The sequence below is a fragment of the Curtobacterium sp. ER1/6 genome, assembly GCF_001742745.1.
Classification (GTDB): domain Bacteria; phylum Actinomycetota; class Actinomycetes; order Actinomycetales; family Microbacteriaceae; genus Curtobacterium; species Curtobacterium citri.
Genome location: NZ_MJAK01000007.1, coordinates 111138 through 161855, shown reverse-complemented (window position 1 = coordinate 161855; position 50718 = coordinate 111138). Strand labels below are relative to the sequence as shown.

Here is a 50718-nt window from a genome sequence, read left to right as displayed (position 1 = left end):
CGGCGACGACGAGCAGATCGCGGGCCGCGCCCGYCMGATCCTTCCCACAACAGGTGCGATGGGGAGCGGKTCNGGGCGGGGCCGCCCGGAACCGCTCCCCATCGCACCTGTTGTGGGAAGGATCGGGCGGGCAGGGCCGCGTGGCGAGCCTGTCGGCGCGCAGGCACCTGGTCGGAACGGGCGTACCTGGTCGGAACAGGCGTACCTGCATTGATGGAACGACCAGCTACGCCCGGAACCGCTTCCCATCGCACCCGTTCTGGGAAAGATCGGGCGGGCGGGGCCGCCCGGAACCGCTCCCCATCGCACCCGCGATGGGAAGGAACGGGCGGCGCACGCACGACGCCCCCGCTGCCGGGAGGGCAGCGGGGGCGTCGTGGGACGCTCGGCGTCAGGCGCGCGCGGCTCCCGCACGGCGCCGACGCACCACGAGGACACCGGCACCGGCCGTCACGAGCAGGAGCGCCGCGGCGATGCCTCCCGTCAGGTCGGCACCCGTGTACGCGAGCTCGCCGGTCGCGGGGTCGACCGTGACCTCGGTCCACCCGAGCACGGTGCCGTCGAGCGCGGCCACCACCAGGCGGTGGGCACCGGCCGACACGTCGGCGGGGACGAGGACCGTGACCGTGCCGTCCGCCGCGACCGTCGGGGTGCCGAGCAGTCGGGCGTCCGAGAACAGCCACACGGCCACCGGCTGCCCGGCGTACCGCGTGCCGACGGTGATCGTCACCGAGGACCCCGCGCGCACGGAGTCCGGTGCCGAGACCGAGCCGCGGTTCGCGTCGGTCAGGGCCTCGGTCGGAGCGACCGGGGCGGTCGGGCTGCCGGGCACGGACGGGGTCGGGGTCGGTGCGGACCCGCCGGTCCCGGGCGTCGGGGTGGGCGTGCCGCCGTCACCCGGGGCCGGCGTGCCGCCGTCGCCAGGAGCGGGCGTACCGCCGTCACCGTCACCCGGCTCGGTCGTCGCGTCGCACGGGTGGGTCCCGGTGCGGAGCGAGGCGCCGTTCGTGTCGTTGTCGTCGGCGTAGAAGGTCGCCCGCGCGCCGTCGACGCAGCGGCCCGAGATCGCGAAGCCCTCGTTCGCGAGCGTCCGGTCGGCGTTCGCCGGCGCCTCGTACAGCGACGCGAGGGCGAAGGCGCCCTCCTGCACGTCGAAGAGCGCGGTGCGACCGGAGCACGCCTCGTCGCAGACCACCCAGAGGGCGTCGAGCGTCGGGTCGAACTGCACCTCGGCCACCAGCGAGAACGGGGTGCTGATCGTCGCGACACGCTGGAACGAGCCGTCGTCCATCAGGGCGTAGGCGTACACGCTCGCGGTGCCCTCGACGCCGACGAAGAAGAGTCCGTCACCGTGCCCGGGGTAGGACGCGGGGGCGTAGGCCGCGCCGGTGTGCTGGTCGACGAAGCCGCGCTCGGTCAGCCAGGCGTCCGACACCCAGGTGACCCCCTCGAGTCCGGCGTTGGCACCGAGCCCGGGGAAGTCCGCGGCGAGGTTCCACTCGTCGGTCGCCCGCAGCGTGGACTCCGCCCCGGCGGCGGTGGCGAAGCGCAGGACCGCGGGGCGGCTCACCTTCGACACGTCGTTGTCGCGCTCGGTCGACACGTAGACGGCACCGGGGTCGTCCGCGGTCACGGTGACGCCCTCGGCGTCGGGGGTCCCGGAGCCGTCCGCGTAGCGCAGGTCGGTGCCGGCGGCGTTGGTCGGCGCCCAGCCGCCCTTGCCGTCCGGCGCGAGGTGGTAGAGCAGGCCGTCGCCGTTCTGCACCGCCCAGAGCTGCCCGTCGCGCGAGGTCGACGAGGTCGTCCAGTCGAGCCCGCTGAGGTCACCCGTGAAGGTGCCCTCGGCGTCGAGCACCGTCTCGTCCGGTCCGCCCGGCCACGCCTCGGCGGTCACGACGCCGGTGAAGCGGTTCGCCGCACCCTTGGTCGGCTCAGCCGTCTCGGCGAACTCGCCCGCGCCGTCGGGGTTGCGCCCGTACGTCGTCGCCGCGTGCGCGGTCCAGGAGTACGCGTCGACCCGGACCCCGCGGGGGTCGAAGAGCCGCACGCTGTCGGCCTTGCCGAGCCCGAAGCCGAACTGCGCCTCGTCGAGCACGGTGAAGCCGCCCGCCGCGACCGTGGTGCCGGCCGGGATCGTCCAGGCGTGGTCGTCCTCGCTGTCCCGCAGCACGTACCCGCCGAGGTCGACCGTGGTCGTCCCGACGTTCGTCAGCTCGACCCAGTCCCCCGGGGTGCCGTCCTGCGACTCGACCTCGTTGATCCGCACGGGCGAGGAGCAGTCGTTCGGGGCGCCCTTCGTCGACGCGGTGGTGTCGACGAGCGTGCCGGAGCCGTCCGGGCAGCTGCCGTACGTGACGACCGCGTGCGAGGTCCACGCGTACCGGAGGGTCAGCGTGCCGCTCGTGTCGTAGAGCCGCACGGCGTCGGCACCGCCGAGCCCGAAGCCGAAGCCCGGCCGGGTCGTGGTCTCCTCGTCGACGACGAGGTACCCGCCCGCGGCGACGGTCGAGCCGGCCGGCAGCGTGTACGCCGTGTGCGTCGAGTCGGAGTCGAGGAAGCGCCAGCCGCTCAGGTCGATCGGCGCCGACGAGGTGTTGACGAGCTCGACCCAGTCGTTGTCGTCGCCGTTCGACTCGACCTCGTTGATCGCGAGGCCGGTCGCGGGGCCGCTGGTGACGCGGGCGCCGACGGTGGGGTCGTCGTCGCCGACGGCGGCGAGGGCGGGGCTGGCGGTCAGGACGCCGGCGGCGAGGGCGAGGCCCGTCGCGATGCCGGCGCCGACCCGCAGGGCGGGTGTGCGCATGCAGAGTCCTTCTCGGGTTCGGGGGGAGACCTGCACGACTGTTCAGGACCTGGGCATCCGCGCGGTGACCGCCCGGTGAACGACGGGTGTCGCAGCAGCGGTCGCCGACCGGTCGACAGGAAGCGCGCGGCGACAGGAGGCGCGTGTCGAGAGGAGCCGCGTGGCGGACGGGAGGCGCGTGTCGAGAGGAGCCGCGTGGCAGACGGGAGGCGCGTGTCGAGAGGAGCCGCGTGGCGGACGGGAGGCGCGTGGCGGCGCCGCACCGCGCCTCCCGTCCGGCGGTGGTTCCCGTCTCCTCCCAGCAGCCGTCGGGAGGATGGTGGGGACCACGCGAGGCGCGCGTCCGGTCGGAGAGGACATCGTGTCGAACGAGAACAGCCAGGCCGCAGTGCAGTCGATGATCGACCGGGCCGGGCGGATCACCGCTGACGAGGCCGAGGCGCTCGACGTGACCTGGAAGGCGGACGAGGGCATCGTCGTGCCGGAACCGAGCGCGTCGCTCGCGATCCAGGGCGGGGCGGACGGCCGGATGGTGACGAACGCCGACCTCCTCGCCGCGTGGCAGCACGCGCTCGAGGCGGCGGGCGCAGCCGGCCGTGTCGACGAGATCGAGGCGGCGCAGGAGGCCGGGCGTGCGGTGAAGCACTCGGACGCGCACCTGCGTGACCGAGCCGGCGCCGAGGAGGCCGTCCGGTCGGCGGTGCTCGCGACCGGGGTGCGCGACCTGCTGTCGGACGACGAGTACGCCACGCTGACCGCCGCCTGGCGGAAGGTGCTCGGCGAGGTCTGAGGGACGGCTGCCCCGGGTCAGGGACGGGCGACGCCGCCGAAGTCGGGCGAGCCGTCGGGTGCCGCCGGCAGCGGGGTGCCGTCGACGTAGCGCGGCCACGCGAGTGCCCGGGCCCCGTCCGGCCGCCGCTCGTAGAGCAGGCCGTCGCTGCCGCGGACCGTCGCGGCCTCGTCGTGTGTCCGTCGTCCGCCGTCCGCCGGCACGGTGGGATTCACGGAGACGGCCGGAGCCGCGGCGACCGCGGTGCCCGCGGGGACGGCGGGAGCGGCCGGGACGGGCGTGCCCGTCCAGCCGCCGGCGACCGGCGTGGCTGCCGCCAGCTGGCTCCGCCACGCCGCAGAGGGGGCGTCGACGGACGCACCGACACCCGGGCCGCCGTGGTGCCGCGGCCGGAACAGCGCGTTGCTCAGCGGCACGACGACGGTGCCGAGCAGGTCGAGGATGACGACCACCCACACGAGCCGCCAGTACCCGCTGGCGAGGTCGGCGTCCGGGGCCAGCAGCGGCACCGAGAGCAGCAGGGCGAGCAGCGCGATCACCCCGACGGTCACCTTCGCCACGAGCTGCAGCAGCGGGGTCGGGTAGCGGCGGTGGATGACGAGCAGCAGGTGCACGTGCAGCAGGGCGAACCGCGCGACGAACACGATCCCGAGCCACTGCCAGAAGTGCTCGCCGACGAGCCAGATCCCGTCGCCGCCGTCCGGGTCGGTCGGCACGACCCAGACCTTGAACAGGCCGGTCACGAGCAGGTACATCGACACGACGATGCTCGCGAACGCGAACGTGCCGGACCGCCTCGAGGACACGTCTGCGTCGTACCAGGACAGCAGCGCGAACACGACGACCACGACGACGGTCAGCAGGAGCTGCACCGCGACCCGGCCGAAGTCCCCGAGGAGCACCGCGACGATGCCCACCAGTCCGGCCGCGACCACGGCGCCGATGATCGTCCGGAAGACCATCGGCCGGACCCGGGCCCAGCGTGGGTCGATCGTCCCCGTCGGGTCGTCCGTGATCGTCATGCGGCCCTCCGTCGCGTGCGTGTCCCCGAACCCTAGCGAGGCCGGCCGTGGCGGCGCAGCACCGCGAACGGGGGCCCGACGGTCCGGGCCGTCGGCGTCAGCGCCGTCAGCGCCGGAGGCCGTCGGCGTCAGCGCCGGATGAGCAGCGCGCTCGCGCGGGGGGACAGCGCGGCGTCGAGCACCAGGCAGGCCGCTCCGACCGCCGTCACGTCCGCGCCGCGACCGCTGTCGACCACCGCGATCGGGTGCTTCGGCACGAGCAGCGGTGACGCGACCACCGCCGCACGGGCCGCGGGCAGCGCGACCGGTGCGATGCGTGACCAGAGGGGACCGCCGAAGACAACCCGGTCGATGTCGAGCAGGTTGACGATGACGACCACGGCCCGTCCCATCACGGCGCCGGCCTCGGCCGCGAGTCCCACCGCGACCTCGTCGCCGGCCTCGATCGCGGCGCCGAGGGCGTCCCACGCCCGCTGCACCGCGGCGATGCCGTCCGGCTCGCCGGGGCCGAGGCCGGGATCGTCGTCACCGAGCCGCAGCCCGCGGGCCCGCGCCACCTGCACGAGCCGGTCGGGCGCGACGGTCCCGCCGACCTCGCCCCGGCTGCCGGCACCGTCCGGTGTGCCCGCCAGCGCGCCCTGGTCGACCATGATGTGCCCGGCGTCGCCCGCGTTCGACCCCACGCCGCGCACGGGTTCGTGGTCGACGACGAGCCCCACGCCGAACCCCGTGCCGAAGTACACGAACGCGAAGTTCCGCGCCGACGACTCCCCCGCCAGGAACATCTCCCCGACGACCGCGGCCGTGACGTCCTTCTCGAGGAGCACCGGGAAGCCGGTGGCCTCGGCGAGCGCGTCGCGGAGCGGGACGTCCCGCCAGCGCGGCAGGAACGGCGGGTCGAGCACGACCCCCGCGTCCACGTCGATCGGTCCCGGGCTCGCGATGCCGACCCCGAGGACGCTCTCCGCCGCGACCCCGGCGTCCGCCACGAGACCGGCGATGGCGGTGGCGATCGTGCGGACGACCTCGGTGGGGTCGTCCGCCGACGGCGTCGACGTCGTGGTCTCGGCGACCACCCGGCCCGCCAGGTCGAGGAGCACGTACGTCACGACGGCAGGGTCGACGTGCACCCCGACGGCGTAGCGGCTGGTGGCCTCGAGCCGCAGGATCGTCCGGGGCTTGCCCCGTCCAGCCACGACCGTGCCGGACTCGGCGATCATGCCCGCCTCGATGAGGAACCGCGTGACGTTGGACACCGTCTGCGCGCTCAGGCCCGTGCGGGCGGCGAGCTCGACGCGGCTCAGCCCGTCCGGCGAGCGACGGACCGCGTCGAGGACGACGGTGCGGTTGAAGCCGCCGATCGAGGGCAGGTTCGCCCCACGCCGATGCTCCACCATGTCGCGACCCTACCGCCGCGGACGGGCGTGCAACGTTGCTGCAACGGACCCTGCTGCGTCCTGGCACCCGGACGGGGTGCACCGCTAGCCTGAGCGGCATGACGGACCTCCGCCTCGAAGCCCTCTCCGCGTCGACCGCCGCCGCGGCGAACTCCCTGACGCTCAAGCCCGGGCAGGAGCAGTTCGTGCAACCGACGACGTACGGCGTCGCGGAGTCCGACGTGAAGCCGAGCTCGGCGTGGACCCGGGTCGTGCTCGACGGCGACCGCGTGGTCGGCATGATCATCGGCACCTTCGACGAGGACAACCGCGAAGAAGAGCTGCGCAGCGCCATCTGGCGCGTCAACGTGGCCGCCGACGCGCAGGGCAGGGGCGTCGGCCGGTTCGCCGTGCACGGCCTGGCGGACGAGGCCCGGAGCCGTGGCTTCGAGCGCCTGACCGTGGTCTACGAGCCCGGCGGCAACGGCGGCCCCGAGGCGTTCTTCCGCGCCCTCGGCTTCGAGACCGTGCGCGACACCCAGTACGGCGACCACTTCGCCGTGCTCGCCCTCTAGCCACGCGGGTGACGGAGCCGGACTTCGGCGCAGCCGTCGCCGAGGTGGTCCGGCTCATCCCGCCGGGTCGCGTCATGACCTACGGCGACGTCGCCGCGGCGCTCGGGTCCCGTGCCTCGCGCGCGGTCGGCAAGGTGATGGCGCACGAGGGCGCCGACCTGCCGTGGTGGCGCGTGGTGCGGTCCGGCGGGCTGCCGCCGCTCCGGCACGAGGCACGCGCGCTCGAGCACTACCGCGTCGAGGGGACGCCGCTCGTGGACGGTCCGTCGGCCTGGAGGATCGACATGCGTCGTGCGCGCTGGTCACCCGCCACGGACGCCGACGACCCGTTCTGACCTGCTCGCGCAGGTCACGTCACGCGTCACGCGTCGAAGCGCGTGCCCTTCGGGTTCGACGGCAGCAGGAACAGCACGAGCAGCACGAGTGAGCCGATACCGACGAGCACGTGCAGGAACTGCCAGAAGCCGGAGCGGTTCGCGTCGTGGAGCCGACGGGCGCCGAGCGCGAGCGAGCCGACCAGCGTCGCCAGACCCCAGAGCACGAAGAGGTACGAGCCGACCGGGTTCTCGAACGCAGCGCTGCCGGGCGTGAACAGCTGCGGGACGAGCTGCAGCACGAGCCCGACCACGAACGAGGTGACCCACCACCACCAGAACTCCGCACGTGACGCCCGCCCGGTGAACACGGTGTACTTCCGCCAGAAGCGACGGAACGCCGCCGAGAAGGGCGCGCCGTACCAGGGATCGCGCAGGGCGACGCCGCCGGGCTGCACGCTGTCGTTGCTCATGGAGCAACCCAACCACGTGCAGCCCGGTCCGTCAGACGAGCGAGTCGCGCCAGGCCGCGTGCAGCTGCGCGAAGCGCCCGGTCCCCGCGATGAGGTCGTCGGGTGTGCCGTCCTCGACGATCCGGCCGTACTCCATCACGAGCACCCGGTGGGCGATCGCGACGGTCGACAGGCGGTGCGCGATGATCACGGCCGTGCGGTCCGCGAGCAGTGTCTCGAGCCCCTCCTGCACGAGCCGCTCCGACGGGATGTCGAGCGACGCCGTGGCCTCGTCGAGGATGAGCACCTTCGGGTCGGCGATGAACGCTCGGGCGAACGACAGCAGCTGCCGCTGCCCGGCCGACACCCGACCGCCGCGCTTGTTCACGTCGGTGTCGTACCCGTCGGGCAGGGCCTCGATGAACGTGTGCGCGCCGACGGCTTCCGCCGCCCGCACGATCTCGTCACGCGTCGCCCCCGGCTTGCCGAGCGCGATGTTGTCCGCGACCGAGCCGGAGAACAGGTACGCCTCCTGCGTCACCATGACGATCGCGCGCCGCATGTCCCTCGGGTCGATCTCCCGCAGGTCCACCCCGTCGAGCCGCACCGAGCCCCGCGACGGGTCGTAGAACCGCGCCATGAGCTTCGCGAGCGTCGACTTGCCGGCACCCGTCGACCCGACGAGCGCGATCGTCTGCCCCGCCGGGATGTGCAGGTCGAACTCGGGGAGCACGACCTTGCCGGCGTTGTAGGCGAACTCGACGTCGTCGAAGTCCATCGCACCCGTCGCCTCGGGCAGGCGCACCGGCTTCGCGGGGTCCGGCACCGACGGGCGTTCCTCGAGGACGCCGGAGATCTTCTCCATCGCCGCCGAGGCCGACTGGTACCCGTTGTAGAACATCGCGAGCTCCTGCGCCGGGTCGAAGAACCGCTTGGCGTACAGCGCGACCGCGAGCAGCGCGCCGACCTCGAGCGAGCCCCCGACGATCCGGAAGCCACCGACGATGACGACGGCCGCGAGCGTGGCGTTGCCGATGAGCACGAGCACCGGGTCGAACGTCCCGAACAGGTTGAACACCTTCGTGTTCGCGACGCGGTAGTCCTCGACGTAGCGGCCGTACTCGTCGCGGTTGCGGGACTCCTTGCGGAACGCCTGCACCGCCCGGATGCCGGTCATGGTCTCGACGAAGTGCACGATGACGCGCGCCGAGGTCACGCGGGTGGCACGGAACAGCGTCTGCGAGTTCGTCTGGAACCAGCGGATGAGGAACCAGAGCGGCACGAGCGACACCGCGAGCACGAGCCCGGACGTCGGGTCGAGCAGCACGAGCGCGATGCCCGTGAACACCATGTAGAGCACGCCCTGGATGAGCTGGTTCAGGCCGGAGTCGAGCAGCTCGCGGATCGAGTCGAGGTCGCTCGTCTGCCGCGAGATGATCCGCCCCGAGGTGTACGTCTCGTGGAACTCGAGCGAGAGCCGCTGCGTGTGCAGGAACACCCGCTTCCGCAGGTCGAACAGGATCGCCTGGCTGATCCGCGCCGCCAGCACGGTGTACCAGGCGGTCAGGACGGCGCCGAGCACCGCGACGACGATGTACGTCGCCACGACACCGAACGCCGGCACCCAGTCGTTCTCGTCCATCACCCGGGGCAGGGCGTTGTCGATGCCCCATGCGATGAGCGCCGGACCGGCGACGGTGCCCGCGGTGGACACCACCACGACGACCCCGAGCAGCACGAGCCGTGCCTTCAGGGGCGCGGCGAGCGACCCGAGCAGGGCGAGGGAGCGACGCCGCAGGCGCTTGCTCTCCGCCTTGGTGAAGTCCTCGCGCTCCTCGCCGCGCACGCCCTGCGTGGTGATCGACGCGGTGACCGGAGCGGCAGCGGCCGCGCCCTCGTCGAGGACGGGGTCCGCGCCTCCCGGCCCGGTTGCCGTGTCGACGGGAGGTACCTGCTCCTGCTGGCTCATGCCATCGCCTCCTCTCGGGCGGGTGCGTCGTCCTCGTCGAGCGACGAGATGACGTAGCGGTAGTGCTCGTTGGTGGCCATCAGTTCCGAGTGGGTGCCGACGGCGGTGATGCGGCCGCCCTCCATGAGCGCCACCCGGTCGGCGAGCGTCACGGTGGAGGGGCGGTGGGCGACGATGAGCGACGTCGTGTCCGCGAGGACCCGGCGGAGCCCCGCCTCGACGCGGGCCTCGGTGTCGACGTCGAGCGCCGACAGCGGGTCGTCGAGCACGAGCACCGACGGCCGGGCGGCGATGGCACGGGCCAGGGCGAGCCGCTGGCGCTGGCCGCCGGAGAGCGACAGGCCCTCCTCGCCGACGCGGGTGTCGACGCCCTCGGGCAGGTCGTCGACGAACGACGCCTGCGCGATGTCGAGGGCCTCGCGCATGATCCGCTCGGCCTCGTCCCCGGACAGGTCCGGACGTCCGAGCAGCACGTTGTCCCGCACGCTCGTCGAGAAGAGCGTGGCGTCCTCGAACGCGACACCGACGTGCCGGCGGAGCTCGGCGCGGGACAGGTCCCGCACGTCGACGCCGTCGATCGTGATCGAGCCGCCGGTGACGTCGTAGAGCCGCGGCACGAGCGACAGCAGGGTCGTCTTGCCGCTGCCGGTCAGGCCGACGAGCGCCATGGTCTCGCCGGCTGCAGCTGCAGCTCGACCCCGTCGACCAGGTCGGGGTACGCGTCCGTGGCGTCCTGGTACCGGAAGTGCACGGCATTGAAGGACAGCGCCCCGTGCGGCTCGGCGATGGTCCTCGGCTCCGCCGGGTCCTCGATCGTGTTCTCGGAGTCCATGACCTCGAAGAACCGGTCGACGGCGGTCCGGGTGTCGAACGTCATCGACAGGAAGAACCCGATCGACTCGATCGGGAACCGCAGCACGGTCGCCGTGGCGAAGAACGCGAACAGCTGTCCGACGGTGAGCTCGCCCTGCGACGCCAGCCAGATGCCGGCGAGCAGGCAGAGCGCGAACGCGACGTCCGGCACGAGCAGCAGCCACAGCCAGATGCTCGCGATGGCCTTCGCCTTCTCGATCTCGGTGCCGCGCAGTGCCTCGGCCTGCTCGCTGAACTCCTCGAGCTTGCTCCGCCCGCGACCGAACGCCTTGAGCACGCGGATGCCGTGCACCGACTGCTCGACGCTGGTCGCGAGGTCGCCGACCTGGTCCTGGCTGCGCCGCGCGACCACGGAGTACTTCCGCTCGAACAGCAGGCCGTTGATCCACAGCGGGATCGACGCCACCAGGAAGATCAGGCCGAGCAGCCACCCGAAGGTGAACAGCACGACGAAGCCGACCGCGATCGTGACGATGTTCACCACGAGCAGCACGACGCCGAACGCCAGCCACCGCCGGATGAGCGACAGGTCGGACACCGAGCGGGACAGCAGCTGCCCGGACTCCCAGCGGTCGTGGAACGACACCGGCAGGTCCTGCAGCTTCGCGTACAGCGCGTTGCGCATGCTCGTCTCGATGCGCGTCGACGGGCGCATCACCAGCCGGCGGCGCGACGCGATGAAGAACGCCTCGAGCGCGCCGAGCGCGAGCACGCCGAGACCGGCGGGCCAGATGAGCGCGGCGTCGCGCGACGACAGCGGACCGTCGACGAGCCACTGGAGCACGTACGGGATCGCCAGGGCGACGAGCGAGGCGCCCATCGCCGCGGCCATGCCGCCGAGCAGCCGCCAGCGGTACGGCTTGACGTACGGGTAGATGCGCGCGATGGCGCGCAGGGTCGAGGGGCGGTCGGTGGACGGGAGCGCCTGGTCGGGCGTTGTGGACATGCGGTTGCGTCCTCGTGCGTCGTGCCGCGTCCGCTCGGCCGGGTCACCGGTCCCGTCGACGGGTCACGTCGGCGGGTGGCGGTCCGGCCGGGAGGCGCGGTGTGGCATTGCGTGGGTCGTCGGCCGGGCGCGTGGTCGCGCGCCGTCGCCGTCACTCGCGTGACGTCGACCGGGCCGGTGGGCACCGGGGACACGGGTCCCCGGGTTCTCAGCGGACGGTCCGCGCTCGCCGACGGTGTCGTCGGGCGCGGGGCCGTGGGAGGGGCCTGGCTAGGCGGCGGCCGCGGCTCGGTACCGCAGCGGCAGGGCCGCTTCGGTACGGGGTCGCGGAGCGGGAGCGGTCCCCACGAGGGACACGAGACCCGTCCGGGCAGCCGTCGCCACTGTTCCGGTCGTCGCGTCCATCGTCACTCCAGTCGTCGTCTTCGTCACCGTTGTGTCCGCCGGCACGGCCGATCCGGTTGCGATCGTCGGTACTCGGTGCGGAGCCTTACAGACTATTCACGGTCGCTGGTGCCGCGCAATGGCTCCGGCGTTGTTGGACGCCGTCGATCTGAGCACGGCTCAGTGGGCCCAGTGGGCTCAGTGGAAGAAGTGCCGCTCGCCCGTCAGGTACATCGTCACGCCCGCTGCCTGCGCCGCCGCGATCACCTCGTCGTCCCGCACGCTGCCGCCCGACTGGGCGACGGCACGGACACCGGCGTCGAGCAGGACCTGCAGCCCGTCGGCGAACGGGAAGAAGGCGTCACTCGCTGCGACGGACCCCGCGGCACGCTCCCCGGCGCGGCTGACCGCGAGGTGACACGAGTCGACCCGGTTGACCTGGCCCATGCCGACGCCGACGCTCGCGCCCTGGTCGGCGAGCAGGATGGCGTTCGACTTCACGGCGCGGCTCGCCTTCCACGCGAACGCCAGGTCGGCCAGGGTCGCGGCGTCGGCGGGCTCGCCGGACACCAGCGTCCAGGTGGACTGGTCGAACGCGGTGAAGCGGTCGGCTTCCTGCACGAGGAAGCCGCCGGAGACCTGCTTGACCTCGCGGGTCGCGAGCGCGAAGTCCGCCGGCAGCGTGAGCAGGCGGATGTTCTTCTTCTGCGACAGGATCTCGAGCGCCTCGGGGTCGAACGCCGGTGCCACGACCACCTCGGTGAAGATGTCGCGGACCGTCTCGGCCATCTGCTTCGTGACCGGGCGGTTGGCGGCGATGACCCCGCCGAAGGCCGACAGCGGGTCGCAGGCGTGGGCGGCGGCGTGTGCCGAGGCGATCGGGTCGACGGCGTCCGCCGGGGCGATCGCGATGCCGCACGGATTGGCGTGCTTGATGATCGCGACGGCCGGGGTGTCGAAGTCGTACGCGGCACGGACGGCCGCGTCGGCGTCGACGTAGTTGTTGTACGACATCTCCTTGCCGTGCAGCTGCGTCGCCTGCGCGATGCCCGCTCCCCCGGCGGTCGTGTACAGCGCGGCGGCCTGGTGCGCGTTCTCGCCGTAGCGGAGCGTCGCGGTCAGGTCGGCCTCCAGGTGGAGGGAGTCGTCGAACGACCCCGGCGTCTCGACGTCGCCCGCACCGGTGCCGTGCCCGGCGGCCCCGGCGGACCCGACCACGTCGGACGCGAAGTACGCGGCGACCGCGGCGTCGTACGAGGCGGTGTGCGCGAAGGCCTGGGCGGCGAGCCGCTGCCGGAGCCCGAGCGTGGTCCCACCGGCGCGGACGGCCTCGACGACCTCGGCGTAGGACGACGGCGACACGACGATCGCGACGTTCGGGTGGTTCTTCGCGGACGCACGGACCATCGCGGGGCCGCCGATGTCGACGTTCTCGACCACGGTCGCGGGCTCGGCGCCCGAGGCGACCGTCTCGACGAACGGGTACAGGTTCACGACCACGAGCTCGAACGGCGCGATCCCGAGGTCGGCGAGCTGCTGCTCGTGCGACTCGAGGCGCAGGTCGGCGAGCAGGCCGGCGTGCACGGCCGGGTGCAGCGTCTTCACGCGGCCGTCGAGCGACTCGGGGAAGCCCGTCACGCTCGACACGTCGGTGACGGCGTACCCGGCGTCGCGGATCGTCTGCGCCGTGCTGCCCGTCGACACGAGCTCGACGCCGGCGTCGGCCAGTGCGCCGGCGAGCTCGAGCAGGCCGGACTTGTCGCTCACCGAGACGAGTGCGCGCCGCACGGGCACGACGTCGCGGTGGCGGTAGAGGCTGGGGTCGGCGGCGTGCACGCTCATGCGCTCGGGGTGCCCTTCAGGTCGGTGGTGCCGTTGGCGATGTCGAGGATGGTCTGGACGAGCAGGCGGCGCTCGACCGGCTTGATGCGGTCGTGCAGCGTCGACTCGGTGTCGCCCGGCAGCACCGCGACGCGCTCCTGCGCCAGGATCGGTCCGGTGTCGACGCCGTCGTCCACCTGGATGATGCTCGCGCCCGTCTGCTCGACGCCGGCGGCGAGGGCGTCCCGGACGCCGTGCGCACCGGGGAACTCGGGCAGGTACGCCGGGTGGGTGTTGATGATCGCCGGGGCGAACTCGGACACCACGGCGTGCGGCAGCAGGCGCATGAGGCCGGACAGCACGAGCAGGTCGGGCGACCACGGGCGGATCTGCGCGGCGAGCTCGGCGCCCCACTCCTCGCGCGTGGCGAACCGGGAGAACGGCACCGTGAAGGTGGGGATCGAGAACTCCTCGCCCAGGCCGAGGCCCTCGGCGTCACGGTCCGCCCCGATCGCGACCACGCGGGCGGGGTACTCGGCGTCGGTCGTCGCCTCGAGCAGGGCTCGGAGGTTCGAGCCGGTACCGGAGATCAGGACGACCAGTTCGAGCACGGGGTCCACCCTACCGGCGGTGCGGTCACCGATCCGCGTCGTGCTTCGGACGACGCCACCAGGGCAGCTCGTCCTCGGCGATCTGGTCGGTCTGGTCCCAGCGGGTGCCGCCCGTCGCGGGCGCTGCCGGTGCGGTCGTCGCCGGGGTGGGCTCGTCGGCGTCGTCGCGGCCGGCGACGAACTCCTCGGTGCTCCACGGGAAGGCGGGCTGCTGCTCGGTACCGGGCGCGTGCGGGAGCGTCTCGTCCGCCGGTCGCGGTCCGTCGTCCCCCGTGCTGCCCGCGCCGGTCCCGCCGACGCGGTCGCGCAGGTCGCCGGCACGGTCGCGCAGGTCGCCGGCGCGCGCGCGGACGTCGTCGGCGGCGCCGCGGAGCCGGTCCCGCAGTCCGCTGATGCCGCTGCGGGCGGGGGCGGCCGGTGCGGGAGCGACCCGCTCGGCGGCGACCGCGTCGGTCCGCGCCCAGTCCGGCAGCGGCACGTCGTCCGATTCCGCGACGGGTGTACGACGGGCGACGACGGGCTCGTGCTCGTGCTCCTGCGACGAGGCGGGCTCGCGCGCACCGTCGTGCGCTGGGTCGGCGTCGGTGTCGGTGATCGGCTCGGTCGGGTGGTCGTCCGACGCGGCCCCGGCAGCACCCGACGACGACGGCACGGCGGCACGGGTCGACGAGTCGTGGGCCTCCTCGACGGTGAACCGGTGGATCCCGGACGACGCCCTTCCGGCACCGGCCTCGTCGAGTGCGGTGACGAGCGAACCCGCGCGGGCGTCGTCGGCAGCGTCCTCGTCGGCCTCGATCCAGCGCTCGCGGCTCCGGGAGCGCTCGGGCAACCGCACGAGGTCGCTCCCCACGGCGAGCGCCACCGCGGCCGGTACGCCGACCTCGAGGGCCGCGAACACGCCGACGAGCAGGCCGTCCGGCCCGGCCTGGGTGAGTCGGCCCGGGCCGAGAGACCCCGACGTGAGCGCCGTGGCCACCCCGGTCAGCACGCCCGCCACGACACCGGTGAATGCTCCGGCGAGCGCCCGGCGGAGCGGGCTGTCTGCCGAGCCGAGCGCGCGCACGAGCGCGGGCCGCATGAGCCCGGCCACGACGAACCCGGCGACCACGGGCACGAGCACCCCGAGCAGGCCGAAGGTGTGGCCGGAGGCGGGCAGGGCGCCGAAGACCGGGATCCCGGGGATCGGGCCGAGGACCGTGCCGATCGGCGAGACGTTCGACCCGGTGCCGATCGCGAACCCGGGGCCGACGAGCCACGCCACGGCCCAACCGACCAGGTCGGGCAGGAACGCGAGCTGACCGACGGTGAGCGCGATGCCGCCGATGACCCCGGCGTGCGAGCGCTCGTACAGGGCGATGACCTCGGCGAACGAGGTGACGAGCAGGAGGGCGACGACCACGCCGGCGGCCGCGACCACGACGGCGGTCACCGCGGTGCCCGCTCGGAGGGCGAAGCCGACGGTGGTGCGCCACAGCACGGGCACCCGGTCGACCTGGTCGAGCAACCGGCCGGTCAGCGGGTCCGCCGGCAGCCCGCGACGGATCCGGCACACCTCGGCGGTCACGAGTGCGGGGACCGCGAACCAGAGCGCCGGGAACACGATCGCCTGCCAGACGACCGGGTCGGTCGCGGCGGAGGTGGACGAGAGCGCGACGGCGAGTCCGAGCAGGGCCACGCCCGCGGTCCCGACGAGCAGACCCGTCGTGCGGTGCTCCGTCTCCGCGAACCGTCGACCGGCCCGCCCTCCGAGCCAGGCCGTGACGACCGCGAAGCCGAGGGCTGCGAGCGTCACGTGGATGGGGTCGCCCGCTCCCTCGATGCCGGACGCGCCGGCCGTGGCGGTCCCGAGGTGGAACGTGACGTCCACGCCGTGCCCGACGAGCCAGACGCTGCCCGCGGCCTTCCAGAAGACGTCCCAGTCGACCTGCAGCCCGTACTCGAAGCCCCAGAGCAGGGTCAGCGGCACGAGCGCGATGCCGATGCCGACACCGACCGTCACGATCGCCTCGACGGCGGCCAGCAGTGCGGTTCCCAGGCGGTTCATCGCAGTCAGGGTACGTGCCGTCCCGCGGTCACCGAGCGAGCCGCGCGGCGGCGGTGGAGACTCACGACGATCCACAGACGGACGGGAGGCACGGTGCGGACCCGCACCGTGCCTCCCGTCCGTCTCCTGGTGACGCCAGCGCGACGCGCTAGCGCGCGGCGACCACCTCGCGCAGCAGCGCGGCCGTCTCCGACGGCGTCTTGCCGACCTTGACGCCCGCTGCCTCGAGGGCCTGCTTCTTGGCCTCGGCGGTGCCGGCCGACCCGGACACGATGGCGCCCGCGTGGCCCATCGTCTTGCCCTCCGGCGCGGTGAAGCCGGCGACGTAGCCGACGACCGGCTTCGTGACGTGTGCCTTGATGTAGTCGGCCGCGCGCTCCTCGGCGTCGCCGCCGATCTCGCCGATCATGACGATGGCCTCGGTCTCGGGGTCCGCCTCGAACGCAGCGAGCGCGTCGATGTGCGTCGTCCCGATGACCGGGTCGCCGCCGATGCCGATGGCGGTCGAGAAGCCCAGGTCACGCAGCTCGTACATCATCTGGTAGGTCAGGGTGCCGGACTTCGAGACGAGACCGATCGGGCCCTTGCCGGTGATCGTCGCCGGGGTGATGCCGACGAGCGACTCCCCGGGCGTGATGATGCCGGGGCAGTTCGGGCCGATGATGCGGGTCCCCCCGCCGAGGGCCTTGGCGTGCGCCCAGAACGCGGCGGAGTCCTGCACCGGGATGCCCTCGGTGATGACGACGACGAGCGGGATCTCGGCGTCGATCGCCTCCATCACGGCGTCCTTGGCGAACGCCGGCGGGACGAAGACGATCGAGACGTCGGCACCGGTGGTGTCGATGGCCTCGCGCACCGAGCCGAACACCGGGAGCTCGACGTCGCCGTGCGTGACGGTCGTGCCGGCCTTGCGGGCGTTGACGCCGCCGACGACGTTCGTGCCCGCCTTCAGCATGAGCGCCGTGTGCTTGGTGCCCTCGCCGCCGGTGATGCCCTGGACGATGACCTTGGAGTCCTTGTTGAGGAAGATCGACATTGCTCTGGTGCTCCTTACGCCGCGGCCGCGGCGAGCTGGGCGGCCTGCTCGGCCGCGTCGTCCATGGTCGCGGCGACGGTGACGAGCGGGTGCGCCGCCTCCGCCAGGATCCGACGACCCTCGTCCACGTTGTTGCCGTCGAGGCGCACGACGAGCGGCTTGGTGGCCGCGTCGCCGAGGATGCCGAGGGCGGCGACGATGCCGTTCGCGACGGCGTCGCAGGCGGTGATCCCGCCGAAGACGTTCACGAAGACGCTCTTCACCTGCGGGTCGCCGAGGATGACGTCGAGGCCGTTGGCCATGACCTCCGCCGAGGCGCCGCCGCCGATGTCGAGGAAGTTGGCGGGCTTCACGCCGCCGTGGCGCTCACCGGCGTACGCGACGACGTCGAGCGTCGACATGACGAGCCCCGCGCCGTTGCCGATGACGCCGACCTGGCCGTCGAGCTTCACGTAGTTCAGGCCGTGCTGCTTCGCCTTGGCCTCGAGCGGGTCCTCGCTCGCGGTGTCCTCGAGCTGCGCGTGGCCCTCGTGGCGGAAGTCGGCGTTCTCGTCGAGCGAGACCTTGCCGTCGAGGGCGAGGATCTGGCCGTCGCCGGTGCGGACCAGCGGGTTGACCTCGACGAGCGTGGCGTCCTCGCCCGCGAACACGTCGTAGAGCTTCACGAAGACGTCCGCGACCTGGTCCTGCAGCTCCGCCGGGAAGTTCGCCTGGCGCGCGATGTCGAGCGCGGCCTCCTTGTTGATGCCCGTGAGCGGGTTCACCTCGACGCGTGCGAGCGCCTCGGGCTTCTCGACCGCGAGCTGCTCGATCTCCATGCCGCCCTCGACGCTCACGAGCGACAGGTACGAGCGGTTGGCCCGGTCGAGCAGCACCGAGAAGTAGAACTCCTCGGCGATGTCGGCACCCTGGGCGACCATCACGCGCTGCACCGTGTGGCCCTTGATGTCGAGGCCGAGGATCGCCTTCGCGTGCTCGTACGCCTCGTCCGGGGTCTTCGCGACCTTGACGCCGCCGGCCTTCCCGCGGCCGCCGACCTTGACCTGCGCCTTGACGACGACCACGCCGCCGATCCGCTCGGCCGCGGCCCTCGCCTCTTCCGGGGTGTCGGCGGTGATGCCCTGCAGCACAGGGACGCCGTAGGACTCGAAGAGGTCCCTGGCCTGGTACTCGAAAAGATCCACGCTGTTCTTCTTCCCGCACGGTTCGTGCGATCGGCATCGGTCATCGGGTCGCACTCACCATCGAGGGTCGCTCGATGTCGAGACAACGGCCGCGCCCACCATACTGCCGCAGCGTGGACGCGGGGTGCGTGGCGTCGAGGCACCGCCCGGGGCCCGGTCTCCGCGGTTGGCCGGGGGACGCAGCGGCCGGGTGATCGGACAGGGAGCACGGGGCACGGTCGACGGGTGCACAAGGAACTCCGTACCCGCGCCGCCGACGTCTTCGGCTGGGACCTCCACCCCGAGCAGGAGCGGGTCGTCGACGCCGTCCTCGACGGCCGCGATGCGCTGGCGCTGATGCCCACCGGGTCCGGGAAGTCCGCCATCTACCAGGTCGCCGCGCTCGCGCTCGACGGCCCGGTCGTCGTCGTCTCCCCGCTCGTCGCGCTGCAGGAGGACCAGGTCGTCGGCATCGAGGACCACCCCGACGCCCCGCGTGCGGTGACCATCAACGCCACCCGGGGCAGCCGGCAGCTCGAGGACGCGTGGGACGCCGTGGCGTCCGGCGAGGCCCGCTACGTGTTCCTGGCCCCCGAGCAGCTGGCGAAGGACGAGGTCGTCGAGCGGCTGCGCGACGCCGGCGTCGCGCTCGTCACCGTCGACGAGGCGCACTGCGTGTCGAGCTGGGGGCACGACTTCCGCCCGGACTACCTCGTGCTCGGCGAGGTCGTCGAGCGGCTCGGACGCCCGCCGGTGCTCGCGATGACCGCGACCGGCTCGACGCCGGTCCGCACCGAGATCGTCGAGCGGCTCGGCATGCGCGACCCGCTGGTCGTCGCGACCGGCTTCGACCGGCCGAACCTGCGCTTCGAGGTCGTTCGGCACAGCGACGACGAGTCGAAGCGCGAGGCCGTCGTGGAGCAGGTCGTCGGGCTCGAGGGCGTCGGCATCGTCTACGTCGCCACCCGCGCCGAGACCCTGGTCTACGCCGACGAGCTCGTCGAGAGCGGTCGCCGGGCCAAGGCGTACCACGCCGGTCTGCGGGTGCGGGACCGCGAGCAGGTCCACCACGAGTTCCTCGACGGCGAGCTCGACGTCGTCGTCGCCACGAGCGCCTTCGGGATGGGCATCGACAAGCCCGACGTCCGCTTCGTCGTGCACGCCGACGTCCCGGAGTCGGTCGACGCCTACTACCAGGAGGTGGGCCGCGCCGGCCGCGACGGCGACGTCGGCCTCGCCACGATGCACTACCGCGCCGAGGACCTCGGCCTCCGGCGCTTCTTCGCGTCCGGGTCGCCGCGCCCGGCCACCCTCCGCGCCGTGTTCGACGCCGTCCCCGCGGAGGGCTCCGTCGCCCGCTCCGAGCTCGCCGAGCGCTCCGGTCTGGCCGCACGCACCGCGGGCCGCGCGGCCAACGCCCTCGTCGACGCGGGTGCGCTCGACGACGGCGAGGACGGTCTCACCCGGCGACCGGACGGTCCCCGCGACGCCGAGGACGCTGCGGGCCTCGCGAAGGCGCAGGCGAAGGAGCGCGAGGAGATCGAGGAGTCGCGCATCGCGATGATGCGTCGCTTCGCCGAGACCTCGGGCTGCCGTCGGCAGTTCCTGCTCGGGTACTTCGGCGACGAGCTCGCCGAGCCGTGCGGCAACTGCGACACCTGCACGGCCGGGACCGCTCAGGACGCGGACGCCCACGGTGCCGACGGTGCGAACGACGACGCCTGGCCGCCGGAGTCACCGGTCGAGCACGCCCAGTGGGGACGCGGCACGGTCATGAGCACGGAGGACGACCGGCTGACGGTGTTCTTCGAGTCGGCCGGCTACAAGACGCTCGGCCTGGCCGACGTCGAGGAGCGGCACCTGCTCGAACGCGTCTGACGCGCGACTCCGGCCGCTCGGCGGCTCCGGCCGCTCGACCACCCGCGCGGCTCCGGCCGCTCGGTCGGGGGAAGGCGCGGTCGCTCGACCACCCGTCGGCGACCGCGCTCCACTCCCCCGAGCACGGCGAGTGTGACCCGCGATCGTGACCCGCAGGTGACGCCGAGGTGAACACGACGCGAAGCCGCCCCGGGAGTGCGCGACCCGGACGACCCGTCAGGCGGACGGCGTACACAGGAAGACCCGACGGCCCGGCGGCCGGACACGACGCCGGAGCCCGACACCCACGGAAGGACTGCACCATGAGCGACCCCGGCATCAGCCCCGTCGACGACTTCGACGCCCAGGAGCGCCGCAACGACGACGTGGACCGCGAACACGTCGGCCCGTACGAGGTCGACGAGTCCGAGGAGTCCCTCGAGACCGTCACGAACGACGCCGTCGCCGGCGAGACCGTGGAGCCCCAGCCGGGTGACGGCTCGGACGACGGCCCCACCGGTGGCGCACCCCGCGAGGGCTCGCCCGACCTCTGGGAGCACGACGACGACACCGACCGCCCGGACCTCGGCGGCGACCTCGGCACCAAGCCGCTCTGAGCGTTCCCCCGCACCACCTCCGGAGCACGGCCCAGTACGATCGGGCCGTGCTCCGTGGCGTCCGTGACCGTGTCCGGGCCACGCCCGCGCTGACCCGGCTGCTCTCCCTGGCGTCGCTGCTGCTCGTCGCGGCCGCCGCCCACTCCGGCGCGCGCACCGGGACCGTCGCGTGGCTGCCGCTCCTGGTGGCCGGCGTCGCACTCGCCCTGCTGACCGGCGCGACCACGCACCTGTGGCCGCTCCCCGCGATCTGGCTCGTCGTGACCCTGCTCGCGGCCGCGAGCGGCACGGTCGTGGGCCCCGGCTGGCTCGCCGCCGCCCTGGTGGGCGGCGTGGTCGCCCTCGCGGCGGCCCTGGTCGCCGACACCGCGTCGGTCCGCCGCACGCGACGGTCGGGACCGCGTCCGTGACGCACCGGCCGGGAGGCGCGTCCCACCCCCGCCCCGTCGGCCGAGGCGTGGAGACGGCCGGTGGCGCATCCGTGGCGGGCCGGATCCGTGCCTCCCGGCCGTCCCGTGGTGACCGCGCCCTGTCCCGTGGCGACCGTGCCCTGCGCCGCTGGCTGGCGGACAGCACGCCGGTCGCGGCGGGCGGCCGCGCCATCCTGCTGCAGATCGCCGACCCGGTGGTCGGGGCGGGGGTCCGGCGGCACTCCAACTTCGCGCGCCGACCGCAGCAACGGCTGGCCCACACCCTGATGTTCGTCTACGCCGTGGTGATCGGGACGGAGCGCGACGCCGCCGTCGCCGTCGCGTCCGTGGACCGGGCGCACCGGACGGTCGCCGGGGCCGACGAGGTCGACCGCCAGCGCTGGGTCGCCGCGACGCTCTTCGACTCCGCGCGGGACGCCCACGCGCTCTTCGGCGACCCCCTGTCGGCCGACGACGCCGAGCGGGTGCTCGCGGCCTACGCTCCGATCGCGACGGCGCTGCGCGTGCCCGCCGAGGCCTGGTTCGCCTCGGTGGCGGCCTTCGACGCGTACTGGGAGCGCACGTTGCCGACCCTGCGCGTGACCGACGACGCCCGCGGGATCGTCCGCGACCTGCTGCACCCGCGGTTCGCGCCGCTGTGGGTGCGTGCGGCGATGCCGCTCGTCCGGGTCGTCACGGTCGGCATGCTGCCCGAGGCCCTGCGTCGGCAGTACGGGTTCCCGTGGGGCCCGCGCGAGCGTCGGCGCTTCCGGCGGGTGGTGCGGCTCGTCCGCGTGGTGCGGGCGCTCGTGCCGGGGTGGGCGCTCCGCCTGCCCGGGCCGCTGCTGCTGCGGGCGATGCACCGGGCCGCCGCGCGGTACGCGCACCGAACCTGAGCGACGACGCGGACGGGACGGTTGGGTGGGACCATGTCCAGTTCGCTCTCCGGTGACGACTCCCTGCACCTGCCCGAGTTCGACGCGCCTCCCGCGTCGCCGTTCGACGTCGCGCACGCGTGGCTCGACGGTGCCGCCGACCGTGACGTGTCCGAGCCCATGTCGATGACGCTGGCGACCGCCGGCTCGGACGGCCGGGTCAGCGCCCGGACCGTCGACGTCAAGCGGCTCGACGACCGCGGCCTCGTGTTCGGCACCTCGACGCTCAGCCCGAAGGGGCGCCAGCTCGCCGACAACCCGCACGCGGCGCTCCAGGTGTACTGGCGCGAGAGCATGCAGCAGCTCCGGTTCGAGGGCCGGGCGGTGCAGCTGTCCGACGCAGAGTCCGACGCGCTGTTCGCCGACCGCTCGCCGAAGTCGCGCGCCGCGACCGCGATCGCCGACCAGTCGGACGTGCTCGAACCCCGGACGCTGCAGGACCTGATCGACGACGCGAACGTGCTGCTGTCCGACACGGACGACGACGTGCCGCGACCCGAGGGCTGGGTGGCGTGGCGGCTCGAGCCGGACGTGGTGGAGTTCTGGCAGGGCAGCCGCGACCGGATGCACCGGCGGCTGCAGTACGTCCGCGCGGGCGACGGGTGGGACGTGGCGCGGTTGCAGCCGTAGGCGCGGGGGCGCGCGTGCGGCGCTCGGTCGCGGCGCTCGCGCGGTGTCGAACCACGGATGCGACGTCGAACCGGCTGTACGGCCTGGTTCGACGTCGGAATCGTGGTTCGACGCCGGTCCGTCCGGCCTCGACGCGGTGCGGATGGTGCGCTAGAGCTTCTCGATCGGGGCGATCTTGATGAGGAGCTTCTTGCGACCCGCGGCGTCGAACGCGATCTCGGCGATGCGCTTCGCGCCCTGACCGGTGACCGCGGACACCGTGCCCTCGCCGAAGTCGACGTGCGTGATCCGGTCGCCGGCGACGAGCTCCATGTCGCCGTTGTCGCGGACCTGCCCGGACACCCGGTTCGCCCACTCGGTCTTCGGGCGCGTCTTCGCCGCAGCGGCCGCGCGGTCGTACGACCCGCCGCCGAAGCCGCCACCGCCGCGGTACCCGCCACCACCGCCGGAGCCCGCGCCGCCGAAGCCGCCCGGGCCACCGCCGCGACGGGCGTTCAGCGCGCGGGGCTCGGTGCCGCCGCGGCTGTTCGCCATGCCCGGCGACTGCTTCCAGTCGATGAGGCCCTCGGGGATCTCCTGCAGGAAGCGGGAGGGCATCGCGACGTTGACGTCACCGAACTGCGCGCGCGTCATCGCCAGCGACAGGAAGAGCGACTTCTTCGCACGGGTGATGCCGACGTAGAACAACCGGCGTTCCTCCGCCGGACCCCCGGGCTCGTTCGCCGACATCCGGTGCGGGAGCAGGTCCTCCTCGACCCCGGTGAGGAAGACCGCGTCGTACTCCAGCCCCTTCGCCGTGTGCAGGGTCATGAGCGACACCGTGCCGGACGAGTCGTCGAGCTCGTCCGCCGCCGCGACCAGGGACACCTCCGTCAGGAAGTCGGACAGCGTGCCCTCGGGGTTGTTCTTCTGGAACTCGCGCGTCACCGCGACGAGCTCGTCGATGTTGTCCGCGCGTGCGGCGTCCTGCGCGTCCGGCGACTTCCGCAGGTTCTCGAGCAGACCGGAGCCGTCGAGCAGCTGCGTCAGCGTGTCGACGACCGGCTGCGTCGGGGCCTTCTCGGAGACCGAGTCGAGCAGCTCGGCGAACGCCGTGATCGCGTTCCGCACCTTCGGGCCGAAGCCGAGCTCGTCGGCGTGCCGCAGGGCGTCGCGTACCGAGGTCTCGTGCTCGTCGGCGTAGCGCTGCAGCGCCGTCTCGGTGACGGCACCGATGCCGCGCTTCGGCACGTTGAGGATGCGGCGGAGCGAGAGCGGGTCCGCGGGGTTGGCGACGGTGATCAGGTACGCCATGGCGTCCTTGATCTCGGCGCGCTCGTAGAACTTCGTGCCGCCGAGCACCCGGTACGGGATGGCCGAGCGGATGAAGATCTCCTCGAGCGCACGCGTCTGCGAGTTGGTCCGGTAGAACACGGCGACGTCGCGGTAGGACGTGCCCTCCTCGTGCAGCCGCTGGATCTCGTCCGCCACGAACTGTGCCTCGTCGTGACCGGTGTACCCGGTGAAGCCGACGATCTTGTCGCCGGCGCCGACGTCGGTGAACAGGTTCTTCGCCTGACGGTCGAAGTTGTTCGCGATGACGGCGTTCGCGGCGTCGAGGATGGTCTGCGTCGACCGGTAGTTCTGCTCGAGCAGGATCACCTTCGAGTTCGGGAAGTCCCGCTCGAACTCGACGATGTTGCGGATGTCGGCACCGCGGAAGGCGTAGATCGACTGGTCCGAGTCACCGACGACCGTGAGCGACGCCGGGGCGATGGACCCGTCGGCCTCGCGCATCCGCTCGACGTGCTGCCCGGCGTCCTCGAGCTTGTCGACCTGCTCGACGGGGACCGGACGGGTGAGCTCCCGGATCAGGGCGTACTGGGCGTGGTTGGTGTCCTGGTACTCGTCGACCAGCACGAACCGGAAGCGGCGCTGGTAGAGCGCGGCGATCTCGGGGAAGGCGCGGAACAGGAAGACCGTCTGCCCGATCAGGTCGTCGAAGTCGAACGCGTTCGCGCGACGCAGCTCGTTCGTGTACCGCCGGAACACCTCGGTGAACATGACCTCCTGCGGGTCGTTCACGTTGATGTTCCGGGCGTAGGTGTCGATGTCCTGCAGCTCGTTCTTGAGCTTCGAGATCTTGGACGCCGCGGCACCCACGGTCAGCCCGAGCGAGTCCGCCTCGAGCTCCTTGATGATCCGCTTGAGCAGCGCCCGCGAGTCCGCCGAGTCGTAGATCGTGAACGACTGCGGGAAGCCGAAGCGTTCGGCCTCGCGCCGGAGGATCCGGACGCACGCCGAGTGGAACGTCGAGATCCACATGCCCTCGGCGGCCTGGCCGACCAGGGCCTGCACGCGCTCGCGCATCTCGGCGGCGGCCTTGTTCGTGAAGGTGATCGCCAGGATCTGCGACGGCCAGGCCTCGCGGTTGGCGAGCAGCAGGGCGATGCGTCGGGTGAGGACGCTCGTCTTGCCGGAACCCGCACCGGCCACGATGAGCAGCGACTCGCCGCGGTACTCGACGGCTTCCTTCTGCTGGGGGTTGAGACCCGCGGTGAAGGGGTCGTCGTACCCGCCGGCGCGGTTGCCCGCGCCCGGCTCGGGGGACTGGTCGAAGGGGTCGAGCACGATCGTCATGACCGGAACAGTCTAGGCGCGGGCCCCGACAGCTGCCGAGGTCGTCGGTCCGGGAGCCGACGGCTCAGCCCGCGCCGCCCTCGACGAGTGCCCGCGCCCGCACCGCCAGGTCCGGGTGGTCCGCGAACACCCCGTCGACCCCGGTGCGCACCACCGACGTGAACCACCGCTCCCAGTCGCCGTGCGCCGCGACGTCGCCCCCGCGCCGCAGCGGAGCCGGCAGGAACCGGTTCTCCGGCCGCAGCGTCCAGGTGTAGACGGCGAGCCCGACCGCGTGTGCCCGGTCGACGACCACGCTCCGCACCGGCCGCGGATCGTCGACGGGCACGGTGTCCGCCCCCGCCGTCAGGGTCCGCAGGTCGACGCTGATGCCGTGGAACTCCCCGGCGAACGCGGCGAGCGCCTCGTCGGTCCGTTCGGAGGCCCACGACGGAGCCGCCGACCCGTGGGCGGCGACCTCGTCCGCGGCGCTGCCACGGGCCTCCTGGAGGTACACGAGCCGACCACCCGTGCCGCGCGAGCCGAGCTGCCGGAGCACGGTCTTCTCGAACGACTCGACGGTCAGGCGCTCGTCGCCGCGCCAGCCGGCGTCCCCGAGCGCGTCGTCGAGCAGCTGCGCCATCGGGAACCCGGCCCGGTCGAAGAAGGTGGCGTGCTTGACCTCGGCCACCAAGCCGACCGCACGCGGGGCGGCGTCGAGGATCCCGAGGAGGTCCTCGAGGCGCAGCACCGTCCCCTCGCCGTCGTGGGCCGCGGACGCGGGTCGCAGCGCGGGCAGGCGCTCCCGGACCCGGAGCGTCCGGACCTCGTCCCACGTCATGTCCTCGGTGAACCACCCGGTGACGCTCTGCCCGTCGACGGCCTTCGTCGTCCGCAGGTGCGCGAACTCCGGATGGTCGGCGACGTCGGTCGTCCCGGACACCTCGTTCTCGTGCCGGAGGACCAGGACGCCGTCCTTCGTGGGCACCAGGTCGGGTTCGATCGCGTCGGCACCGAGCTCCACGGCCAGCTCGTAGGCGCCCCGGGAGTGCTCGGGCCGGTGTCCGGAGGCGCCCCGGTGGGCGATCACGCGCGTCATGGGCCGACCGTAGCCGCTCGCTCCTGCCGCCCGGTGACCCGCAGGTGTACCTGTGGACACATCCGCTCAGCCGCGCGGCGTCGTTCCCAGCGGGGACACGGATCGTCGGCAGCGTGACCGTCCGACACCTCTCCACCGCCGTCGAGGCCCGCATCGACCGCGCCGCCCGCCGCCTGCTCGACGCCGGGCACCAGCCGCACCGCCCCGTCCGGCTCGCCGTCACCGAGTTCCTGGTGTTCGGGGCCAAGCAGGCCTGGGCGTGCGCGTTCGGGGCGCTGCTGCTCGCGACGATGGCCGTCGTGCACCTCACCTGGCCGGCCGGGGCGCCGGTCGCCCGCAACGACGTGCTCACGCTGGCCGCGGTCGCACTGCAGGTCGGCATGCTCGTGTTCGGCCTCGAGACCGTCCGGGAGCTCCGCGTCGTCCTCGTCTTCCACGTGGTCGGCACCGTGATGGAGGTCTTCAAGACCCACGTCGGCTCGTGGGAGTACGGCACCGGCGGCTGGCTGGTCGTGGCGGGCGTCCCGCTCTTCTCCGGCTTCATGTACGGCGCGGTCGGCTCGTACATGGTGCGGGTCGTGCGGCTGTTCGACCTGCGGTTCGACCGGTACCCGCGACAGTGGCTGCTCGTGGTGGTCGCTGTGGGCATCTACGCGAACTTCTTCGGTCACCACTTCGTGTGGGACCTCCGCTGGCCGCTGCTCGCGCTCGTCGTGGCGCTGTTCGCCCGGACGACGATGCACGTGCGCGTCCACCGTGCGACGCTGCGGATGCCGGTCCTGCTGGCGATGTCGCTGGTCGCACTGTTCATCTGGCTCGCGGAGGACGTCGCCACCTGGGCGGGTGCGTGGTCCTACCCGGCGCAGGCCGCCGGGTGGCAGCCGGTCGCGCCGACGAAGATCGTCGCCTGGCTGCTCCTCATGGTGATCTCGGTCGCCCTGGTCTCGTGGCTGTACCCGCAGGTGCGCTGCGGTCCCGACGGACCCCGACCCGGCCGGGAGGCACGACCCGACCCCGCCGCCCCGGCTGCGGCAGACGGTCGGCTGGTTCCCGACCGGCTCGGGGCGCGCACGCAGACCACGCCCGTAGGCTCCGCGGGTCGGGACCGTCAGGACCCGCTTCCGCTCGCCGCGAATCCTCAGCCTTCCGCGGTGCAGCGCCCCTAGGCTGAGAGGACTCGAATCTCCAAGGAAGAGGACACCATGGCCTTCAAGCCCGGTTTCGACCAGTCCCCCGCCTTCAACGACCAGGGCCGTGGCGCCTGGGGCGCCGGCGCTGGTCAGCAGCAGGCGGGCTGGGGACGCACCCCACAGCAGGGGCAGTACCCGCAGCAGGGCGGCATGACGCCCGAGCAGCTGCAGTACATGTACGACCGCCCCACGGCGAACCCGGTCGACACCGACCGGATGTCGTACGAGGACACCATCGTCAAGACGCTCCTGGCGTTCGGCGTGCTCCTCGTCGGCGCCGTCGCCGGTTGGAACCTGCCGCCCATCGTCTGGATCGTCGGCGCGATCGTCGGCTTCGTGCTGGCACTCGTCAACACGTTCAAGAAGAAGCCGTCGCCGGGCCTGGTCCTGGCGTACGCCTTCTTCGAAGGCCTGTTCGTCGGTGGCATCTCGGCGGCGTTCAACGCGCAGTCGGACGGCATCGTCGCGCAGGCGGTCTTCGGAACGCTCGGCGTCTTCGCCGTGACCCTGCTGCTCTTCACGTCCGGCAAGGTCCGTGCGACGCCGAAGGCCACGAAGATCTTCCTCATCGCGATCGTCGGCTACATGGCGTTCTCGCTCGTCAACCTCGTGCTGATGCTCACGGGCGTGACCACCGGGGCGCAGGGGCTCCGCAGCGAGCCGAGCTTCCTGTTCGGCATCCCGTGGGGCGTCCTGATCGGCGTCTTCGTGGTCCTGATGGCGGCGTACTCGCTGGTCCTCGACTTCGACCAGATCAAGACCGGTGTCCAGCGCGGCGCCCCGCGCATCTACGCGTGGACGGCGGCGTTCGGTCTCATCGTCACCCTGGTGTGGCTCTACATCGAGATCCTGCGCATCCTCGCCCTGCTCGCGAGCAACCGCGAGTAAGCAGCACCCGCTCGTCCGAAGGGCCCCGGCACACGCCGGGGCCCTTCGTCGTTCCCAGGAGGGTGCCGCCCCGCTCGCCGCCGCCGAGCGGGCCAGATCCGTCACGCTCGGCGGCGCCGAGCGACGGACTTCACCCGCTCGGGGACCACCGCGCGGCGTGTCCTGCCCGCTCGCTGCCTTGCGCGCCGCTCGGCGGCGGCACGTCCTGCCCGATCGGCGGCACGCCCGGGACCGCTCCCCCGGGTTCCAGGACTCGCCGCGCGTGCGTCGTGGCGGTTCCGGGAGTGGGCGGGCGGAGCGCCGAGATGCCGCAGTTGTGGAACCTCCAGGGAGGGGCGCCGGCGCGCCCCCGCACGCACGAGGGCCCGGCACGCCGTGCGTACTGGGCCCTCGGGGCGTGAGGGAGCGACTACTCCCACTCGATCGTCCCCGGCGGCTTGCTCGTGACGTCGAGCACGACGCGGTTCACGTCGGGGACCTCGTTCGTGATGCGGTTCGAGATCTTCGCCAGGGTGTCGTAGGGCAGGCGCGTCCAGTCGGCGGTCATGGCGTCCTCCGACGAGACCGGACGGAGCACGATCGGGTGCCCGTACGTGCGGCCGTCGCCCTGGACGCCCACGGAGCGGACGTCGGCGAGCAGGACGACCGGGCACTGCCAGATCTCCTCGTCGAGGCCGGCCGCGGTGAGCTCCTCGCGCGCGATCTTGTCGGCCGCGCGGAGCAGGTCCAACCGCTCCGCGGTGACCTCGCCGACGATGCGGATGCCGAGCCCCGGTCCGGGGAACGGCTGGCGGCCGACGATGACCTCGGGCAGCCCGAGCTCGCGACCGACCGCACGGACCTCGTCCTTGAACAGGGTGCGCAGCGGCTCGACCAGCTCGAAGGTCATGTCCTCGGGCAGGCCGCCGACGTTGTGGTGCGACTTGATGTTCGCCGTGCCCGAACCACCGCCGGACTCGACGACGTCGGGGTAGAGCGTGCCCTGCACGAGGAACTTGACCTCGCCGGCGTCGTCGTCGCCGCGGGCCTCGAGCACGAGGGCCTCGGCCGCCGCCTCGAACGTGCGGATGAACTCGCGCCCGATGATCTTGCGCTTCTGCTCGGGGTCGCTCACGCCTGCCAGGGCGTCGAGGAACTGCTGCTCGGCGTCGACCGTGACCAAGCGGACACCGGTGGAGGCGACGTAGTCCTCCTCGACCTGCTTGCGCTCGTCGGCGCGGAGGAGCCCGTGGTCGACGAAGACGCAGGTGAGCTGGTCACCGACGGCCTTGTGCACGATCGCCGCGGCCACGGCGGAGTCGACGCCGCCGGAGAGCCCGGCGATGACGCGTGCCGAACCGACCTGCGCGCGGATCCGCTCGACCTGCTCCTCGATGACGTTCGCGGAGTTCCAGTCGCCGGGGAGCCCGGCGGCGCGGTGCAGGAAGTTCTCGAGCACGGCCTGGCCGTACGCGGAGTGCTTGACCTCCGGGTGCCACTGCACGCCGTAGAGCTTGCGCTCGTCCGAGGCGAAGGCGGCGACGGGGGTCGAGGCGCTCGACGCGAGGACGTCGAAGCCCTCCGGCGCCTTCGCCACCGAGTCGCCGTGCGACATCCAGGTGACCTGCGAGGCCGGCTGGTCGCCGAGCAGCACGCTGTCGGTGCCCGAGACGGTCACGTCGGTCGCGCCGTACTCGCGCTGACCGGTGTGTGCGACCTCGCCACCGAGCGACTTCGCCATGGCCTGGAAGCCGTAGCAGATGCCGAGCACGGGGACGCCGAGGTCGAGGATCTCGCCGTCGAGCGACGGGGCGCCGTCCTCGTAGACCGACGAGGGACCGCCGGACAGCACGATGGCCGCCGGGTCCTTCTCGCGGATCTCGTCCGCCGTGATCGAGTGCGGGACGATCTCGCTGTAGACGTTCGCCTCACGCACACGACGTGCGATCAGCTGCGCGTACTGGGCGCCGAAGTCGACGACGAGGACGGGTCGCTGTTCGGTCTCGCTCACCGAGCGGCCTCCTTCTCACGCTGCTGCGCAGCGGTCAGCTCGTGGTAGGTGTCCATGGCCCGCTTCTGCATGCGGTGCTCGACCACGAAGGACATGAACGGGATGATGCCGCCGAGGGCGATCAGCAGGAAGCGGGTCGGCCTCCAGCGCATGATGCTCCACAGGCGGAAGTCGGTGAAGAGGTAGAGCACGTAGAGCCACCCGTGCGCAATGAGGATCGCGATCGACAGGTTGAACGTGCCGGGGGCCTCGCCCGCCGTGCCGTTGGGCACGAAGAAGGGCCCGTTGCCGAGCTGCATCTCGAGCTGCAGCGGCGTGTACTTGATGATCACCTCGATGACGAGGGCGAGCAGCAGCACACCGGTGATGTACGCCGAGACCCGGTACCACTTGACGGCTCCCGGGATCTTGGGGATGTCGCGGGTGCGGACGGTCAAGGCCATGCGCTCCATCCTACCGTCGGTCGACCAGGGCCCCGTCGACGCTGAGTGCGGCCTCACGACGCTCGTCTTCCTCGCGCTCGAAGGCGTCCTTCACGAAGCGGTACCAGAGGAACACGGCGAAGCCGGCGAAGACGACCCACTCGATCGCGTAGAAGAGGTTGAGCCAGTCGAACTGGATCTCGCGCGTCGGGGCACGGTCGGCGATGGTGCCGAGGTCGGCCGCCTTCGCGGTGGTGCCGTCGGCGACGACGTACCCGATGTACATCCGGTCGTCGAACGCCTTCCAGGTGTTCACGAAGCGCGCGGGCGCGACCGCCGAGAACTCGCCCTTCGTGTAGGCGTCCTGGTCGGGTGACTCCGCCGGGTAGTACCGTCCCTCGACCGTCACCTCGTCGCCGTCGGCCAGGCGGTCGCCGCCCGCGACGGCCGCGTCACGTCGGTCGGACCAGCCGATCACGACGGGCAGGCTTGCGCCGCTCTGCGCGTCGACCAGGTGGCCGATGGTCTGGTAGGTCCCGCCACCGGAGCGGCCGGTCAGGATCGTGGTGTCCCCCGCGACGAAGGTCCCGGTGACGGAGACCTTCTGGCCCGCGATGGTCTCGGGTGCGCCCGCCCCGGGCTGCGTCACGGCGTCGAGGTCGCGGCGCGTCTCGGTCGTCTCCGGCAGCGGCTTGCCGTTCGCGATGCTCCGCTCGAGCTGCCACTTGCCGAGCCCCGCGAACACCCCCGCGAGCACGAGCGCCAGCAGGAGCAGCGCGATCCACCTCGGTCGTCGGGCTACGGCCCACATCTGTATCAGTACTCCGGATCGCGCTGGCGGGCCGGGCGCTTGGGGCGCTCGGCGGGGATCTCGACCGGCGACGTCACGGGTTCGCCCGTCGTCGGCCCCGGTGACCCATTGTCGCGCTCTTCCCTGCCCGCTGCCTCCACGAGGGCGAACTCCTCCGCGAACTGCCGGTCACGCTCGGCCTTGCGCGCAGCAGCGGCGGCGTCCTGGTCGGCGACGCCGGCCACGGCGGCGGTCTCGATCGCCTCGTCGAGCGCCGGCCCGGCGGGGACGGCACCGGGCCGGCCCGCGCCACCACGACCGAGCCGGGCGCGCAGGCGCGTGCGCAGCCGCGCCACGCGCGCCGGACGCACCACGAGGCGGCCGATCCGGTCCGAGTTCACGGCGAGCAGCGGACCGAGCACGGCCATGACGAGGACGTAGAGGCCCGCGAAGGCGGTGATCCGCGCCTCCAGGCCGGCGGCAGCCGACAGCGTCGCGAGGATGAGCGCGAACTCGCCGCGGTTCACCAGGATCACCGCGGTGTTGATGCCCTGCTGGACGTCGAAGCCGTTCATGCGCGCGACGAGCTGCCCGGCGACCGCGTTGAGCACGACGGTCATGCCGATCGCGCCGAGGACGGGCCAGAGCACCTCGCCGAACGTCGACAGGTCGAGCCCGAGGCCGAAGTTCACGAAGAAGAACGCCGCGAACACGTCGCGCATCGGCAGGGCGAGCTGCTCGATGCGGTCCCGGTAGCGGGTCGCGCCGCAGAGCAGGCCGATCACGAACGCACCGATCGCGTCCGTCACCCCGAGCAGGTCACCGATGCCACCGAACATGACCGCGAGGCCGAAGAACAGCACCGTGAAGAGCTCGTCGTCGCGGGTCGCGAAGATCTTCGACACCCACTTGCCGGCGAACCGGGCGAGCGTGAACATCACGATGAGGAAGCCGAACGCCAGCCCGAGCTTGCCGACGACCGCCCACAGGTTCGTGTCCCCGGAGAGCACCACGGACACGATCGCCAGGTAGACGGCGATGAAGACGTCCTCGATGACGGTGACCCCGAGGATCATCGGCGTCTCGTCGTTCGCGAGCCGTCGCAGCTCGATGAGGAGCTTCGTCACGATCGCGCTCGACGACGTCGCGGTCATGCCCGCGATGATCAGGGCCTCGCGCGTGCCCCAGCCGAGCGAGAACCCGAAGGCGAAGCCGACGCCCATGTTGATGGCGACGTACGTGCCACCGGAGACCAGGAGCTTGCCGGCGTTGCCGTAGAACTCCTCCTGGTCGAACTCCAACCCGAGGTTGAAGAGCAGGAGGATGAGTCCGAACGTCGCGATGAGCTCGATCGTGTGGGACTCGACGTTGAGGCCGATCCACGGGGTGTGCGGGCTCGCGATGAGCCCGACCACCATGTAGATCGGGATGGCGGGCAGACCGATGGTCTTGCCCAGGCGTCCGAGGACGTAGGCGATGATGAACAGGCCGCCGATGGTCAGCAGCTCACCACCCAGGTGCACCGGCTAGCTCCCGGGCGGCGCCTCGGCGGCCGCGGCCGCCAGCTGTCCGCTGCGGTAGAAGGAGAACGCCTTGGCGACCTTCTCGGGCGAACCGGCGACGACGATGGTGTCACCGGGGAACACGACGAAGTCCGGCGAGGGGGCGGGGTTGGCGCTGTCGCCGCGCACGACGGCGACGACGGTCAGGCCGATGAAGCCCGAGTGGTGCAGGTCACCGAGGGGCTTGCCCGCGATGGCGTCCTCGTAGTCGACGCTGAACCAGTCGATCGACAGGCCGGGGATCTCGTCGAGCTTGTCGAGGCCCTCGGTGATCCGGGTGCCGCCGAGCAGTTCGGCGAGGGTGTGCGCCTCGTCCTCGCTCAGGCGCAGCGAGACCTTCTCGGACTTGTCCGCGCCGTCGGAGACGTCCGCGAACGAGATGAGGTCGGAGTGCCCCGACCGGTGCGTGATGACACCGCACTTGCCACCGTCGTCGGTGTAGAAGCTGTGCAGCACGCCGACTCCGGGGAGTTTGACGCGATGGACGTCGACCATGATGGCTCCCTTGGTGAGTACCCCGATGATAACCACGGGGTGGTCCGGCGCATTCCGCGCGCTACGGTCGTTCCATGGGGAACACTCGGGGGTCCGTCCGCTTCGTCGTCGCCGTCGTCGGGGTGGTGGTCGTCGCGGTGTACGCGGCGCTGCTGGCCCTGAACGCGCTCGTGCTCGACCCGCTCGCGGCGGTGCCGGGTCGTTCGCTGGCGCAGATCTACGCGCGGGTCGATGCGATGGGGAGTTCCTCCACGGGCAACGTGCGGGGCGTGCTCGTCGTGGCGAGCATCGGGGTGGCGCTCGCGGTCGCCGCTGCCGTGGTCGGGCTGGCCGCTCGGCTGCCGGCCACCGTGATCGCAGTGCTGCACCTCGGCGTCCTCGCCGCAGGGGCGCTCGCGACGTTCCAGTCGGGCTTCTTCCTCGGCATGGACGTCGCGGACTCGTTCATGACCGACGGCGCCGCGCACACGATCTGGGCCGGCGTGCTGCACCTGACGAGCCTCGCCGCGCTCGTCGCGATCCCGGCCGTGCTGTTCGCGACGATGATCCAGACCCGCAGCACGCAACGGCAGCAGCAGCCTGCAGCGGGGTAGCGCTGCGAGCAACCGCCGAGGCCGCGTCCCGCGAACGGAGCGGGACCGGGTGACGGACGGGAGGCGCGTGGCGGGCTCGCCACGCGCCTCCCGTCCGTCCGTCCCTACTTCGGTTCGCTCGTCTTCTCGCCGACGACCTGCTCGTCGGACGCCTTCGCGCCCTCCGCGCCGCTGGAGCGGCCGCCACCGACCACGACGTCGTCCTCGTCGAAGCCGAACGCGATGTCCGGCGCCTCCAGGCGCACCCGGTCGGCGGACTGGTCGTCGGGCTGCAGCTGCGACTCGCGCTCCGCGGCCACGCGCTTCAGGTAGTTCGCGACCTCGTTCTCGGTGGTCTCCTGGTCCCAGCCGAGCACACCGGCCATGAGCTTCGCCGCGACCGGGGCTGCCTCCTCACCGCGGTCCCACGCCTCGATCGAGATGCGGGTGCGGCGGGCGAGGACGTCCTCCAGGTGCAGGGCACCCTCGTGCGAGGCCGCGTACACGACCTCGGCGCCGATGTAGTCGTCCGCCTGGGGCAGCGGCTCGGCGAGCGACGGGTCGTCCTTGACGAGCTGCAGGACCTCGGTCGCGAGCGTGCCGTACCGGTTCAGCAGGTGCTCGATCCGGACCTTGTGCACGCCGAACGTCCGCGCGGTGCGGCTGCGGCGGTTCCAGGCGGCCGGGTACCCCTCGGCGCCGAGCAGCGGGATGTCCTCGGTCGTCGACCCGGGGATCTTGCCGTCCATCGCGGCGACCGCCTCGTCGATGGCGTCCTTGCCCATCACGCGGTAGGTCGTCCACTTGCCGCCGGCGACGACCACCAGGCCGGGCACGGTGTGCGCGACGACGTGCTCGCGGCTCAGCTTCGAGGTCTGGTCGGACTCCCCGGCGAGGAGCGGCCGGAGGCCCGCGTAGACGCCCTCGACGTCCTCCCGGGTCAGCGGGACCGCGAGGACCTTGTTGACGTGCTCGAGGATGTAGTCGATGTCCGCCGCGGTCGCCGCCGGGTGCGCCTTGTCGAGGTTCCAGTCGGTGTCCGTCGTGCCGACCAGCCAGTGGCGGCCCCACGGGATCACGAAGAGCACGCTCTTCTCGGTGCGGAGGATCATGCCCGTGTTCGACTGGAAGCGGTCGCGCGGGATGACGAGGTGCACGCCCTTCGACGCCCGCACCTTGAACTGACCGCGGGTGCCGACCATCGCCTGGGTGTCGTCCGTCCAGACGCCCGTCGCGTTGACGACCTGCTTCGCCCGGATGTCGAACTTCTCGCCGGTCTGGATGTCGTGCGCGTGCGCGCCGACGACCCGCTCCCCGACCTTGATGAAGCCCTCGATGCGGACCCGGCTCGCGGCGAGCGCACCGTAGGACGCGGCCGTGCGAACGAGCGAGGCGACGTAGCGGGCGTCGTCGACCTGGGCGTCGTAGTAGGTCATGCCGCCGACGAAGGCGTCCTTCTTCAGACCCGGCATGTTCCGGAGGACCTGCTTGCGGCTGAGGTGCCGGTGGTGCGGGACGCCGGGCGGACGGCCGCCGGACCAGCTGAACACGTCGTACATCGCCATGCCGATGCCGATGTAGAAGCGCTCCCACACGCGGTGGTTGAGCGGGTAGAGGAAGCGCACGGGCTTCACGAGGTGCGGGGCGATCCGCTGCAGGAGCAGGCCGCGTTCGATCAGTGCCTCGCGGACGAGGGCGAAGTTGAGCTGCTCGAGGTAGCGGATGCCGCCGTGCACGAGCTTCGACGAACGGCTCGACGTGCCCGAGCCCCAGTCGCGGGCCTCGACGATGCCGACGCTCAGGCCGCGGGTGACCGCGTCGAGCGCACTGCCGCCGCCGACGATCCCGCCGCCGACCACCAGGACGTCGAGCTCGCGGGTCTTCAGCGCCTCGATCGTCGCGGCGCGCTCGTCCGGGCCGAGCTTGGCGGACGGGTCGAAGCCGACGCCGCTGCCCTGGGCGGTGTGCTCGTGGGCGGTGTGCTCGTGCTCCGCGGGGTTCCCCTGCGCACCGTCGACGGTGCTCGCGGCACCCGCGGTCGTCGCGTCCGTACTGGTCTGCGTGCTGCTGCTGGCTGGCTTGGCCATCGTCGCCTCCGTGCGGGTTGCGCGCACGGAGCCGGCCTCCGCGCACGGTCGGCACCGAAGGCGTCACCCGCGCGGGAGCACGGGTGCCACCGTCACTGCTGGTGGTACGGCGCCACGACCACTTCTACTCGCTGGAACTCCTTGACGTCGGAGTATCCGGTGGTGGCCATCGAGCGACGCAGGGCGCCGACGATGTTCGCCCGGCCGTCCCAGGTCGGGGTCGGGCCGTTCAGCACGTTCTCGAGCGGGGCGATCTGGCCCACCTCGACCCGACGGCCGCGGGGCAGCTCCGGGTGGTGCGCCTCGGCACCCCAGTGGAAGCCGCCACCGGGCGCCTCGGTGGCGCGGGCCAGGGCGGTACCGAGCATGACGGCGTCCGCGCCCATCGCGATCGCCTTGACGACGTCGCCGGCGGTGTCGAGGCCGCCGTCCGCGATGACGTGCACGTACCGGCCGCCGGACTCGTCCATGTAGTCGCGGCGGGCGCCGGCGATGTCCGCCACCGCGGTCGCCATCGGCGCGTGGATGCCGAGGGCGGCACGGGTCGTGGACGCCGCACCGCCGCCGAAGCCGACGAGCACGCCGGCGGCGCCGGTGCGCATGAGGTGCAGGGCCGCGGTGTAGGTCGAGGCGCCGCCGACGATCACGGGGACGTCGAGCTCGTAGATGAACTTCTTGAGGTTGAGGGGCTCGGTCTCCTGCGACACGTGCTCCGCCGACACCGTGGTGCCGCGGATGACGAACAGGTCGACACCGGCGTCGACGACGGTCTGCGAGAACTCCTGCGTGCGCTGCGGGCTGAGCGACCCGGCGACCGGCACCCCGGCGGCGCGGATCTCGGCCAGGCGCGCGGTGATCAGCTCGGCCTTGACCGGCTCGGCGTAGATCTCTTGCATGCGCTTCGTGACGTTGCCGTCGGTCAGCGTCCTGATCTCGTCGTAGAAGGGCGTCGGGTCCTCGTACCGGGTCCACAGGCCCTCGAGGTCGAGCACGCCGAGGATGCCGAGCCGGCCCATCTGGATGACCGTGGCGGGCGAGGACACCGAGTCCATCGGTGCCGCGAGGATCGGGGCCTCGAACGTGAAGGCGTCGATCGACCACTGGACGCTGACGTCCTGCGGGTCGCGGGTGCGCCGCGAGGGGACCACCGCGATGTCGTCGAACGCGTACGCCCGACGTCCGCGCTTGCCTGCACCGATCTCGACTTCAGTCACCGGGCAAGCCTAGCGGGCGGCCCCCAGGAGTGGGACGGGTGGACGGTGCAGCAGCGCCGGTCACCGAGGGGGTCGGACGCGCCGCTTCCGGATCGCCCGCAGGACCAGGCCGAGCAGGAGCGCGAGCACGACGAGCACGGCGAGCAGGGCGGCCGCGACCTTCACCAGGAGTGCGGCGCCGACGAAGAGCACGGCGAAGACGACCCAGACGAGGGCGTCGAGCACGAGGGGGCCGGGGGTGCGCACGGCGTCACGCTAGCCGACGGGCGGAGGTGGGCCGTGCCTCCCGGCCGGGGCGCACGCAGGTGGCGGAGGCGGGACGCCCGCGCCGACGCGAGACGCACCGTACGGCGCGAGACGCGCCCGGATCCGGCGACGTCTCGGCGCGATCGAGGCGTCTCGCTGACACGCCGGTGTCGCCGCGACGTGAGGACGGAGCCGCGCGGCGCATCAGCAGCCAGCGCGGCTCCGTCGGGTGCGGGTACCACCCCCACAGCAGTACCCGCGGGTCGACCCCGCTCAGCGAGCGGAGTCGACGTCCTTGGCGAGCGTCCCCAGGTAGAGCTCGATGACCTTCGGGTCGTCGGCGAGCTCACGCCCGGTGCCCGAGTACGCGTTCCTCCCCTGGTCGAGCACGTACCCACGATCGCAGATCTGCAGACAGCGTCGCGCGTTCTGCTCGACCATGATGATCGACACCCCGGCCTTGTTGATCCGACGCGTCCGGATGAAGGTCTCGTCCTGCCGCACCGGCGACAGGCCCGCGGAGGGCTCGTCGAGCAGCAGCACCTTCGGGTCCATCATGAGCGCACGCGCCATCGCGACCGACTGCCGCTCACCACCGGACAGGGAGCCCGCCCGCTGGGTGCGCCGCTGCCCGAGCACCGGGAACAGGTCGTAGATGACCTCGAGCCGCTCGGCGAACTTCTTCGGGCGGAGGTACAGGCCCATCTGCAGGTTCTCCTCGATCGAGAGCGAGGGGAACACGTTGTTCGTCTGCGGCACGAACCCGACACCGGCCTGCACGAGCTTGTTCGCCTTGAGGTTCGTGATGTCCTCGCCCTGCAGGCTCACGGAGCCCTCGCGGATGGAGACCAGGCCGAACAGGGCCTTGAGCAGCGTCGACTTGCCGGCGCCGTTCGGGCCGATGATGCCGATGAGCTCGCCCGGGTAGCAGTCGAGGTCGCAGCCGTTCAGGATGTTGACGCCGGGCAGGTAGCCGGCGACGAGGTTCTTCGCGGTGAGGACGGGTTCGACGGTGGCGGTCGCGGTCGCGGTCGCGGTCGCGCCCGTCGCGTTGGTCGCGCCCGTCGCGTTCGTTGCGTCCGTCGCGTCCGTCGTCGGACGGGAGGCGCGGCTCGCGTCCGCTGCGTTCGTTGCGTCGGTCATCGGGTCGCCTCCTGCTCGTCTTCTTCCTTGACCTCTTCGGCCAGCTCCTCGTAGGTCTCCTCGTTGAGGAGCGAGTCGTCGCCCAGGTCGGTGTCGTGGTGCGCGCCGAGGTACGCGTCGATGACGGCACGGTCGTCCATCACCGTGTCGGCCGGCCCCTCGGCGACGACCTTGCCCTCGGCCATCACGACGACCCAGTCCGAGATGTGCCGGACCATGTGCATGTCGTGCTCGACGAACAGCACGGTCATGCCGTCGTCGCGCAGGGACTGGATGTGCCCGAGGAGCGACTGGGTCAGCGCGGGGTTCACGCCCGCCATCGGCTCGTCGAGCATGATCATCGTCGGGTCGGACATGAGCGCCCGCGCCATCTCGAGGAGCTTCCGCTGGCCGCCCGAGAGCGATCCGGCGTAGTCGTCCTGCTTCTCGAGGAGCTTGAAGCGGGCGAGCAGGTCCTCGGCCTTCGCGGTGATCTCCCGCTCGCGCTTCCGCCACAGTGCCGGGACCAGGCCGACGAAGAAGTTCTCCCCCGGCTGGTCGCGGGCGCCGAGCAGCATGTTCTGCATCACCGTCAGGCGGCTCAGCGCCTTCGTGAGCTGGAACGTCCGGACCATGCCCTTGTTCGCGATGTGGGTCGCGCTCGTCTTCTGCAGCGTGTCCCCGTTGAAGCGGGTCGTCGCACCGGGGCTCGGCTTGTCGAAGCCCGTGAGCAGGTTGAAGAACGTCGTCTTGCCGGCGCCGTTCGGACCGATGAGGGCGGTGATGGTGCCGCGCTGCACCTCGAGGTGGTCGACGTCGACGGCGGTCATGCCGCCGAAGTGCCGGGTGACGCCGTCGACCGTGAGGATCGGGTCGGACTTCGTGTGGGTGTACGTCTCAGACACTGAACGACAGCTCCTTCTTGTTGCCCAGGAGTCCCTGTGGCCGGAACACGATGAGGAGCATGAGCGCGATGCCGACGAGCACGTAGGAGAACTGCTCCGCCTGCTGCGCGTTCATGATCGAGTCGGGGATGAAGTCCCCGGCCAGGGTGCGGACGAAGAGCCGCACGACGAAGAACAGGATCGCCCCGAGCACCGGACCGAAGACGGTCGCGGCGCCACCGAGGATGAGTGCCGTCCAGATGAAGAAGGTCATCGAGCGGCCCATGGCGTCCGGTTGCACGGAGCTCGGCAGGACGTAGATGACCCCGGCGAGCGCACCGAGCGCACCACCGAACACGAGCGCCTGCATCTTGTACGAGTAGACGTTCTTGCCGAGGGAGCGGACGGCGTCCTCGTCCTCGCGGATGGCCTTCACGACGCGACCCCACGGGCTGCGCATGAGCAGGAAGAGCACGAGGGTGAAGAGCGCGACGAGGCCCCAGGCGGCGATGCGGATCCACCAGCCGTTGACGCCGTTGTTCGAGTAGGTGAACCACAGGATGCTCGTGGTGCCGTCCGGCAGCGGGCTGAGGGCGTTGAACGGGTCGCGGTAGGCCGAGCCGGCGATGCCGTTCGAACCGCCGGTGGTGTCCGTCAACAGGCTGGATCGACCGACCATGCGGATGATCTCGGCGCCGGAGATCGTCACGATCGCCAGGTAGTCGCCGCGGAGCCGCAGGGTCGGGATGCCGAGGATGACCGCGAAGACGATGGCCACCGCCAGTGCGACGAGCACCGCCATGACGAAGGGCAGGCCGTTCGTGATCGAGATCGCGAAGCCGTAGGCGCCGAGCAGCAGGAACGCCGCCTGGCCCATGTTGATGAGGCCGGTCAGGCCGAAGTGCACGTTGAGGCCGATGGCGGCCAGGGCGAACGCCGCCGTGGTGGGGGCGAGGGCCTCCTGCGTCAGTGACGACAGCAGGCTGAGGATGTAGTCCATGTCGGTGCTCCCTTAGCCGATGCGCTCGGCGCGACCGAAGATGCCCTGCGGCCGGAACAGCAGGATGAGGATGAGGATCACGAGGGCCGTGGCGTACTTGAAGTCACCCGGCAGCACGAGGTTCGTGAGCTCGACGACGATGCCGATGATCATCGAACCGACGAGGGCGCCGTAGGCCGTGCCGAGACCGCCGAGGGTGACGGACGCGAACATGAGCAGCAGCAGCTGGAGGCCGGTCTGCCAGTTCACGCCGTTGAGGACCAGGCCGAGCATCACGCCCGAGAGCCCTGCGAGGCCGGCCGCCAGCGTCCACACGAACCGGATGACCCGGTCGACGTCGATGCCGGAGGCCGCGGCGAGCGCCGGGTTGTCCGAGACGGCGCGGGTGGCCCGGCCGAAGCGGGTCTTCGCGAGGAAGAGCCCGGTGCCGACGAGCACGACGAGCGCGATCGCCATGGCGACGTAGGACTGGACGGTCAGCGTCAGCCCGGCGAAGGTCACCGTCTCCGGGTTGCCCTGCTGGATGCGGACGGTCGAGGCGCCGAAGAAGTACTGGAACGCGTACTGCGCGGCGATCGAGAGGCCGATCGTCACGATCATGAGCTGCGTCAGGCTGATCCGGCGACGCCGCAGCGGGCGCCAGATCGCGGCGTCCTGCAGGTACCCGGTGGCCGCGCAGAGCAGCGTGACCACGATCCCGGTGACCCAGATGTTCCACCCGAGCTGGTTCGCGAACACGTAGGCGAGGAGGCCGCCGAGGGTGACCTGCTCACCGTGCGAGAAGCTCGACAGGCCGGTCGTACCGTAGATGAGCGAGAGGCCGACCGAGGCCAGGGCGATGAGGAGCCCGAGTCGGATGCCCGACGCGAGCTGCTGCCAGGCGCGGGCTGCGCTGACGCTGCTCGTGTCCGCGGTGGTGGTCGCGCCCTGCTGGTCGGAGAGCTGGAAGATCTGCCCGACGTTGGCGTTGAGCGTCGCGTTCACCTTGCGCTCGGCGTCGGCTGCGTTCGTCAGGTACTGCCCCCGCGGCAGCGACGACTGGTCGACGCTGACCGTGTACTGCCCGGCGGTCGTGACCGAGACGGACCAGCGGCCGGAATCGTCGGTGGTCGCGGTCTGGGCGAAGCCGCCCGCACCCGCCACGTCGACGTCGATGCCGGCGGCCGGCTTCCGGTCGGAGTCGAGGATGGTGCCCCGGATGCAGCCGTTCGTCGGGCTGACCGTGCAGGGCCCGGTCGCGGCCCCGCTGCCCGCGGGGCTGCTGCTGGCGGGGGTGCTGCTGGCGGACGGGGCGCTCGTCGCCGCCTCGGCCGAGGGCGACACTGCCCAGTCGACCGCGAAGGTTGCGAGGAAGGCGAGGAAGAGTACTGCGGCGAGGACCAGGCGGTTGCGACCTGGTGCCCCACGGCGGAGTCGGCGCATGAGCGCTGACCCCGGCGGAGTGATGGAACCCACGGATGAGCCTCTCGTTCGGATAGTCGAGGACCCTAGGGATTTTTTGTGTCCCCCGTGTTTCCAGCACGTCTCCTGCACAAATCGTGCTGCTTTCGTGACCGACCCCGCACAGATCCGCACGAAACCGCCCGTCCAGCCGGTACACGGACTCTCAGGGACCGGATCTCGCGCCGACCGCGGCTCCGCGTGCCGCGACGGCTCGGGGGACAGCGGAATGGCCGGCGGGTCGCGCGCGTTACCATGGCCCATCGGGAACCCGACGTTGCGCCCCGGTGCCGACCACTTCACCTCGCCCACGAAGGGGACCCATGGACCAGCCGGATCCGTTCGGATTCATCGGACTCACGTACGACGACGTCATGCTCCTGCCGGGGCACACCGACGTCATCCCGAGCGAGGCGTCCACGACGTCCCGGCTCACCAAGCGCATCGACGTGCACGTCCCGCTGCTCTCCGCGGCGATGGACACCGTCACCGAGGCCCGGATGGCGATCGCCATGGCGCGCCAGGGCGGCATCGGCATCCTGCACCGCAACATGTCCATCGAGGACCAGGCCGCCTACGTCGACAAGGTCAAGCGCTCCGAGTCCGGCATGATCACGAACCCGGTCACGACCACCCCCGACGCCACCGTCGCCGACGTCGACGCCGTGTGCGGTCAGTTCCGCGTCTCCGGCCTGCCGGTCGTCGAGTCGGACGGCACGCTCGTCGGCATCATCACGAACCGGGACATGCGCTTCGTCGCCCCGTTCGAGATGGCGACCACGCTCGTCCGCGACGTCATGACCAAGGCGCCGCTCATCACCGCGGCCGAGGGCATCGACCCCGAGGAAGCGGTCGCGATCTTCGCGCAGCACAAGATCGAGAAGCTGCCGCTCGTCGACGCCGACGGCAAGCTCCGCGGTCTCATCACCGTTAAGGACTTCGACAAGAGCGAGAAGTACCCGGACGCCACGAAGGACGACGAGGGCCGGCTGCGCGTCGGTGCCGCGATCGGGTTCTTCGGCGACGCCTGGCAGCGCGCCGAGGCCCTGCGTGACGCGGGCGTCGACGTGCTCGTCGTCGACACCGCCAACGGCGAGAGCGAGGGCGTGCTCGACATGGTCCGTCGCCTGAAGGCCGACCCGTCGTTCGCCGGCATCGACGTCATCGGCGGCAACGTCGCGACCCGTCAGGGCGCCCAGGCGCTCATCGACGCAGGCGTCGACGCGGTCAAGGTCGGCGTCGGCCCGGGCTCCATCTGCACCACCCGCGTCGTCGCCGGCGTCGGCGTGCCGCAGGTCACCGCCGTGTACGAGGCGTCGCTCGCCGCGCGTGAGGCCGGCGTGCCGGTCATCGCCGACGGCGGCCTGCAGTACTCGGGCGACATCGCGAAGGCCCTGGTCGCGGGTGCGGACACCGTGATGCTCGGGTCGCTCCTCGCGGGCACCGACGAGTCCCCGGGCGAGCTCGTGTTCGTCGGCGGCAAGCAGTACAAGGCCTACCGCGGGATGGGCTCCCTCGGCGCCCTGCAGACCCGCGGCGAGAAGACCTCGTACTCGAAGGACCGCTACTTCCAGGCCGACGTCCCCTCGGACGAGAAGCTCATCCCCGAGGGCATCGAGGGCCAGGTGCCCTACCGCGGCTCGGTTGCGAACGCCGTCTACCAGCTCGTCGGCGGGCTGCGGCAGTCGATGTTCTACGTCGGTGGCCGGACCGTCCCGGAGCTCAAGGCCCGCGGCAAGTTCGTCCGCATCACCGCGGCCGGCCTGAAGGAGTCGCACCCGCACGACATCAAGATGGTCGTCGAGGCCCCGAACTACCGAGGCTGACCCCCTCTTCCCGTCCGCAAAACGCAACGTCGGCGGTTTCTCGCAGCAGTACTCCGCTGCGAGGGGCCGCCGACGTTGCGTTTCGCGATCGTGCGCCCGTTCTCCACAGATCCGGACGACGAGCCGCAGCGTCCCCGTGACTGCCCGAAGCTCGTCCGCATGCACGAACCCCTACCACTCGTCCTGCTCACGTCCGACGACCGGGACGCGCAGCACCGCGTCCGGCGGGGCGAGCTCGTCCGGCTGACGCACGGCGTCGCGGTCGAGGCCGACGCCCTGCGATCAGCATCGGTGCGCGAGCGGGCACGGACCGAACTCGAGGCCGTGATCACGACCGTCGGTGAGTGGCGCACCCTGTCCCACCGCTCGGCCGCACTGCTCTGGGGTCTGCCCGACGTGGACCGGCCGGACCGGCGCGTGCACGTCACGGACCCCCTGCTCGGCACGACGCACTCCGGTCGTCGTGTCGTCCGCCACGCAGCGGCACTCGGTACCCACGAGGTGACGACGATCGAAGGGCGTCGGGTCACCACGCTCGTCCGGACCGTGGTCGACCTCGTCCGCAGCACGTCGTACGAGAACGGCGTGGCGGTGCTCGACCACGTCCTCCGTGCGGGGTCGACCGACGCGGACGAACTCCGCCGGGCGTTCGCGGCGTGGCCGACACCGCGGGGCATGACGCGGGCCCGCCGCGCCCTCCGGTTCGCCGACCCCCGGTCCGAGTCGCCCGGAGAGTCCGTCAGTCGCGTCCGCATCGACGAGGACGGCTTCCCACCGCCGGTCCTGCAGCAGGAGTTCGGTCGGTACCGCGTCGACTTCTGGTGGCCGCGCGCGGGCATCGTCGGTGAGTTCGACGGCCTCGAGAAGTACGACGGGCCCGACGCCGTCCGGCGGGAGAAGACCCGGGAGCAGGCCCTGCTGCTGCGGCCCGAGGTGCGCGGCATCGTCCGCTGGGGCTGGTCGGAGGTGCGCACCCCGGGGTGCTTGCAGACGCTCCTGCGCACCACGGGCCTCCCGACCGGAGCCTGACGGCCGCTTGTCCACCGCAAGACGCAACCCGGGCGGTTCCTCGCAGCGGGATGACCCTGCGAGGAACCGCCCACATTGCGTTTTGCGGAAACGCGACGCGATGCCCGCCCGCCCGCGCCCCCGCCGGCCCCTACGCGCTCCGCCAGTCGTCGCTCGTGATGTGGCTGCCGCCGTGCGGGCCCATCTGCAGCATGCCGCCGTCGACCGGCAGGGACACCCCGGTGATGTACGACGACGCCGGCGAGGCCAGGAACGCCACCGCGGCCGCGATCTCCCACGCGTTGCCCGGACGACCGAGCGGCACCCCCGGGCGGTCGATGGTGTGCGGGTCCTCGTCCTCGGCGCCGGTCATCCGGGTCGCGATCTCCCCCGGTGCGACCGCGTTGGCGGTGATCCCGTGCTGCGCGAGCTCGATCGCGATCGTCTTGAGCAGCCCGCCGAGCCCGTGCTTCGCGGCGTCGTACGCGCTCGACCCGTACCGCGGCTGGTGCTCGTGCACGCTCGTGATGCCGATGATCCGCCCGCCGGTGCCCTGGTCGACCATGCGTCGTGCAGCCGCCTGGATCGTGACGAACGCGCCGTCGAGGTCCGTCGCGACCGTGTGCCGCCACTGCTCGAGGGTGATGTCGAGGAAGGGGGCGTTGTCGCCGGTCCCGGCGTCCGCCACGATGACGTCGACGCCACCGAGCTGCGCCGCGAGGTCGTCGATGACCGCACCGGCCCGGTCCAGCTGGGTCACGTCGATCTGCGCGACGAACGCCCGGCGTCCGGCCTGCCGGATCTCCGCGGCCGTCTCCTCGGCGCGCTCGGGTTCGGACAGGTAGGTGATGCCGACGTCCATGCCGGCGGCGGCGAGGGCCACGGCGGTGGCCTTGCCGATGCCGGACTCGGCGCCGGTGACGATGGCGCGGGTCGGACGGAACGTGGTCTCGGAAGCTGCGTCGCTCATGCCCGGGACCGTACGCGCGGCCGGCGGGGTGCCCGCACGGGTCCGTCGGACGTCGGATCCGGCACCGTCCAGGGAGCGCTCCAGACCTCGGAGACCGTCCGGACGGACTCCTCATCAGGCCTTCCCGTGCGCCTGCTCAGTTTCGTCACGGGTGTGTAACGAAACGTCCAGGTGTCGATCCTGGACACACACGCGAAACACTTCGGCCCTAGTTTTCTCGGCAACCCACGCGGAGGTGACCGCGCTCGACCCGATGCGGTTGGGCCTCCGCGCAGAGAAAGGGCTCCACGGATGACCAGAACCACCCGTGCCACCACGGCACTGGCAGTGGCGGGAGCGGCAGCGCTCCTCCTCGCCGCGTGTTCCACCGGCGGCAGCGCCGAGTCGACCTCCTCCGCGTCGGCAGGCGGTGCGAAGAAGGACCCGGCCGCCAGCTGCAAGGCACCCGACACCCCCGGTACCGACGCGCTGAAGATCGGCACGATCCTGCCGCTCACCGGCACGCTGTCGTACCTCAACCCGCCGGCCGAGTCCGGTGTCGGCCTCGCGGTCGAGGACATCAACGCCGCGGGCGGCGTGCTGGACAAGGACGTCAGCATCGACCCCGCCACCGACTCCGGTGACAGCAACGACATGACCGTGTCGAGCTCCGCGGCGACGAAGCTCGTCAACGCCAAGGTCCCCGTCGTCATCGGCGCCGAGTCGTCCAGCGTCACGCTGAACGTCATCGACCAGCTGACGAGCAACTGCATGGTGCAGATCTCGCCGGCGAACACCGCGACCGACCTGTCGGGCTACTCGTCGCACTACTACCGCACCGCTCCGCCGGACTCGGTCCAGGGCTCGGCGCTCGGTCAGCTCATCACCGGTGACGGCAACGCCACGGTCGCGTTCCTGGTCTTCAACGACACCTACGGCACGGGTCTCCGCGACACCGTCCAGAAGGCGGTCGAGGACTCGGGCGGCCAGGTCGTCTACGGCGGCAAGGGCAAGGGTCAGGAGTTCCCGCCCGGACAGACGACGTTCTCGTCGGAGGTGACGGCGGCCCTCGCGGCCAAGCCGGACGCCATCGTGGTGCTCGCCTTCGACGAGACGAAGTCGATCATCCCCGAGCTGAAGTCGCAGAACGCCGACATGGCGAAGATCTACATGTCCGACGGCAACACGGCGGACTACTCGAAGGACTTCGACCCGGGCACCCTCGAGGGCGCTCAGGGCACCATCCCCGGTGCGAGCCCGAAGGACGAGCTGAAGCAGCGCCTGGCGGACTTCTACAAGAAGTCGTCCGGCAAGGAGCTCGCCGACTACTCGTACGCGGCCGAGTCCTACGACGCCACCACCCTGGCCGCGCTGGCCGCGGTCAAGGGCAAGGGCACCGACTCCGGGACGATCCAGGCCAACATGGCCGCGGTCTCCGGTGCGGACGGCGGCACCGAGTGCTCGACCTTCGCCGACTGCAAGAAGCTGCTCGACTCCGGTGAGGACATCCACTACACCGGCCCGTCCGGCATCGGTCCGTTCGACAGCAAGAACGACCCGTCGAGCGCCTACATCGGCATCTACAAGTTCGACGGCGACAACAAGCCCGTCTACCAGACCGCGATCCAGGGTTCGGTCTCGAAGTAACACCGCTCGACGTCGGCCCCGGACCTCTCGCAGGTCCGGGGCCGACGTCGTCCCCGCGAGACTCGCGTCCGCGGACAGTTTCGCGGGCGCGGTACCGCGCAACTGTCCGCATGGCCGAGTCTCGGCACAGCGCTTCGGACCGCGCGCGGGCACCGAGGCGGACGGGAGGCGCTCTCCGCCTCCGTCAGGCCGGCTCGACCGCCGCAGGTACGGACGTCCGGCGCCGCGCTGCCCGGGCGGCCGCGAAGCTGTCGACCGTGAGCACCACGAGCGCCACCCAGACGATGCCGAAACCGACCCACCGAGCTGGTGGCATCGCCTCGTGCTGCACGACGACACCGACGAGCAGCTGCAGGACCGGCGCGAGGTACTGCGTCAACCCGAGCGTCGACAGGCTGACCCGCCGTGCGGACGACGCGAACAGCAGCAGCGGCACCGCCGTCGCCGGACCGGTCAGCACCGTGACGACGGCGTGCGGCCACCCCTCGCTCGTGAACGTCAGGCCTCCCCCGAGTCCCGTGACCCCGAGCACGACGAGCGCACCGACCGCGATCGGCAGCAGCCACGCGGTCTCGAGCGTCAGCCCGCTCAACGCGTCGACCGTCCCGCCGACGCGCTTCTTGACGAGGCCGTACAGCCCGAACGAGAACGCCAGCACGAGCGAGATCCACGGCACCTGCCCGTAGCCGATCGCGATCACGACGACGGCCGCGACGCTGATGCCGACCGCCGCCCACTGCGCCGGCCGCAGGCGCTCACGGAGGACCACGACGCCGAGCGCGATCGTCACGAGCGGGTTGATGAAGTAGCCGAGCGCCGCCTCGACCGTGTGGCCCGTCGTCGTCGCGGCGACGTACACGGTCCAGTTCACCAGGATGAGCACCGCGGCGAGGCCCATGACGAGCACCACACGGCGTTGGGCGAGCAGGGAGCGCGTGCGGAGCCAGGAGCGGGTGACGGCGATCGCGACCGCGCAGAACGCCAGTCCGAAGACGATGCGCCAGGCAACGATCTCGAACGCGCCGGCGGGGCTCATCGCCGCGAAGAGCAGGGGCATGAGGCCCCAGAGGCCGTACGCCACGATCGCCTGGACCACGCCGACGGACGCCTCGCTGCGGACCGGCCGGGCCGACACCTGTTCACTCACGGAACCATCCTAGGAAGCCGGTCGGACGCTGCGGAGCGGCACCGCGCCTCCCGGCCGTCACCGGACGCAGGAACGCCCCGCCGGCGGGGAGCCGGACGGGGCGTTCGTGGGGCGTGAGCTCAGTGCTCGATGACCGCGAGGACGTCGCGCGCCGAGAGGACGAGCAGGTCCTCGCCGGAGTACTTGACCTCGGTGCCGCCGTACTTCGAGTAGATGACCTTGTCGCCGACGGCGACGTCGAGCGGGACGCGGTTGCCGTTGTCGTCGATGCGACCCGGACCCACGGCGACGACCTCGCCCTCCTGGGGCTTCTCCTTCGCGGTGTCCGGGATGACGAGACCGGAAGCGGTGGTCTGCTCCGCCTCGACCTGGCGGATGACGATGCGATCCTCGAGCGGCTTGATGGTGACGGCCACGGTGACCTCTTCTTTCTCGGTACTGACTCGGTACAGATGGGAACCGGTTGGCACTACGCACAGGAGAGTGCCAACGCGAGTCTAGGGACAGTCTGGCACTCGGTCAATCCGAGTGCCAGCACACGGCCGGGCTCCCGGCGACCTGCGAGGATCGTCGGGTGGAAGCCGCCGATCTCGCTCAGTTGCTGACCCCCGAGGGGATGGCCCTGCTCGACCGTACCCCCGGTGTCTCGGACGGGGGCGAGATCGTCCGCGTGGTCTCGCGGCTGCGCGCCGAGGGGCACGACCCCGGGCTCGTGGCCGCCGTCCTCACACAGGCGAAGCTGCGCCAGAAGGCGCGCGGGAAGTTCGGCGACTTCGCCGCGCGCATGCTCTTCACCGAGGCCGGACTCGAGCAGGCCACGCGGCTGCAGGTCGCCGCACTGCACGCCGGACGCTTCGCCGCCGCGGGTCTGACGCGGGTGGCCGATCTCGGCTGCGGCATCGGCGGGGACGCGATGGCGATGGCCGCGCTCGACCTCGACGTCACGGCGGTCGACCGCGACGAGGTGACCGCGGCCGTCGCGACGCACAACCTCGCGCTCTGGCCGAACGCGCGCGTCGAGCTCGGCGACGCCGCCGACTTCGACCTGTCCCGCGTCGACGGCGTGTGGATGGACCCCGCGCGTCGGACGGCCGGACACGCGAACACGAAGCGCCTCGCCGACCCGGACGACTGGTCGCCCTCGCTCGACACCGTCTTCGCCGCGGCCACGACGACCCCGACGGGCGTGAAGCTCGGCCCGGGCATCGACCGCGACCTGATCCCCGACACCCTCGAGGCGCAGTGGGTCTCCGTCGACCGCGAGGTCGTCGAGCTCGTCCTCTGGTCGGGCCCGCTCGCCCGCGCCGGCGTCCGGCGCGCGGCGACCGTCATCGGTGCGCACGGGATCGCCGAGCTCACCGGTCCCGCCGACGCGGAGGACGTCGAGGTCGGTCCGGTCGGCACCTACCTGTACGAGCCGGACGGCGCCGTGATCCGCGCCCGGCTCATCGGCGACCTCGCCCGGTCCCTGGACGGCCGGATGCTCTCGGACGGGATCGCCTACGTCACCTCGGACCGGGCCGTCACGACGCCCTTCGCACAGGGGTTCCGGGTGCTCGACACGATGCCGCTCGACGTGAAGCAGCTCGCCGCCCGCCTGGCCGCCGAGGACGTCGGCACCGTGGAGATCAAGAAGCGCGGAGTCGACGTCGATCCCGCGCAGTTCCGGAAGCGGTTGCGGCTGCGGGGGCGCCGGTCGGTCACGCTGGTGCTCACCCGCCTGGAGGGACGACACACCGCGGTCCTGTGCGAGCGGCTCACCGGGGTGGCCGGGTAGGGCGCAGGAGCGCGTCGGCGCGGGTTTCGAGACGGTGCAGGTCCGGCGTCGGTGTCGCGTCGGTTGCCACGTCTCCTCGGGAGGAACGACAGGACCCCGCGAACCGTTCGCGGGGTCCTGTCGTTCTCGCGGACTGG

The 50718-nt window shown here is 72.0% G+C and carries 42 protein-coding genes and 1 pseudogene; 15 read left to right on the top strand and 28 right to left on the bottom strand.

The annotated features are described in order from the left end of the window. Positions 1-391: 391 nt before the first annotated feature. Positions 392-2803, bottom strand: a complete 2412-nt coding sequence (locus Cus16_RS11990; RefSeq protein WP_069712870.1) for a lamin tail domain-containing protein — start codon at positions 2801-2803, stop codon at positions 392-394. A gap of 361 nt (positions 2804-3164) precedes the next feature. Here Cus16_RS11990 and Cus16_RS11985 point away from each other — a divergent pair, with 361 nt between their 5' ends. Beyond that, the gene (locus tag Cus16_RS11985; protein ID WP_141718953.1) at positions 3165-3593 is read left to right on the top strand and encodes a hypothetical protein; all 429 of its coding nucleotides are present in this window, start codon (positions 3165-3167) and stop codon (positions 3591-3593) included. 17 nt (positions 3594-3610) lie between these two features. Here Cus16_RS11985 and Cus16_RS11980 read toward each other — a convergent pair whose 3' ends face one another. Both Cus16_RS11980 and Cus16_RS11975 read right to left on the bottom strand, forming a co-directional pair. Next, positions 3611-4615, bottom strand: a complete 1005-nt coding sequence (locus tag Cus16_RS11980) for a hypothetical protein (RefSeq protein WP_069712868.1) — start codon at positions 4613-4615, stop codon at positions 3611-3613. Positions 4616-4743: 128 nt separating this feature from the next. Beyond that, on the bottom strand, positions 4744-6012 hold the full coding sequence (locus tag Cus16_RS11975; RefSeq protein WP_069712867.1) for an ROK family transcriptional regulator: 1269 nt from the start codon (positions 6010-6012) through the stop codon (positions 4744-4746). Positions 6013-6110: 98 nt separating this feature from the next. On the opposite strand from Cus16_RS11975, the gene Cus16_RS11970 reads away from it, so the two are divergent. Further along, the gene (locus tag Cus16_RS11970; protein WP_069712866.1) at positions 6111-6566 is read left to right on the top strand and encodes a GNAT family N-acetyltransferase; all 456 of its coding nucleotides are present in this window, start codon (positions 6111-6113) and stop codon (positions 6564-6566) included. A gap of 8 nt (positions 6567-6574) precedes the next feature. After that, positions 6575-6901, top strand: coding sequence for an MGMT family protein (locus tag Cus16_RS11965; RefSeq protein WP_069712865.1), 327 nt, complete (start codon positions 6575-6577; stop codon positions 6899-6901). A gap of 26 nt (positions 6902-6927) precedes the next feature. On the opposite strand, the gene Cus16_RS11960 is transcribed toward Cus16_RS11965, so the two are convergent. The 8 genes and pseudogenes from Cus16_RS11960 to sucC all read right to left on the bottom strand — a co-directional run bounded on the left by Cus16_RS11960 (position 6928) and on the right by sucC (position 18200). After that, positions 6928-7353, bottom strand: coding sequence for a DUF805 domain-containing protein (locus tag Cus16_RS11960; protein ID WP_069712864.1), 426 nt, complete (start codon positions 7351-7353; stop codon positions 6928-6930). A 31-nt stretch (positions 7354-7384) separates the two neighbouring features. Continuing rightward, positions 7385-9193 carry an ABC transporter ATP-binding protein gene (locus Cus16_RS11955; protein ID WP_069712892.1) on the bottom strand — a complete coding sequence of 603 codons (1809 nt, stop codon included), beginning with the start codon at positions 9191-9193 and terminating at the stop codon, positions 7385-7387. Positions 9194-9297: 104 nt separating this feature from the next. Further along, positions 9298-11120 (bottom strand): annotated as a pseudogene (locus Cus16_RS11950) (ABC transporter ATP-binding protein). Positions 11121-11702: 582 nt separating this feature from the next. After that, positions 11703-13346 (bottom strand): bifunctional phosphoribosylaminoimidazolecarboxamide formyltransferase/IMP cyclohydrolase, encoded by a 1644-nt coding sequence (gene purH / locus Cus16_RS11945; RefSeq protein ID WP_069712863.1) that lies wholly within the window; start codon positions 13344-13346, stop codon positions 11703-11705. Beyond that, the gene (purN, locus tag Cus16_RS11940) at positions 13343-13936 is read right to left on the bottom strand and encodes a phosphoribosylglycinamide formyltransferase (protein WP_069712891.1); all 594 of its coding nucleotides are present in this window, start codon (positions 13934-13936) and stop codon (positions 13343-13345) included. Before purN ends, purH begins: the two co-directional genes overlap by 4 nt. A gap of 25 nt (positions 13937-13961) precedes the next feature. After that, positions 13962-15980 carry a DUF6350 family protein gene (locus tag Cus16_RS11935; protein WP_069712862.1) on the bottom strand — a complete coding sequence of 673 codons (2019 nt, stop codon included), beginning with the start codon at positions 15978-15980 and terminating at the stop codon, positions 13962-13964. Between the two features lie 148 nt (positions 15981-16128). Continuing rightward, the gene (sucD, locus tag Cus16_RS11930; protein ID WP_069712861.1) at positions 16129-17016 is read right to left on the bottom strand and encodes a succinate--CoA ligase subunit alpha; all 888 of its coding nucleotides are present in this window, start codon (positions 17014-17016) and stop codon (positions 16129-16131) included. Positions 17017-17030: 14 nt separating this feature from the next. Beyond that, entirely contained in the window at positions 17031-18200 is a 1170-nt protein-coding gene (sucC, locus tag Cus16_RS11925) for an ADP-forming succinate--CoA ligase subunit beta (RefSeq protein ID WP_069712860.1), read from the bottom strand. A gap of 225 nt (positions 18201-18425) precedes the next feature. Between sucC and Cus16_RS11920 the strand changes: the two genes are divergently transcribed. From Cus16_RS11920 to Cus16_RS11900, 5 genes are all read left to right on the top strand, one after another. Further along, entirely contained in the window at positions 18426-20057 is a 1632-nt protein-coding gene (locus Cus16_RS11920; RefSeq protein ID WP_069712859.1) for a RecQ family ATP-dependent DNA helicase, read from the top strand. Between the two features lie 302 nt (positions 20058-20359). After that, on the top strand, positions 20360-20653 hold the full coding sequence (locus Cus16_RS11915) for a hypothetical protein (RefSeq protein ID WP_069712858.1): 294 nt from the start codon (positions 20360-20362) through the stop codon (positions 20651-20653). A 47-nt stretch (positions 20654-20700) separates the two neighbouring features. After that, positions 20701-21063: a hypothetical protein gene (locus Cus16_RS16720; RefSeq protein WP_069712857.1), complete on the top strand. Its 363-nt coding sequence runs from the start codon at positions 20701-20703 to the stop codon at positions 21061-21063. A gap of 71 nt (positions 21064-21134) precedes the next feature. Continuing rightward, complete coding sequence (locus Cus16_RS11905) at positions 21135-21959, top strand: oxygenase MpaB family protein (protein WP_189319583.1); 825 nt, start codon at positions 21135-21137, stop codon at positions 21957-21959. A 33-nt stretch (positions 21960-21992) separates the two neighbouring features. After that, entirely contained in the window at positions 21993-22628 is a 636-nt protein-coding gene (locus tag Cus16_RS11900) for a pyridoxal 5'-phosphate synthase (protein ID WP_069712855.1), read from the top strand. Positions 22629-22778: 150 nt separating this feature from the next. On the opposite strand, the gene Cus16_RS11895 is transcribed toward Cus16_RS11900, so the two are convergent. Together Cus16_RS11895 and Cus16_RS11890 are read right to left on the bottom strand one after the other, a co-directional pair. Continuing rightward, positions 22779-25247, bottom strand: coding sequence for an ATP-dependent helicase (locus Cus16_RS11895; RefSeq protein ID WP_069712854.1), 2469 nt, complete (start codon positions 25245-25247; stop codon positions 22779-22781). 64 nt (positions 25248-25311) lie between these two features. Beyond that, the gene (locus Cus16_RS11890) at positions 25312-26325 is read right to left on the bottom strand and encodes a glycerophosphodiester phosphodiesterase family protein (RefSeq protein WP_069712853.1); all 1014 of its coding nucleotides are present in this window, start codon (positions 26323-26325) and stop codon (positions 25312-25314) included. A 113-nt stretch (positions 26326-26438) separates the two neighbouring features. Here Cus16_RS11890 and Cus16_RS11885 point away from each other — a divergent pair, with 113 nt between their 5' ends. Both Cus16_RS11885 and Cus16_RS11880 read left to right on the top strand, forming a co-directional pair. Then, the gene (locus tag Cus16_RS11885; protein ID WP_069712852.1) at positions 26439-27491 is read left to right on the top strand and encodes a DUF817 domain-containing protein; all 1053 of its coding nucleotides are present in this window, start codon (positions 26439-26441) and stop codon (positions 27489-27491) included. A 36-nt stretch (positions 27492-27527) separates the two neighbouring features. Then, the gene (locus tag Cus16_RS11880; protein WP_069712851.1) at positions 27528-28403 is read left to right on the top strand and encodes a Bax inhibitor-1/YccA family protein; all 876 of its coding nucleotides are present in this window, start codon (positions 27528-27530) and stop codon (positions 28401-28403) included. 409 nt (positions 28404-28812) lie between these two features. On the opposite strand, the gene guaA is transcribed toward Cus16_RS11880, so the two are convergent. The 5 genes from guaA to Cus16_RS11855 are packed head-to-tail and all read right to left on the bottom strand — an operon-like array spanning position 28813 to position 33662. Beyond that, positions 28813-30393, bottom strand: a complete 1581-nt coding sequence (gene guaA, locus Cus16_RS11875) for a glutamine-hydrolyzing GMP synthase (protein ID WP_069712850.1) — start codon at positions 30391-30393, stop codon at positions 28813-28815. Further along, positions 30390-30836: a DUF3817 domain-containing protein gene (locus Cus16_RS11870; protein ID WP_069712890.1), complete on the bottom strand. Its 447-nt coding sequence runs from the start codon at positions 30834-30836 to the stop codon at positions 30390-30392. Before Cus16_RS11870 ends, guaA begins: the two co-directional genes overlap by 4 nt. A 10-nt stretch (positions 30837-30846) precedes the next feature. Next, positions 30847-31626, bottom strand: coding sequence for an SURF1 family cytochrome oxidase biogenesis protein (locus Cus16_RS11865; protein WP_069712849.1), 780 nt, complete (start codon positions 31624-31626; stop codon positions 30847-30849). Positions 31627-31631: 5 nt separating this feature from the next. Further along, positions 31632-33128, bottom strand: a complete 1497-nt coding sequence (locus Cus16_RS11860) for a cation:proton antiporter (protein WP_069712848.1) — start codon at positions 33126-33128, stop codon at positions 31632-31634. 3 nt (positions 33129-33131) lie between these two features. After that, the gene (locus Cus16_RS11855) at positions 33132-33662 is read right to left on the bottom strand and encodes a cation:proton antiporter regulatory subunit (protein ID WP_069712847.1); all 531 of its coding nucleotides are present in this window, start codon (positions 33660-33662) and stop codon (positions 33132-33134) included. A 74-nt stretch (positions 33663-33736) separates the two neighbouring features. Here Cus16_RS11855 and Cus16_RS11850 point away from each other — a divergent pair, with 74 nt between their 5' ends. Next, positions 33737-34255: a hypothetical protein gene (locus Cus16_RS11850; RefSeq protein ID WP_069712846.1), complete on the top strand. Its 519-nt coding sequence runs from the start codon at positions 33737-33739 to the stop codon at positions 34253-34255. A gap of 104 nt (positions 34256-34359) precedes the next feature. Here the strand turns inward: Cus16_RS11850 and Cus16_RS11845 are convergent, their stop codons facing one another. From Cus16_RS11845 to Cus16_RS11815, 7 genes are all read right to left on the bottom strand, one after another. Next, entirely contained in the window at positions 34360-36321 is a 1962-nt protein-coding gene (locus Cus16_RS11845) for a glycerol-3-phosphate dehydrogenase/oxidase (RefSeq protein WP_223246604.1), read from the bottom strand. A gap of 92 nt (positions 36322-36413) precedes the next feature. After that, entirely contained in the window at positions 36414-37535 is a 1122-nt protein-coding gene (locus Cus16_RS11840; protein WP_069712845.1) for a GuaB3 family IMP dehydrogenase-related protein, read from the bottom strand. A gap of 60 nt (positions 37536-37595) precedes the next feature. Continuing rightward, positions 37596-37781 carry a hypothetical protein gene (locus Cus16_RS11835; RefSeq protein ID WP_069712844.1) on the bottom strand — a complete coding sequence of 62 codons (186 nt, stop codon included), beginning with the start codon at positions 37779-37781 and terminating at the stop codon, positions 37596-37598. Positions 37782-38054: 273 nt separating this feature from the next. Then, positions 38055-38924, bottom strand: coding sequence for an ABC transporter ATP-binding protein (locus Cus16_RS11830; protein ID WP_069712843.1), 870 nt, complete (start codon positions 38922-38924; stop codon positions 38055-38057). After that, a complete protein-coding gene (locus Cus16_RS11825) occupies positions 38921-39808 on the bottom strand; it encodes an ABC transporter ATP-binding protein (RefSeq protein WP_069712842.1) in 888 nt (295 codons plus the stop codon). Before Cus16_RS11825 ends, Cus16_RS11830 begins: the two co-directional genes overlap by 4 nt. Beyond that, complete coding sequence (locus tag Cus16_RS11820) at positions 39801-40787, bottom strand: branched-chain amino acid ABC transporter permease (RefSeq protein ID WP_069712841.1); 987 nt, start codon at positions 40785-40787, stop codon at positions 39801-39803. Before Cus16_RS11820 ends, Cus16_RS11825 begins: the two co-directional genes overlap by 8 nt. 12 nt (positions 40788-40799) lie before the next feature. Then, the gene (locus Cus16_RS11815) at positions 40800-42242 is read right to left on the bottom strand and encodes a branched-chain amino acid ABC transporter permease (RefSeq protein ID WP_223246603.1); all 1443 of its coding nucleotides are present in this window, start codon (positions 42240-42242) and stop codon (positions 40800-40802) included. Between the two features lie 308 nt (positions 42243-42550). On the opposite strand from Cus16_RS11815, the gene guaB reads away from it, so the two are divergent. Then, on the top strand, positions 42551-44053 hold the full coding sequence (gene guaB / locus Cus16_RS11810; RefSeq protein ID WP_069712839.1) for an IMP dehydrogenase: 1503 nt from the start codon (positions 42551-42553) through the stop codon (positions 44051-44053). A gap of 159 nt (positions 44054-44212) precedes the next feature. Then, on the top strand, positions 44213-45082 hold the full coding sequence (locus tag Cus16_RS11805; RefSeq protein ID WP_069712838.1) for a hypothetical protein: 870 nt from the start codon (positions 44213-44215) through the stop codon (positions 45080-45082). A 130-nt stretch (positions 45083-45212) separates the two neighbouring features. On the opposite strand, the gene Cus16_RS11800 is transcribed toward Cus16_RS11805, so the two are convergent. Then, positions 45213-46031 carry an SDR family oxidoreductase gene (locus Cus16_RS11800; RefSeq protein WP_069712837.1) on the bottom strand — a complete coding sequence of 273 codons (819 nt, stop codon included), beginning with the start codon at positions 46029-46031 and terminating at the stop codon, positions 45213-45215. Between the two features lie 291 nt (positions 46032-46322). On the opposite strand from Cus16_RS11800, the gene Cus16_RS11795 reads away from it, so the two are divergent. Further along, the gene (locus tag Cus16_RS11795; protein ID WP_069712836.1) at positions 46323-47657 is read left to right on the top strand and encodes an ABC transporter substrate-binding protein; all 1335 of its coding nucleotides are present in this window, start codon (positions 46323-46325) and stop codon (positions 47655-47657) included. 184 nt (positions 47658-47841) lie between these two features. Here Cus16_RS11795 and rarD read toward each other — a convergent pair whose 3' ends face one another. Further along, on the bottom strand, positions 47842-48804 hold the full coding sequence (gene rarD, locus Cus16_RS11790) for an EamA family transporter RarD (protein ID WP_083263923.1): 963 nt from the start codon (positions 48802-48804) through the stop codon (positions 47842-47844). Between the two features lie 119 nt (positions 48805-48923). Beyond that, positions 48924-49220 carry a co-chaperone GroES gene (gene groES / locus Cus16_RS11785; protein WP_056121496.1) on the bottom strand — a complete coding sequence of 99 codons (297 nt, stop codon included), beginning with the start codon at positions 49218-49220 and terminating at the stop codon, positions 48924-48926. 158 nt (positions 49221-49378) lie between these two features. Here groES and Cus16_RS11780 point away from each other — a divergent pair, with 158 nt between their 5' ends. Beyond that, entirely contained in the window at positions 49379-50581 is a 1203-nt protein-coding gene (locus Cus16_RS11780) for a class I SAM-dependent methyltransferase (RefSeq protein ID WP_069712834.1), read from the top strand. The last annotated feature ends 137 nt before the right edge of the window (positions 50582-50718 follow it).

What these genes read in the sequence shown, in the direction of transcription:
- Cus16_RS11820 (WP_069712841.1), bottom strand. Translation starts at nt 40,787, where the DNA reads ATGGACTACATCCTCAGCCTGCTGTCGTCACTGACGCAGGAGGCCCTC.
- Cus16_RS11900 (WP_069712855.1), top strand. Translation starts at nt 21,993, where the DNA reads ATGTCCAGTTCGCTCTCCGGTGACGACTCCCTGCACCTGCCCGAGTTC.
- guaB (WP_069712839.1), top strand. Translation starts at nt 42,551, where the DNA reads ATGGACCAGCCGGATCCGTTCGGATTCATCGGACTCACGTACGACGAC.
- Cus16_RS11850 (WP_069712846.1), top strand. Translation starts at nt 33,737, where the DNA reads ATGGGGAACACTCGGGGGTCCGTCCGCTTCGTCGTCGCCGTCGTCGGG.
- Cus16_RS11795 (WP_069712836.1), top strand. Translation starts at nt 46,323, where the DNA reads ATGACCAGAACCACCCGTGCCACCACGGCACTGGCAGTGGCGGGAGCG.
- Cus16_RS11935 (WP_069712862.1), bottom strand. Translation starts at nt 15,980, where the DNA reads ATGAACCGCCTGGGAACCGCACTGCTGGCCGCCGTCGAGGCGATCGTG.
- Cus16_RS11915 (WP_069712858.1), top strand. Translation starts at nt 20,360, where the DNA reads ATGAGCGACCCCGGCATCAGCCCCGTCGACGACTTCGACGCCCAGGAG.
- Cus16_RS11845 (WP_223246604.1), bottom strand. Translation starts at nt 36,321, where the DNA reads ATGGCCAAGCCAGCCAGCAGCAGCACGCAGACCAGTACGGACGCGACG.
- Cus16_RS11865 (WP_069712849.1), bottom strand. Translation starts at nt 31,626, where the DNA reads ATGTGGGCCGTAGCCCGACGACCGAGGTGGATCGCGCTGCTCCTGCTG.
- Cus16_RS11805 (WP_069712838.1), top strand. Translation starts at nt 44,213, where the DNA reads ATGCACGAACCCCTACCACTCGTCCTGCTCACGTCCGACGACCGGGAC.
- Cus16_RS11960 (WP_069712864.1), bottom strand. Translation starts at nt 7,353, where the DNA reads ATGAGCAACGACAGCGTGCAGCCCGGCGGCGTCGCCCTGCGCGATCCC.
- Cus16_RS11890 (WP_069712853.1), bottom strand. Translation starts at nt 26,325, where the DNA reads ATGACGCGCGTGATCGCCCACCGGGGCGCCTCCGGACACCGGCCCGAG.
- Cus16_RS11800 (WP_069712837.1), bottom strand. Translation starts at nt 46,031, where the DNA reads ATGAGCGACGCAGCTTCCGAGACCACGTTCCGTCCGACCCGCGCCATC.
- Cus16_RS11970 (WP_069712866.1), top strand. Translation starts at nt 6,111, where the DNA reads ATGACGGACCTCCGCCTCGAAGCCCTCTCCGCGTCGACCGCCGCCGCG.
- Cus16_RS11975 (WP_069712867.1), bottom strand. Translation starts at nt 6,012, where the DNA reads ATGGTGGAGCATCGGCGTGGGGCGAACCTGCCCTCGATCGGCGGCTTC.
- Cus16_RS11855 (WP_069712847.1), bottom strand. Translation starts at nt 33,662, where the DNA reads ATGGTCGACGTCCATCGCGTCAAACTCCCCGGAGTCGGCGTGCTGCAC.
- Cus16_RS11980 (WP_069712868.1), bottom strand. Translation starts at nt 4,615, where the DNA reads ATGACGATCACGGACGACCCGACGGGGACGATCGACCCACGCTGGGCC.
- Cus16_RS11870 (WP_069712890.1), bottom strand. Translation starts at nt 30,836, where the DNA reads ATGGCCTTGACCGTCCGCACCCGCGACATCCCCAAGATCCCGGGAGCC.
- sucD (WP_069712861.1), bottom strand. Translation starts at nt 17,016, where the DNA reads ATGTCGATCTTCCTCAACAAGGACTCCAAGGTCATCGTCCAGGGCATC.
- Cus16_RS11895 (WP_069712854.1), bottom strand. Translation starts at nt 25,247, where the DNA reads ATGACGATCGTGCTCGACCCCTTCGACCAGTCCCCCGAGCCGGGCGCG.
- purH (WP_069712863.1), bottom strand. Translation starts at nt 13,346, where the DNA reads ATGAGCGTGCACGCCGCCGACCCCAGCCTCTACCGCCACCGCGACGTC.
- Cus16_RS11830 (WP_069712843.1), bottom strand. Translation starts at nt 38,924, where the DNA reads ATGACCGACGCAACGAACGCAGCGGACGCGAGCCGCGCCTCCCGTCCG.
- Cus16_RS11880 (WP_069712851.1), top strand. Translation starts at nt 27,528, where the DNA reads ATGGCCTTCAAGCCCGGTTTCGACCAGTCCCCCGCCTTCAACGACCAG.
- Cus16_RS11990 (WP_069712870.1), bottom strand. Translation starts at nt 2,803, where the DNA reads ATGCGCACACCCGCCCTGCGGGTCGGCGCCGGCATCGCGACGGGCCTC.